A 55,934-nucleotide genomic window follows, 5' to 3' on the forward strand; every position below is an offset into this window, starting at 1 on the left:
AACACGTGGCCTGGGTGCAAAACGAGCTCAATGAAACACCCCGCCAAATCCTCAACGGCGCAACCCCACGTGAGATACTCCACGAAGTATTCAAACGTGGCGCAAACACCGCATGACACCGCCCCGTCACTATTGGGTTCTCACCATGGGGGTACGCGATCTGGGCGGAGTGCTTGTCGACGGCAGGGGCAAGAGCGGGCGCCCCGCCTACTGCACCGCGGACGTCAGCTTCATAACGTTGTCGACGTAGCGGCGGTACCAGGGGCGCTTCGCCCAGACCTCGAGGGTGAGCTCGCGGGATACGGCCAGGTAGTTTTCGGCAAGGCGGGCGAGGGCGGGGATGAGGGAGCCGTCGGCGATGAACAGGGAGTTCTCGTAGTTGAGCGAGAAGGAGCGGATGTCCATGTTGGAGGAGCCGATCACGCCCGCCGCGCCGCCCGGCACGCCCACACCGCCAACCCCACCAGCACGCTCCGGGTCCGCCAGGGCGAACTTGGTGTGGAGGACGTAGGGGGCGGGGAACTCGTAGATGTGCACGCCGGCTTCGAGAAGCTGCTGGTAGTAGGCGGATTGGGCGTGTTGGACCATGAACTGGTCGGCCTTCTCGCCGACCAGAAGGTCCACGCGCACGCCGCGGTAGCAGGCGGAGGTGATGGCCTCGAGGAGGGAATCCTCGGGCACGAAGTACGGCGAGCACAGCACCAGGTGGGAACGCGCCTGGTGGATGAGGGCGTTGAACATCCGCAGGTTCGGCTCGGTGAGGTAGCCGGGACCCGACGGCACGAGCTGGACAATGTTGATGTCGTTGGCACGTTCGTCAGGGGAGCTGGCGTCGGAAAGCGGAAGCTCGGTGGGGGAGGCGAGGGCGAGCACCTCGTCGGACTCGGCGTACCAGTCGACGGCGAACATGGACGCGATGGATGCGACGATGGGGCCTTCGAGCTCGACGAATGCGTCGACCCATTGCCGGCCGGCGCGGACGTGGCCGGGCATGAGGTAGGAGCGGTCGATGAGGTTGAAGGAGCCCATCATGGCGACGCGGCCGTCGACGACGATGAGTTTGCGGTGGTTGCGCAGGTCGGGGCGGCGCCAGCGGCCGTGCAGCGGGTCGAGGGGCAGCATCATGTGCCAGTCGATGCCGGCGTCGGTAAGCCGGCGCTTCAGCTGCCGGAAGCCGGGGTATTTCTGGGAGCCGATGTGGTCGAAGAGCAGGCGCACGTGCACGCCGCGGGCGACGGCGCGCTCGAGCGCCTCGAACACCGGAGCTGTGGTGTTGTCCCAGGCCACGGCGTAGATTTCGATATGGATATAGTCGGTGGCGGCGTCGACAAGCTCGGCGATGCGGCGCATCGTCATGTCGTAATCCGTCCACAGCGCCGGCGCGCGTCCGCGCAGCGCGGGGTAGCCGGTGAGCGCGCGGTTAAGCCGCACGATCGACGCGACCTCCGGGGCGAGATTGCTTGCCGACGGCACGTCCCCCACCCCCGCGTGCACGTTCTCCACCGCGGCTTTCGCCTGGTGCTGGATGCGGTGGCGGCGGCGCGAGATCAGCGTCGAGCCCATGAGCAGGTACAACGGAAGGCCGACGAGCGGCAGGAAAAGAATGAGCAGCAGCCAGGCGTTCGCGCTGGAAGGTTTGCGGTTGCCCGGCACGATGCCGATCATGACCAGCTTGATGGCGAAGTCAAGGGCCGTCGCGGCGGCCTGCCACCAGGAAAAGTCGAACGTCATCGCACCTGGTCGATGTCCAGATCGTGCGTGTCGAAGTCGGCGATGACGGGGGCGTGGTCGGACGCGCCCTTGCCCTGGCGCTCCTCAACATCCACCCACGCGTCCTCCACGCGGGTGCGCAGCGAGTCGGTGACCAGCAGAAAATCGATGAGCATGCCCTGGTTCTTCTGGAAGCGCATCGCCTTGTAGTCCCAGAACGAGTAGCGGTCCTCGTGCCTCACCTCGTGCAGGCCGGATTCGAGCAGCATCTGGTACGCCGCGCGCTCCGGCTCGGTGACGTGGGTTTTGCCCTCGAACCAGTTGATGTCCCACACGTCCTCATCGCGCGGGGCGATGTTGAAGTCGCCGGCGAACACCTGCAGCTCCGCAGGCTTCACCGATTCGCGCAGGCTGTAGAGAAACTCCAGCTTGTAGTCGTAGTGGGGGTCGCCGATCTCGCGGCCGTTGGGCACGTACAGGCTCCACACCTCGACCCCGCCGCACACCGCGCCCACCGCGCGCGCCTCCTGCACCGCGTCGCCGCTCTTGCTAAACGACGGCTGCCTGAAGAACGTCTCGCGCACGTCCTCCAACCCGACCCGCGACGCGATAGCCACGCCGTTCCACTGGTTGTGGCCCACGTGCGCGACCTCGTAGCCGGCGGCTTCGAAGGTGGCGTAGGGGAAGGTGCGGTCCGCGGTCTTGGTTTCCTGCATGCAGAGCACGTCGATGTTCGTGCGCTCGAGGAACGCGGCGACGCGCTCGGCGCGCGTGCGCACAGAATTGACGTTCCACGTGGCGATTCGCATGCCACACACCCTAACGCAACCGCGCGTAGCGGTGCCGATGGTGCTCCACGAAGCCCAACTTCGTGTACAGCGCGATGCCCGCCTCATTCGATGCCCGCACTTGCAGGTAGGCCGCGTCCGCGCCTTGCGCCGCGCCCCAGGCCAGCACGCTTTCGCCCAGGCGGGTGCCGTAGCCGCGGCGGCGGTGCTGCGGCGCGACCTCGACGGCGGAGTAGCCGAGCCAGCGCCGCCCGTCGTCGGAATCCGTGATGGTCGCGCGCGTGACGGCGACAGTCTCCCCGTCGAGCACCAGGCGCGCGAAGCCAATCTGCCCGTCGATGCGCTGCGCCAAATCGCGCACCGCCGCCTCCGGCAACGCCTGGCCGCGGTAGTGGTACATGGCCAGCCACGTCGCGTCCGGCAGGGCGTCGACCTGCACGTTCGGATCCATCTCCCGCGTCTCGACGGCAGTGGACATCACCGCAATCTCCTCACCCAGCGCCCACGCGTCGGGGCGCTGCTCCACCAGCCGCTGCGCCGGCTTGCCGATACGCTCCGGAATGCACAGCTGCACCGGCATGTTGCGCGCGCGGTAAAACTCGGTGATCGCGTCAATCGGCACGGCGGTGAACCCCGCCGAGTGGCCGATCGGCGTTGCGCTGTTGGACCGTTCGGCGATTTCGGCGCCGGCGCGGATGAGCCAGCCGTCGATACGCTCCTGCTCCTGCCCCGGAAACGCGCGCGCGGTGGCGGTTTCGATCGCGCGGATGTCGGAGTTGCGGACGGTGCGCGGGCTGAGCTTCTTGATGATGTGCAGGTCCTCGATCAGCACTGCCTCGCGTGACGACGGCAGCCCTCCCACCTCCTGCGGACGCACCACCAGCGGATTCGTGCTCACGACGTGGCCGATCACGTCGCTCGCGAGGTCCCCGCGGCGGCGGCGCACCACGACGCGGTCACCGACGGCGACCTCGTCGGAACGGAAAATGCGCGACACTACGGGTTGCTGCGGCGCACCAGCGCGGCGCCGATGGCGACCAGGACCGCGCCGATGCCGATGAGCGCGAGCATCGGCGTGCCGGTCTCCGCCAGGTCCTCGTCGTTCTCGCGGGTGCGCGTGGTGGTCGGGGTCGAGGACGTGGTGGAGCTGCTGGTTGTGGTCGTGCTCGAGGTGGTGCTTGAGGTCGTGGTGCTGTCCGTCGACGTGGTGGCAGAGGTCGTGCGGTTTTGCAGCACGTCCGCGGTGACGCTGGTGGTGGCGCTGGCCGTGGTGGTTGCGGTGACGCTGCTGCTCGACGACGTGGTGGTTGACGTCGTTGTCGCGGAGGTGGTCGACGTGGTGCTGGTCGTGCTCGTGGTGCTCGTGGTGGTGTCCGCGAGGTGGTTCACCTTCAGCGTTGCCGGCTCGGCGGCGGGGGTCGTCGTGGTGGTGACGGCCTTCGCGCGGCCTTCAGCCTTCGCCTCGACCGCGTCGGTGGTGACCGCCTCGAAGCCGAAGGCGATGCGCAGGTCGCCCTGCTCGGACCGCTCGGCGGCGTCGAGGGCCAGCGCGCGGGTCACGCCGAGGCTCACGATGGGGGCGGGGACGACAACGGCATCGTCCTCCGGGAGGACGTCGGCACGCAGGGCGCGGATGAACTCGCGATCGGCCTCGATGAGGTCGCCGGCCTGCTCGAACACCTCGGCACTGGAGGCCTCGGCATCGGTGTCGGCGTCATCGCGCAGGTCGGCGAGCTCGTCGGCAGCGTCGATGAGGTGTTCGCGCCACTGTTTCAGCAGATCACGATAGGCGGACTCGGCGGCGCTCTTCTCCTTCGGCGTCTCGGCGGCATCGATGCGGGCCTTAGCCTCGGCGAGGTCGTCGAGGGCAGCGGCGCGGGTGGAGGAGACGTCGGCAAGCAGAAGCTCCAGCGGGGACACCTCGGGGGCAGGGGTGAGCGGGGCAGCGGAGACAGCCAGGACGCTAGCGGCAAGGGCTGCAGGGATGCGCATGGGGAGGTCCTTGGGCAGGAGAAATACGACAGACGCGCCTAAGCATAGTCGCTGAGGCGCGGGAACCGAGGGGTGCGCGCCGTCGGAAAGCTAGTGCCCGAAGGGATCCTCGTCAGTGCCCGGGAGCCAGGTGTTGCCGGCGTCGGACCAGCCGTTATCGCGGATCGCGCGCTTGGCCTCGCGCTTCCAGCGGCCGGTGAGCACGTCGGTGTAGACGAAGCCGTCGAGGTGGCCCACCTCGTGCTGCAGACAGCGCGCGAAAAAGCCCGTGCCCTCGATCTCGATCTTCTCGCCGTTCTCGTCGAGGCCGGTCACCTTCGCCCAGTCCGCGCGGCCGGTCGGGAAGGACTCGCCGGGGACGGACAGGCAGCCCTCGTCGTCCTCGCCGTCGTCGCGAGGCATGGTCTTCGGAATCTCGCTGGTCTCCAGTACCGGGTTGATCACCGTGCCGCGGCGCATGACGTCGCCGTCTGGGCAGTGGTACACGAACAGGCGCAGCGGCACGCCGATCTGGTTCGCCGCCAGACCCACGCCGTTCGCCGCATCCATGGTCTCGTGCATGTCGGCGATCAGCTCCGCGAGCTCCTCGACCGGCTGAGTGACCGGCTCGGTGGGGTTGTGCAGGACAGGGTCGCCGTAGATCACGATTGGCCGAATAGTCATGCTGTATATATTAGGCACATGCTTTCCGACGTCGATCTCGCTGTCCTCGACTTCGAAGCCCGCGCCCCACGCTCGCTCGGCGCGAAAGAGGAGGCGATCCAACGCGAGTTCGGCATCTCCGCCGTCCGCTACTACCAGCGGCTCAACGTGCTCATTGATTCCCCCGAGGCGCTGGAGGCGCGGCCGCAGCTCGTGCGCAGGCTGCAGCGGTTGCGCGACGTGAGGTTGTAGGGGCGCGGCGGCGGTTGGGTTCGAGGTTTGCCGCCCCCACGGCCCTACCGCCCCACCGCCCTGCAACGATTTGCCCGACTTTTACAGCCCAAAATCGCTCACCTTGCTGACCAGCGGAAACGTGGAAGGCTCAAACCGCGCTGTAAAAGCTGGGCAAATCTCTGCAGCCCCATGGAGCTCTCAACGAGCCCGCCCACCCTGCTCGCACCGGCCCCACGGCCCTGCGTCAGCGGCGCGCCACTAACCCTCAATCACTACTTGAGACTATTGTGGCGCGTGTGACTAGCAAATACACCGGCAACCACGGCAACGGCGACGATCGCGACCTGAACCGCGACTACTCCGCCGACGATTACGAGTACGCGGAGGCGTACCCCGTCGACGAATACCCGGCCGACGAGGGCTACGCCGACGACGGCTACGACGAAGCCGAGTACGTCGAGTACGAGATCGTCGACGAGGAACCGGCCGCAGGCTACGCCGCCGCAGGCGTGCCGACGGAGGAGTACCGCGGCGCGCACCGCCGCGACGACGACGAGTACTACGAGGACGACGTCGACGCCGCGTACGCCGCAGCTCCGGCAGGTGCGGCAGGCTCCACCGCCGTCGTCGCTGGCGGGGTGCCGAAGCGCGGCCTCGCCATGATCCTCATCGCGGTCGCCGCATTGCTGCTGCTCTGGGGCATTTACGCGATGACGCAGAACAAGAACACCAGCGATTCGGCCGCGCCGGCCGCAACCAGCACCGAGACCACGACGGCGGCGACGAACACCGTCACGGACACAAACGCCCCGGCAAATCCGGCAGACCCGGCGAACCCGAGCGATCCGAACGCACCGGCAGACCCCAACGCACCGGCAGACCCGGCCAACGGCGCCAACGCAGACGCAAATAACCCCGCAGACGCGAACAACCCCGCCGCCGGCGCCGCCGGCGCACTGACGGCACAGAACGCACAGGTCTTCGTGTTCAACAACTCCGGCATCCCGAACGCGGCGGGTGACACGGCAGGCCGGCTAGATAGCCAGTACACGATCGCGAATAACTCGAACGATCCGGGCGCGATGAACATGCCGGAGCAGCAGTTCGGCATCTTCCCGCAGACGTTCGTGTTCTTCAACCCGCAGGTCCCGGGCGCGGAGCAGCTCGCCGGCGAGATTGCGCAGAAGGTCGGCGGCACGCCGCGCGCCACCAACGACCTTCCGCAGGGCGCGACCGCGCTGCCGGAGCAGGCCACCAATAACCCGAATGCAATTACGGTGGTCATCGCGGGATAAACCCTGCCGGGGCATACACTGACCCGCATGGATCCGTACCGCGATTTCGCCCGCTCCCCCGAACCGACACTCGGCGTGGAGTGGGAAATCTGCGTCATTGACCCGGAAACGCGCGACCTCGTGCCGCGCGCCGCGGATGTCATCGACGCGGTGCAGCAGCGCTACCCCGGCACCCACTTGGAGCGCGAGTTCCTCCAGAACACGATCGAGCTGGTCACGCCCGTCTGCACAAACACCCGCGAGGCGATCGACGCGCTGCAGCAGGACCTCGCCAAGGTCCGCGAAGTCGCCACTGAGCAGGACCTGAAGCTCTGGGCGGGCGGCGGCCACCCGTTCACGGATTTCCGCGAGCAGCCGCTGAGCCCGAAGATCACTTACGAGGAGATCATCAACCGCACCCAGTACTGGGGCCAGCAGATGCTGCTGTGGGGCATTCACTGCCACATCGGCGTCAGCCACGAGGACAAGGTCTGGCCGATCATCAACGCGGTCATGACGAAGTACCCGCACCTGCTCGCGATCTCGGCGTCGAGCCCGGGCTGGGAGGGCCTGGACACGGGCTACGCGTCGAACCGCACCATGCTCTACCAGCAGCTTCCTACCGCGGGCATGCCGTACCAGTTCCAGAACTGGGACGAGTGGGTCGGCTTCATGCGCGACCAGAAAACCTCCGGCGTGATCAGCCACACGGGCTCGATGCATTTCGACGTCCGCCCCGCCGCCAAATGGGGCACCATCGAGGTCCGCATTTCCGACGCCACCTCGAACCTCCGCGAGCTCGCCGCCATCGTCGCACTCACGCACTGCCTCGTGGTCCACTACGACCGCATGCTCGAGGCCGGCGAGGAGCTCCCCACGCTGCAACCGTGGCACGTCGCCGAAAACAAGTGGCGCGGCGCGCGCTACGGGCTCGAAGCGGTCGTGATTACCAGCCGCGAGACCGATGAGCGGTGGGTCTCGGAGGAGCTTGTCACGCTTATCGACGAACTTTTGCCCACCGCCAAGGACCTCGGCTGCGTCGAGGAGCTCAAGCTCGCGGAGGAGATCCTTGAGCGCGGGGCGGGCTACCAGCGCCAGCGCCGAATCCTCAAGCAGGGCGGGGACTGGACCGATGTGGTCGACAACTCCTGCCAGGAAATGATCGACCTGACCTGGTAAATGAGCGTCGGTTAGCGCTTGGAGTCCTCCGCCGAATGCGTCTTCTCCGTGGGGTTGACGCGGCGGGGGTGGTAGCGCGCGGGGCGCTCGTTGACGGCGAGCAGGTCCTCGCTGCCGTAAAGGCCTTCACGGCGCGCGATGCGGCCGAGGCGCTGCGCGGTCACGGGGTTGGTCATGAGCGCGAAGATGACCAGGAGGATCATCATGCCGATGTCGCCCTTTTCGTGCGGGCCGAATTCGGGCGCGCCGGTGAGGCGGATGATGGTGCCGATGATCATCAAGAGCAGACCTGTGGTCTGCGGTTTTGTGATCGCATGGATGCGCGCCATCGTCGAATGGAAGCGCACCGTGCCCACGGCGGCGGAGAACACCATGAACGCGCCGAGGATGATGAAGATCAGCGAGACGATGTCGGCGATGAGCGGCCAGTTCCAAGTCATTAGAGCGAACCATCCCTCTTGCGGAAGCGGGCGACGGACAGGGAGGCGATGAAGCCGAGCAGCGCGATGACGATCATCGCGTTGACCACCGTGGTGTCCAGTGTCCAGCAGATGTAGAGCGCGAGTGCGCACTGGAGCGACGCGGTGATGGCGTCGTTGCCCAGGACGCGGTCGAGCGAGTCCGGGCCCACGATGACCCGCCACGCAAGCAGCAGGAAGCCTAAGGCCAGCAGCACGCCGGCCACGGCCAGGAACGCGTTGTACACGGTTGGGTCCATGGGTTCTTACCTGCCTTCGAAAATCTCGATCATCTGGCGCTCCAGCTTGCGCACGTTCTCCACCTCGCGGTCGATGGCCTGCTGGCTGGAGGCATCCAGCACGTGGATGGTCCATTCGCGGTTGGCCACGTCGATGTCGGTGATGGAGCCGCCCGGCTGCAGGTTATAGGCGCAGGTGGCCAGGTAGAGCACCAGCTCGCTGGACACGCGCATGGGCACCTTCAGGATGGCGTTCTTCGGCTGCTCCTGCGGCCGCAGCGCAATCCACGCCACGCGTGCCGACGCAACAATGAGGTCCCACGACCAAATCGCCAGAAACTGCAGCGCCTTGAACCAGTTGATGTGCCTGTCCTCGCGCGGCACGGCGGGCAGCGGCAGCGCGACAACGATGAGGAAGCCGAGCGCCGCGCCCGCAATGACGTTGCCCCAGCTGATTTCGCCCATGAGGAGCAGCCACATGAGCGTCAGCCAGACGACAAAGCTCCAGCGGAAGCGGTTTTTGAATCCGGCCCATAGTTTGCTCATCGCGGCTCACCTCCCTGCACCGGCACGGGGGCCTTCTCGGTGGACAGGCCCGTGGATACCGGCGCTTGGTTTTCGCCGATGGTCTTGCGGTTTTCCAGCGAGTCGTAACCGCCGCCGCCCTGGTGCGGTGTGGCGAACTCGTCCGGCCTGCGCGTCGGGTTCTCCTCATCGCCGCTCAGCACCGCCTCGCGGTAAATGGCCTGGTCCTGTGCGGACTGGGCGGCGCGGTCGGTGATGTCGGAGATCGGGCCGGCGAGGAAGGTGATTGCTGTCGACGCGGCCACCAAAAGCGCCGTCGATAAGAGCATGCCCGGGGGGATGCGGCCGACGTCGTCGCGCTCGTCGATAGTCGTCGTTTCGTAGCGCTCCGCAAGGGTGGAGGGACGCGCCATGGCGACGTTGCCCTCGGGGGCGTCGTTGCGGTCGCGGAGGAACGCCTTGGACCAGACCAGGATCATCGCGTAGAGCGTGAGCAGCGAGGTGATCACGGCGCCGGCGATGAGGACCCAGGCGAGCCAGGAGCCGTCGTCGGCACCCGCTTGGATCAGCATGACCTTGCCCAGGAAGCCGGACAGCGGCGGGATGCCGCCGAGGTTCAGCGCCGGGATGAAGTAGAGGATGGCGATCAGCGGCGCAGAGTAGATCAGCGAGCCCAGGCGGCGCAGCTGCGCGGAGCCGGCCTGGCGCTCGATGAGGCCGACGACGAGGAACAGCGACGTCTGCACCAGAATGTGGTGCACGGCGTAGAAGATCGCGCCGGACAGGCCCTGCTTGGAGGCGAGCGCGATGCCGAAGATCATGTAGCCGATGTGGCTGACCAGGGTGAACGAGAGCAGTCGCTTGATGTCGTTCTGGGCGAGGGCACCCATGATGCCCACGATCATGGTGAGCAGCGCGACCCACATCAAAAGCCCGTCGAGGGAGCCGTCGGTGAACACGGTGGTGCGCATGCGGATGATGGCGTACACGCCGACCTTGGTCAGCAGGCCCGCGAACACGGCCGTCACCAGGGAGGCGGCGGTGGGGTAGGAGTCCGGCAGCCACGCGTCGAGCGGGAACACGGCCGCCTTGATGCCGAAGGCCACGAGCAGGGTGGCGAAGATCGCCGCGCGCGTGCCGTCCGGGATCTCCTCCATGCGGATGCCCACCTGCGCCATGTTCACGGTGCCCACCGCGGCGTAAACCATGGCGAGCGCGAAGAGGAACACCATCGAGGACGCGATGGACACCATCACGTAGCCGATGCCCGCGCGCACGCGCCCCGGCGACGCACCCAGGGTGAGCAGCACGTACGACGCCACGAGGAACACCTCGAAGCCCACGTAGAGGTTGAACAGGTCGCCGGCGAGGAACGAGAGGTTCACGCCCATCGACAGCAGCATGTACACCGGCAGGAACACGGCAACCGGGTCGTCTTCGTCGCCGTCGCGCAGACCCTGCGAAATGCCGTACCACTGCACGGCGAAGAGGACGATCGAGGAGACGAAAAGCATGATCGTCGATAAGCGGTCGCTCACCAGCGTGATGCCGATCGGCGCGTCCCAGCCGCCCATCTGCACCGTTTGGATGCCGTGGAGGTCCACGGTGATGATCATCGCCGCCGAAATCACGGACAGCGTCAGCAGCGTGGTCAGCGCGATGGTGCGCTGCAGCATGAGGTTGCGGGACAAGGCGATCAGCCCGGCCGCCACGGCAGGCAGCAGGATCGGCATCACCGTCAGGTACGGCATCCACGGCAGCACCGCTTCCGCGAATTGCGCGAGGCTATTCACCGTCAGCCTCCTTCACGGGCTGTTCAAACGAGCGCGGGCCGAACGCGTCACCCGACGAGCTCAGGCGGCCGGTCTCCGGGTTCGCGGACAAGTCGTGGTCCGGCGCGGCCGACGGTGTGGTCGGACGCGTGGCAATGAGGCGATCCTCCTCATCCCGCTCAATGATGTCGTCCGTGCGGTAGCGGTACTGGCGGTAGGCCAGGGAGAGCATGAACGCGGTCAGCGCCATCGAAATCACGATCGCGGTGAGGATCATCGCCTGCGCCAGCGGGTCCGCCATCGCGTCCGCGGCCTCCGACGACCGCTCCAGGATCGGCGGCGACCCCGCCTGGCCGCCCGCCTGCAGAATCAGCAGGTTCGCACCGTTGCCGATCAGCAGCACGCCCATGATCATCCTGGTCAGCGCGCGATCCAGCATCAGGTACACGCCGCACGCGATGAGCACACCGGAGCCGATCAGCAGAAACAGGTTCGCTTCCATCTCACTCGCTCCTTTCCGGGCTTTCGCTTGCCGACGTTCGGTTCTCCGCCTCTACCGCAGTCGAACCCGAGGTCGCCGTGGCCAGTCGTTCCGACAGGCGCTCGAGGCGCATCCGGGCCTGCTTGGCGCGGCGCCGCGCGTTCTTTTCCTGCAGCTCCTTGGCGCGGTCGCGGGCGCGGTCCTTGCGGGCTTCGTCCTCGCGGTCCAGGTACGCGCCCATGGTGGGCAGGATGTGCATGATCAGGCCGATGACGATGATGTACACGCCGGCGTCGAAAACCAGCGCCGACGGCACGTCGAACTCGCCGATGAGCGGCAGCTCCAGGCTGACGTAGTCAGACATCAGCGGCGGGTAGCCGAAGAACATCGGGAAGACGAAAGCCAGGCAGGTAATCAGCATGCCGGCGCCGAGGATCTTCGCCGGGTCGATCGGCAGTGCCTCTTCGATCTCGTGGCGGCCGCCCGCGAGGTAGCGCAGCGTGAACGCCAGCGCGGCGACGAGGCCGCCGGCGAAGCCGCCGCCCGGCGCGTTGTGGCCGGAGAAGAAGAAGTACATGGAGAGCAGCATCATGGACGGGAACAGGATGCGGGTGGCAATGTCCACCATGATGTTGCGGTTCTGCTCCGTCTCACTTGGCACGCCGTGCGCCAGCCAGCGCGGGCGCGTGGTGGACAGCGTCGGGCGGCGCGAGGCGCGCCCGAACTTGCCGGTGCCGAAGATGAGGCTGGCCACACCGGTGGCCGCGATGACCAGGACCATCGTCTCGCCGAAAGTATCCGCCGCGCGCAGGTCCACGAGCAGCACGTTGACCGCGTTGCGGCCGTGGCCGATCTCGTAGGCGAGCTCCGGCATGTGCTTCGAGATCGGCTCCGCCACGCGGGCGGACATCGCGGTCATGGCCACCACCGTCACGGACACGCCGGTGCCGATGGAAAGCCAGGCGCGCAGGCGGTTGTCCTCGTTGCGCGGCTCCGTCTCCGTCGGCATCTTGCGCAGCACCAGCATGAACACGACCATCACGATCGTCTCCACCAGCGCCTGCGTCAGCGCCAGGTCCGGCGCGCCGTGCAGCGCGAAGAGCATCGCCATGCCGTAGCCGGTGACACCCACCATGACCACGCCGGACAGGCGGTTGCGCTGCATGGTGGCGAAGACCGCCATGCCCACCATGATGGTCACCACGACACCCTGCCAGGCGTTGTCCCACAGGATCATGCGGATGCTGTTACTGGCGCCCAGGATGAGGTACGCCAGCGGCACGAGCATGAGCGTTGCGAAGATCACCGCCAGGTTGATGGTCAGCGAACCGCGCTGCGTCGACGCGGTCAAGCGCAGCGACAAGGTGCGCAGCGTGGAGAGGATGTTGTCCCAGATCACGTCCGCGTCGCCCAGCGCCGGTTTCTCCAGCTGCGCGCGCTTGACCAGGTCGCGCTGCCAGAACATCACCGCGCCCGCAGCGATGATCACTACAGTGAGCACCAGCGGGACGGTGATGCCGTGCCACAGCTCGAGGTCGTGGCGCTCCACGCGGGGGAAGCGGACATCGAGGTAATCGTTGAAGGCGTCGGAAAGCCAGCGCGGGAAGAGGCCGAACATGATCGTGCAGGCCGTGAGCACCGAGGGGGAGAGCCACATGATCGGGCCGATGCCGTGCATCTCCTGCACCGCCACGCTGCGGCCGCGCTCGTCCGTCTCCTGGTTCGGCTTGACCGCGAACGCGCCCCACAGGAAGTACAGGGTGTACGCCATGGTGAGGATCGAGCCCACGACCAGCACCACCAGCGTGATCTTGCCGGGCATGCCGGTGAGCAGCTCCTCGTGCAGCACCGCGTCCAGCGCCGCTTCCTTGGCCACGAATCCGAACAGCGGCGGGATGCCCGCCATCGACGCCGCCGAGATGACGGCGAGGATCGCGACGATCGGTTCCTGCCTGCCCAAGCCCGAGAGCTCCCGGATATCGCGCGTGCCGGTGGAGTGGTCGATCGCGCCGACCACCATGAACAGCGCCGCCTTGAACAGGGAGTGGCCGAAGGTGATGGCGAGGCCCGCCATCGTCGCCTCACGCGAGCCGATGCCGATCACCGCGGTGATGAAGCCGAGCTGCGAGACCGTGCCGTACGCCAGGATCAACTTCAGGTCGCGCTGCTTCAGCGCCATCCAGCCGCCGAGCAGCATGGTGAACCCGCCGGTGGTGATGACTACGAGGTGCCACGTAGTCACCGCCGCAAGGTCCGGCGCCAAGCGGGCGACGAGGTAGATGCCGGCCTTCACCATCGCCGCCGAGTGGAGGTAGGCGGAGACCGGGGTAGGGGCGGCCATCGCGCCGGGCAGCCAGAAGTGCCACGGCGCCTGCGCCGACTTGGTCAGCGCGCCGAGCATGATGAGCACGATCGCCACCGAGATGCCGGTGGTGCCCTCGATATCCGCGAACTGGGAGATTTCCGATAGCTTCCAGATGCCCGTCTGCGCGCCCAGCAGGTTGATGCCCACCAGCATCGCGAGGCCGCCGAAAGTGGTGATCATCAGCGCCTGGATCGCCGCACGGCGCGAGCTGGCGCGCTCGCCGTAGTAGCTGACCAGGAGGTAGGACAGCACCGACGTGAGCTCCCAGAACACGTACATGAGCAGGAAGTTGTTCGAGATCACCAGGCCGTACATCACGGTGGCGAACATCGTGAGCTCCGCCGCGAACTTGGCCAGGCGAATCGGGTTGGAGTCGAAGTAGCCCCAGCAATAGAACAGCACCAGAGCGCCGACACCCAGGATGATCAGGCTGAATAAGCCTGAGAGCGCGTCGAGGCGGAACTCCAAGTTCATGTGCGTCGACGGCATCCACTCAAACGTGGCGATGATCTCGCCGCCGTTCCGGAACACCCCGCCGTTGAACAGGGAGACCATCCATATGAACCCGCCGAGCGGCACCAAGGCCAGGATGCCGAAGGCGGGCCTGCCGATGATGCGCAACATAAAGGGCGCGGCGATGGTGGCGGCAATCAGGGCGATCAGTAGCGTCAGCACGGTCGCGGGCCCTCCTTGTCGCATCGAGTTGGTACGTGAGAGCCGCACCGAAGGGCACAGACGTGCCAGAGAAAAATGCGGCCTCCACCCGAGAAAACCCAGGTAGAGGCCGCGCTACACCATAATTAACTTGCGGAACAAGATAAAAGGCGCGTCAGAAAATGTAGCGCGGCCAACAATGGACACTGTACATAAATCAACGACTTCACGCTCACGTCGGGTCCACCCGCCCCTGCCGGCGGGACCTGGCTCGCCGTTCCGCAGCTGCCCGGGGTGACAAATTCGACCACAACGGTGGGCGCATAAGTTCACTACCAGGCACTTTAAGGTCAGGCAGATATTGGAGATGCGGAATTTGTCACCCGGATGGAACTACATGTTGCCGTGGATGCGCTGCGCGCCGGCGGAGAGCGCCGCCGCAGCGGAGGCCTCCGGGGTCTCACCGAAGCCGGCGACCCAAGCGTTGCGGAAGTGGCGCTCGGAGTGGCCGACCTTGATAAACGTCGCAGTCTGGCCGAAGAGCTCAACCTGGTGGAACTTCAGAATCTCCACGTAGCGGTTGTGGATGTTCAGGACGCGGGTGATGGCGCGGACCGGGCCGTTCGCCTCGATGACCTCGGAGGTGCGGCGCGCCGGGCTGGCCTTCGGCATCGCGTCGACGTCGAAGGCGTACTCGGACATCATCCAGTTCTTCTGGGTGGTGCCGGTGTGGGTGATCTTCAGCGTCGGCTCCGGCGCGTAGGTGGCCATGAAGAGGCCCCAGTCCATGTCGCGGGCTTCTTCGCGCAGCTCGCGCGGGAGGCTGGCACCGAGCTCGATGCGGGCCATAACCTCGTCGAAGTGCGGGGCCTCCGGTGCTGCGTGAGTGATGTGCGGGTGCGCGCTCGGCGCGGCGTGGATCGCCTCGTGCAGGTCGGTTGCGTGGGACGGGGCAGCGGTGGTGGTGTGGGTAAGCATTGTGGCTCCTAGCTTTTGCGAAGTGGAAGGTTTTTCGACCCTGGTGCTGGGGTGCTAACGACTACTTCCGCGCGCCGCGGGGGTCTATGCGGCGGGGTGCGTAGCCCCGAGTACTCGCTCGGCTAGGACGCCGGCGGCTCGGTCTTCTGCAGCTAGGAAAACGCGAATCACTGTCACGCAGGTCACAGTAACCCAGATCACAGTGACGCGCAACACATTTTGCAATCGGCCAGTAAAAAGCCCCTCCGAAGAGGGGCTAGAAGCAGCTCATACCTACTTGCCGTAACGGAGCAGGAACAGTGCCTGGGCCTTCGCTACGTGCTCGATCTCGGTCGGGTCGACGGACTCGTCGACACCGTGGATGTTGCACTTCGGCTCCTCGACGCCGTAGAGCGCGAACTCCGCATCCGGGAAGGTCTGCTGCAGGGTCACGCACAGCGGGATGGAGCCGCCGGAGCCGATGAGCGCCATCTCCTCGGAGCCGTACGCATCCTTGAGCGCCTGGATGACGGTGGCCACGCCCTCGCCGTGGACATCGGTGTCGAACGGCTGGTTCACGCCTGAGATCTCTACCTCAATCTTCGCGCCGTACGGTGCGTGGTTGATCACGTGCTCCTTGACCTTCTCGGCAACCTCGGCGGCGTCCTGGCCAGCCGGGACACGCAGGTTGAAGAGGCACTCGGCGGTGGGGTTGACAATGTTCGATGCATCCACGACCGGCACGGAGGTGAAGCCGATCACGGTCAGCGCCGGGCGGGCCCAGATCATGTCCGCCGGGTCCTCGTCTTCGGTGCCCAGAATTTCGACGCCGTCGAGGATGCGGGCGTCCTTGCGGAACGCCTCGCGGCCGTACGGGTCGCCGTCCCACTTTCCGGTGCATTCGACACCATCGATGCGCGTGCGGCCGTGCTCGTCGAAGAGCGAGTCGATGATGCGCACCAGCGCGTGCGCGGCATCCGGTGCGGCGCCTCCGTAGCCGCCGGAGTGGATCGCGCCCTCGAGGGTGTCCACCTTCACGTGCACCTGGCCGCCGCCGCGCAGGGTGGTCACCAGCGTCGGGTGGCCGACCTCAACGTTGCCGCCGTCGCCGATCACGATCATGTCCGCGTCGAAGAGCTCCGGGCGCTCCTTGATCATCTTGCTCAGGGAGTCCTTGCCGCCGAGCTCCTCGGCGCCCTCGAAGACCACCTTCAGGCCGAGGTCGGTGCCGCCGGCCTCCTCGACGAGGCGCAGAGACTCCAGGTGCATCGCGATGTTGCCCTTGCAGTCCGCGGCGCCGCGGCCGTACCAGCGGCCGTCGCGCTCAGTCAGCTCGGTCGGCGGGTTGGTCCACGCGTCCGGGTTGGTCACGATCACCGTGTCGTAGTGGGAGTACAGCACTACGGTCGGGGCGCCGTTCTGCGCCTCCTTGGTGCCGATGATCAGGTCGGCGTTATCGATCGTCTCGAAACGCTCAACGTTCAGGCCGAGCTCCTCAAGAGCCTTCGCGCAGAAGTCGGCGGCAGCCTGGTGCGATTCCTCAGCAGCCGGAGTGGAGTGCGGGGAGTAGAAGGACACGAGCTCCTTCATGTCCTCCCAGATGCGGTCACGGTTCGGGTTCAAATTCGGTGCAGTCATGTCTCCACGCTAGCACCGCTTTCTGGGCGGGAGCTGGGAACTTTACGACGTTTGCTAGCAGGCGTCGGCAAGCGGGCGCTCCTTGCACTCGATGGGGGAGAGTGCTAAAACTGGGTGCTGGCACTTGCACTCCCAGAGTGCTAACGAAAGCTACTTAAAGAAGAGGCATTTTACGCATGGCAAAGATGATCGCATTCGACGAGGAAGCACGCCGCAGCCTGGAGAACGGCCTGAACACGCTGGCCGACGCTGTCCGCGTCACGCTCGGCCCCAAGGGCCGCAACGTGGTGCTGGAGAAGAGCTGGGGCGCGCCGACGATCACTAACGATGGCGTGACCATCGCGAAGGAGATCGACCTCGAGGATCCGTACGAGAAGATCGGCGCCGAGCTGGTCAAGGAAGTTGCCAAGAAGACTGACGACGTTGCCGGCGACGGCACCACCACCGCGACCGTCCTCGCACAGGCACTCGTCCGCGAGGGCCTGCGCAACGTGGCCGCCGGCTCCAACCCGATGGGCATCAAGCGCGGCATCCAGGCCGCCACCGAGAAGGTCTCCCAGCACCTGCTGGACACCGCCAAGGAAGTTGAGACCCAGGAGGAGATCGCTTCCACCGCCGGTATTTCTGCGGGCGACCCGGAGATCGGCAAGAAGATCGCCGAGGCGATGTACGCCGTGGGCAACGGTGCGGTGAACAAGGATTCCGTGATCACCGTCGAGGAGTCCAACACCTTCGGCGTGGACCTCGAGGTCACCGAGGGTATGCGCTTCGACAAGGGCTTCATCTCCGCGTACTTCGCCACCGACATGGAGCGCGGCGAGGCGGTCCTCGAGGATCCGTACATCCTCCTGGTCTCCTCCAAGATCTCCAACGTCAAGGAGCTCGTGCCGGTGCTGGAGCAGGTCATGCAGTCCGGCAAGCCGCTGCTGATCATCGCCGAAGACGTTGAGGGTGAGGCGCTGTCCACCCTCGTGGTGAACAAGATCCGCGGCACCTTCAAGTCCGTGGCCGTGAAGGCGCCGGGCTTCGGCGACCGCCGCAAGGCCATGCTGCAGGACCTCGCCATCCTCACCGGCGGCCAGGTCATCGCCGAAGAGGTCGGCCTGAACCTGGAGACCGCAGGCATCGAGCTGCTCGGCCAGGCCCGCAAGGCTGTTATTACTAAGGACGACACCACCATCGTCCAGGGCGCCGGCGACCAGGAGCAGATTGAGGGCCGCGTGCGCCAGATCCGCGCCGAGATCGAGAACACCGACTCCGACTACGACCGCGAGAAGCTCAACGAGCGCCTGGCCAAGCTCGCCGGCGGCGTCGCAGTGATCAAGGTCGGCGCCGCCACCGAGGTGGAGCTCAAGGAGCAGAAGCTGCGCATCGAGGACGCTGTCCGCAACGCGAAGGCAGCTGTTGAGGAGGGCATCGTCGCCGGCGGCGGCGTGGCACTCCTGCAGGCCGCATCCGTGCTCGAGGGCGACCTCGGCCTGGAGGGCGACGAGGCGACCGGCGTGAAGATCGTCCGCGAGGCGCTCTCCGCACCGCTGAAGCAGATCGCGCTGAACGCAGGCCTGGAGCCGGGCGTTGTCGCCGACAAGGTTTCCCACCTCCCGGAGGGCGAGGGCCTGAACGCCGCCACCGGCGAGTACGTGAACATGCTGGGCAACGGCATTGCCGACCCGGCCAAGGTGACTCGTTCCGCACTGCTGAACGCGGCTTCCATCGCTGGTCTCTTCCTGACCACTGAGGCCGTCGTCGCTGACAAGCCGGAGCCGGCTGGCGCAGGCGCTGGCATGGACCCGGAGGCCATGGGCATGATGTAAGGCCTGTGGGGCCTGCTGGCCCGCGCAAAGCTTGCTGAGGCGCGCTCTTCCCGTTGTGGGGAGGGCGCGCTTTTTGCTTTCCGACGGTCGGGGGGAGCGGTGGGAGCGGCGCCGGGTGGGTGGGGAGGCGGCGGTGGGGGCCTAACTACCCCCAGATGTGGGGCATGGTTTGGGGCGGCACGGCCCTTCGTATCGGTAGGTACTTCGGCACGTGTTACAGACAGCCGAAGAAAGTTAGATTGTGTTAACCAGACGTGTCGAAGCGACGCAGGTAGAAAGTTGTTTCGGCTGCTAGGTGACATAAAGGTTAAATTCCGAACCCTTGAAATCCTCTGAAAAGGAGTGTCAACGAATTTCAGAATTCCCCTTGCGCTCTGGAAAGACTGTGGCATACTTCTTCCCGTGATACCCCTTGGCGGGTGTCAGAAAATGTCAATACCTTTGCCAGTCTTCTGGCACCGACACCGAAGGGGACAACATGCCCATCAAGGATCTCATCGACCTCCTCAAGGACCTCGAGGTTTTCGCGAAGAACTTCTCCGCTCTCTTCCAGAACGCACCGGGCCTCCTGAAGCCGTTCACCAACGCTGACATCGTTGAGAACACCAAGGCTGTCTTCACCATCAAGAAGTAGCCACTTCTTCCCCTACAGCATCTGAGAAACAAGGAGTTCTAAAATGACCTTCAAGACCGCTATCGACAACTGGGCAGCTCTCTCCTCCGGCGACACCATCACCGGTGGCCTGCTCTCCGCTCTCAAGGTTCTCGGCGGCCTCGCTGAGAACGCTCACAAGCTGCTCGGCCTGCTCGTCTAGTCACGACGCCGAAGCTTCGAGCTTCACGCACCCCGCCAGCGCGATCGCGCGGCGGGGTTTTTGCTGCCAGAAAATGGTTGTGGGGTGGGGGAATGAGCGTCGGCAAGCTTAAGCCCCGTGTGGGGCTAGAATGGGCGGTATGGCTGACCACAAAGATGACGAATTGCCGATGATCGACCTCGCCGCGACTGAAGGCTGGGTCGTGGATGATTCCGACGAGGACGATCCGGTGCTGCTGATGCCGGACGGCTCGCCGATTGAGACGTGGCGCGAGCAGTACCCGTACGACGAGCGCATGACCCGCGACGAGTACGAGGACAAGAAGCGTGCCCTGCAGATCGAGCTGCTGAAGTGGCAGAACTGGACCAAGGACACCGGTCAGCGCCACATCATTCTCTTTGAGGGTCGTGACGCTGCCGGCAAGGGCGGCACCATCAAGCGCTTCAACGAGCACCTCAACCCGCGTGGTGCCCGCACGGTGGCGCTAGAGAAGCCGTCCCCGCGCGAATCGACGAGCTGGTACTTCCAGCGCTACATCGAGCACTTCCCGGCAGCCGGCGAGATCGTTTTCTTTGACCGCTCCTGGTACAACCGCTCCGGTGTGGAGCGCGTGATGGGCTTCTGCACGGAATCCCAGCACGCCGAGTTCCTCCGCGAGGTGCCGATGCTGGAGAACATGATCCTCGGCTCCGGCATCTCCCTGACCAAGTTCTGGTTCTCGGTGACGCAGCGCGAGCAGCGCACCCGCTTCGCCATCCGCCAGGTGGACCCGGTGCGCCAGTGGAAGTTGTCCCCGATGGACCTGGCCAGCCTGGACAAGTGGGACGACTACACCCGCGCCAAGGAAGAGACGTTCCGCTACACGGATACGGACGAGTCGCCGTGGATCACCATCAAGTCCAACGACAAGAAGCGTGCCCGCCTCAACGCGATGCGCTACATCCTGTCCAAGTTCGAGTACACGAACAAGGACCACAGCGTGGTCGGTGAGCCCGACCCGCTGATTGTGAAGCGCGGCCGCGACCAGATTGGTGACTAGGGGCTAGGTGAACCCTCCCGAAGGGCTTCCGCCGATTGGCGGAGGCCCTCTTTGGGTTAGGTGGGTTGAGCCCTAGATTTACGCAGGCAAAATCACATTGTGGACCTAGAGAAAATCGCACAGTTCATTGCTAGTTTCATGGATATTAGAACGCATTCAACCCTGAACTCGCCGCGTTCTTGGATGCCAACCAGCCAGCAGTGGCGCTCGGTATCACTGGCCTGGGTCTTCTCGCGCTGATGTTCATCCCTGATCTGTGCGGTGATGAATCCGTCGCGGAGGTGCTGTCCAGCAAGTAGACCGCCACGCTAGTAACCTTTCCCTCATGGGTGAGGGGGCTAGCGAAAAGTCGCGACGACTTGTCGATATGGGGCAGAAGGCAGATCTCAACGCTGACTCTGCCCCATTCGTCTATATGCCGAGCGTCGATGCCGTTGACGGCGTGGACTACCCGGTGCTGCTCGGAGACGGTTGCATGCTGTCGATTCGCACGCGGGAACTGGATAACCGGATCGTCGATTTCGCACTCAACCAGTACGTGACACGAGACTATCCAGCCAATTACTCGAATCAGAATCAAGACGTCGCGCGGATTGACTGTTGCCACAGTAGGATCCACCGCCACCAGTTCCACCGGGATCGCGCTCAGAGCCCGCAAGAGGTTATCGCCGACTTATCGCAGTCGCCGAGTCAGCTGGAGGCGGAACTCACCATTCATTCCCACTACGATGAGTGCTATCTCCTCATGATCGACAACTGGGAACTCTATTTGGAAAGGTTGGAGAAGTAGCATGAGCAACGAAACTGCAAAACGATCGCGTGAAGTGAAGTTCCTGACCAAGCTGCGACTCCTCATCGCAGGTATCACGCAAGCGTCGATGCTCAGCCCAGCAAAGCGCGAGGATTTCGCTGCGGCAACGCCTTGGCACCCGAATATGCCGATGATCCCTGCCGAGTGGTCGCGCCCGCTCAGCGAGGTACGGGACCTTGCGCGTGAAGCTCTCGCTGGCGGCGGGGATACCGTCTTTGTACCGGTGCTGCGGGATCCTGAGCTCACGGACGGCGTCCCCATGATCACTGCCTGCTTCTTCACCAGCAAGAATGTCGACGACTTCTGGTCTGAAGAGGTGAGCTCCATGCACGGCGGGGTCACCATGGAGGATCTGGTCGCGACCCTCAGCCCGGACAAAAAGTGGGACTACCGCGATCTCGAAAGCGTCGGCCCCCTGAAAACGCTGATCGACATCGTGTAACTAACAGGCGCCCCGCCCGCGCCCGCCCGCTAAAACACCAGCTGGTTGAGGAAGCGCTGGGCGCGTTCGCTCTGCGGGGCGGTGAAGAACGCGTCCGGCTCGCCGACCTCGACGATCTGGCCGGCGTCCATGAACACGATGCGGTCCGCAACCGCGCGGGCGAAGGACATCTCGTGGGTGACAATCAGCATGGTCATGCCGTCGCGCGCCAGGCCGACAACCACCTCGAGTACCTCGCGGACGATTTCGGGGTCGAGGGAGGCGGTGATTTCGTCGAGAAGCAGTGCCTTCGGCTGCATCATCAGCGCGCGCACGATGGCGACGCGCTGTTTCTGGCCGCCGGAGAGCTCGCGGGGGCGGGCGTCGGCTTTGTCGGCGAGGCCGACGCGCTCAAGCAGTTCGAGAGCGCGCTCGCGGGCGGCGGATTCGTCGGCACCCTGGACCACCTTGGGGGCGAGCAGCAGGTTCTTCATCACCGTGAGGTGCGGAAACAGGTCGTAGGACTGGAAGACCATGCCGACGTCGGTGCGAACGTCGCGAAGCTTGGTGCCCGCGGCCGTGACCTCGTGCCCGGCGACGGTGATGGTGCCGGAATCCACCGGCTCCAGGCCGTTGACGGTGCGCAGGAGCGTGGATTTACCGCAGCCGGAGGGGCCGATGATGGCCACGACCTCGCCTTTGGCCACGGAGAGGTCGACGCCGCGGAGGGCCTGGTGTCCGTTGGGGTAGGTCTTATGAACGTCGTGAAGCGAAATAAGCTCCATTTAGCGCCACCTTTCCTCGAGTTTGCGGGCGGCGAGCGAGATGGGGAAGCACACCGCGAAGTAGAGCAGGAAGACCACGCCGTAGATCCAGAGGGCGGCGCTGGGGTAATCGAAACGGTTCGCGTCGATGATCTGCTGCGCCACTTTGAGCACCTCGACGACGCCGATGAGCGCGACCAGGGAGGTGGTCATGATCATGCGGTTGGTCAGGTTGATTGTGAGCGGCAGCAGGCCGCGCACTGCTTGGGGGAGGACGACGTGGCGGTAGAGGTCGCGGCCCTCGATGCCGAGCGCGGCCGCCGACATGTACTGGTGCTGCGGCACGGCCTGGATGGAGGCGCGCACGAGGTCACCCATCTCCGCCGTGCCCCAGAGGGTGAAGACGATGACGGCGGCGAGGCGCGCGTCGAGGTTGATGCCGAAGCCGCGCGTGAGGTCGAAGTACACCAGAAACAGCAGCACGAGCTGCGGCATGATGCGCACAAACTGCAGGTAAATCTGGGTGATGAGCTGCACGGCGCGGTTCTTGGACGTCATGACGATGCCGAGGAGCGTGCCCAGCACGATCGAGAGCCCCATGGATGCGAGCGCGATCTGCACCGACACCCACAGCCCGCCGAGCAGGCGCGCGAAGTTATTGCCCTGGGCGAGCACCTCAAGATCCGAAAACATTCGCGCGCACCTTCCTCTCGACACGGCCGGCGATCAGCGAAATCGGCAGCAGAATGATCAAGTAGAACGTGACCAGCAGAAACAGCGCCTCGCGGGTCTCGTACGTCTGCCCGATCTGCTCCTTCGCCGTGTACACCAGATCCGGCAGCGCGACGATGCTCACCACCGACGTCTCCTTGATCAGGAACACAATGTTCGCCGTCAGCGCCGGCAGCGCAATCGCGGCCGCTTGCGGGGAGATCACGTGCCGCAGCGCCTGCACGCGGCTCATACCCAGGCTTAACGACGATTGCAGCTGGCTCTCCGGCACCCCCTCCAGACCCGCCCGGATCGCCTCACCCATGTAGCTGCCGCCGAGGAAGCCCAGGCCCACCACGGCGCAGGTTTCCGACGACAGCACAATACCCAACTTGGGCAGGCCGAAGTACAGGAAGAACAGCTGCACCAGGAGCGGCGTGTTGCGTGACAGCTCCACGTACACGCTCACCAGCTGGGAGAGCACCGGGACGCGAAAGAACTTCGCGCTCGCGCACACGACGCCGACGAGAAATGCCAGGAGAATGCCTTTGGCGGCAACCCTCACTGTGAGGACTGCCGCCTGGGCATAGACCGGGATGTTGTCGGCTACGACCGAAAAATCCACGATTTAGAGCTTGCCGCCCTCGACGACGAGGTCGTCGGCGGAGACGGCGTCGCCGTACACCGGCTTCAGAGTCTTGTCGTACGCCTGGTGGAAGAAGTTCTCCTTGCCCAGCTCGGTGAGCTCGTTGTTCATCCAGTCGCGCAGGTCGGTGTTGCCCTTGGCCACGGCGCCTGCGATGGTGTCGGTGTCGCCGAGGGACGGGATGGTGGTGGAGAAGCCCGGGGTGTTCGCGGCCCAAGCGAGGGCCTCGGTGTTGTCGGTGACCCAGGCGTCGCCGCGGCCGTCGATGAGCGCGTTGGTGGCCTCGGTGTACTGCTCGAACTTGGTCAGCTTCACATCCGGGTGGTTCTTCTCCAGGTACGTCTCCGCGGTGGTGCCCTTGACCACGATCACGTTCTTGCCCTTGAGGTCCTCGACCTTGTCAATCGGAGCCTTATCCGGGGTGACGGCGCCGAGGGAGACCTTCATGTAGGGGTTGGCGAAGTCCACCTTCTCCTGGCGCTCCGGGGTGACGGTGAAGTTCGCGAGGATGATGTCCACCTTGTTGGTGTCCAGGAACTCGACGCGGGAGGCGGCCTCAACCGGCACGTACTCCACGTTCACGCCGAGGTCCTCGCCGAGGCGGTTGCCGTACTCGATGTCGTAGCCGGCGTACTTGCCCGCCGAATCCACGTAGCCGAACGGGGCCTTGTCGGAGAACACGCCGATTTTCACGGTGCCGTCGTTCTGGATGTCCTCGACGGAGCGGTAGCCGGCGCTCGCCGCGGGCTTATCGCTTGCCGACGACGTGCTTGCCGACTCCGAGTTCGAGCACGCCGTCAGGCTGGCTGCTGCCAGGAGTGCTGCGAGACCGGCGGCGATGCGGGTGCGGGTGTTAGACATATCGGTCTACTTTCTTGGTCGACGTCGGCGTGAGCTGGGCTTCGTTCCGACGCTTGGCGAACTAACCTGTGCGCTTAAAGTACACCACTCTGTCTATTTTCAAAACCTGGGGTCGGTTGAGGGGAAAGGGCATTGCCTGTTCCCCGTAGATGTACGTACAATGTGTGTACAGAATCTACTGAAGGGGAATTCTAATGACCATCAAGGATCAGAGACTCAACCTGCGAGCTACCTCGGACCAGAGTGAGGTGCTGCGACTGGCAGCGGAAGAGTCGGAAGTCTCTGTGACGGAATTCGTGCTTCGTAGCGCGATGCACGAGGCGGAAATGGTGCTGGCGGATAAGCGCAGATTTGTGCTGACCGACCATGACTTTGACGTCTTCCGCCAATCACTCGACAGGCCAATCAGGGTTGACAAGCTTGCCGCGCTCTTTGCGGAACCTAGCGTGTTCGGGCGGGAGATCAATCTTGAGCGCTGACAATGTCCTCCATGCGCCGAGGAGGCTCGAGAAGTCGGACAATCGAAGCGACTTTCAATCTGGCGAACCGTCGCTAGACATTTGGTTTCATCGCTATGCCTGGCAGAACCAGCGAGCCAGAAATTGTGTCGTGTACGTCACCACGTGGAATGGGCAGGTGATGGGCTACTACGCTGTCTGCACCGGCAGCGTGGAAAAGGAGTTGGTTCCCGCCGATTTTTCTCGCGGCAGACCCCGCGAAGTTCCCGTGGTTATCCTGGCCCGCCTTGCGGTGGACACCAGGGCACAAGGTTTGGGAATCGGACGAAGCCTGCTCAGGGATGCTCTTTCAAGGTGTCTCGCTGCATCTGAATCAGTGGGTGCCGCGGCTCTCGTGGTTCACGCATTGGATGAACGAGCTAAGGGGTTCTATCTGGCGCATGCTGATTTCGAGGAGATGCCCGGGGAGCCGCTCCACCTCATGCTCCCCATTGCACAGATCGCGCGGGCATCGCAGTCCACCTAAGTGACCCCTACGTGGCCTCGACGGGGTTGCCCTGCCACGCCGTGGCGGCCGGTACGACATCGCCGCGCATGACGAGGGAACCGGGGCCGACGGAAGAGGTGTCGCCAAGCGTGGCCCCCGGGAGCATCACCGAGTTGAGGCCGAGGGTGGCACCCGCGCCAACCTCGACGGGCGCAAGGGACATGACGCGGTCCTGGAACAGGTGCGTCTGCACGACGGTGCCGGGGCCGACGGTTGCGCCCGGGCCGACGCGGCAGAGGTCCGTCTCCGGGAACCAGTAGGACTCCACCCACGCACCGCGGCCCACCTGCACGCCGAGGGCGCGCAGCGCGAGGTTCATCTCGGCGGTGCCGCCAGCCCAGTTGAAGAACCAGGGGGCGGCCAGCATCTCCACGAACTGATCCTGCAGCTCGTTGAGCCACACGAACCAGGAGTACAGCGGGTGCTCGCCGGCGCGATGCTTGCCGACGCACACCCACTTCACCGCCGCCGTCACAGCGACCGCCACGGCGCCGAACGCCATCCAGAGCAGCCCGCCGAGCAGCAGCGCCCACAAACCGAAGCGCTCCACCAGCGAGAATGCGCACATCGCGAACGCACCGGCGACGAGGCCCTGGGCGGCGGGGGCGAGCAGGCGCAGCGTCTCGATGAGCCCGCGGCGCGCCCGCATGCCGAACGTCGGCGCGAAGGTCGCTGCCTCGCCCTCGCCTGCGGAAACCTCCACGCGGCGCATGCGCTCCGGCGGGGAGCCCCACCAGTTCGACCCGGCCTTCGCCTTCTTCGGGGCGGCGGAAAGCACGGCCACCAGGGACCCGCGGCCGACCTTGCGGCCCGGCGCCACAACGCCGGAGTTGCCGACGAAGGCGCGCTTGCCGATGACGCTTTCGTCGGCACGCATCCAGCCCCCGGAAAGTTCGTAGGGGCCGATGAGGGTGTCGTCGGCAAGAAATGCGCCCTCGCGCACCTCGGTGAGTTTCGGCACCATGACTGCGGTGGAGACCTCCGCGCCGCGGCCGATGCGCGCGCCGAGCGCACGCAGCCACACCGGCGTGAGCAGGCTGGCGTAGAGGGGGAAGTGGCGGTTGCGGGCGTCGTCCATCAGGCGCGTGACCGTCCACAGACCCCAGCCGGGTGCGCTGCGCACGGGGTGGGTGCCGGGCTTCACGCTTATCGACGCCAGTCTTACCCCAACAAGCGTCAGCACCAGCCCGGCTGCCTGGAAGATCAGGCCGCCAAGCGCCGCACTGAGAAGCGGCCGGCCGGTGGCGAAGGTGAGGATGACCGCGCCCCACGCGGCGAGCGCGACGCTGACCACCGGGATGAGGCCGATGCCCAGTGCGCTCAGCGCGTACGCGGCCTCCCACTTACGGCCCGCCGGCGGCGCCTCCTCCGGGAACGTCTGCTTGGTCTTGCCCACCTTGCGCGCGGGCGAGCCGGCCCACCGCTTCTTCACCGGTTTGCGGCCGGTGACGGTGGAACCGGGTTCAACCTCGGCGCCGTCGCGGATGTCGGTGCCGGGCATGAGCGTGCTGCGCGTGCCGACGCGGGCGCCCTCGCCAATCGTCACCGTGCCGACGCGCAGCTCGTCTCCGTCGATCCAGTAGCCGGAGAGATCCACCTCCGGCTCGAGGGACGCGCCCTCGCCGATAGTGGCCAGGCCGCTGACCGGCGGCAGCGTCTGCATGTCGACGTCCTTGCCCACGCGGTTGCCCAAAAGCCGCGCCGTGGTTTTCATCAGCGGCGTGGCCGAGACGTTGAGCGCGCCGGAGGCCTGCAGCCAGCGCTCCGCGGCCCAGAGGCGCAGGTGCGTCGCGCCGCCGCGCGGGTAGGAACCCGGTTTGAGGGGGCCGCGGAACCCGTCGCGAATCAGCCGCGCGCCGAGCGCGCCGATGGGCACGCGGCCGAGCGGGGTGCACAAAAGGACCCAGAGCGCGATGATCGTGCCGGCTGCCGGGCCGGTCGCCGGCCAGACCAGCAGCATCGCCAGCATGATCCAGAGGATCGGGGTGGCGGCGCGCAGCGTCATAATGGGGATCAGCGCGAGCGTCTGCGCCACATGCGTGCCCGCGGACACTGGGGCGACGTCGCGGTTGCGGGTGGGTGCGACGGGTTTCGACGCGGCGTCGATACGCTGCGCCAGCGCGCCGAGGCGGGGGTGGTCGTAGAGGTCGCGGACTGCGAACGTCGGCACGCGGTCGCGCAGGCGCGCAACCAGCGCCGCGGCCGCGAGTGAGGTGCCGCCGAGGTCGAAGAAGTCCGCGTCGACGCTGGTCACGTCCGTGCCGAGCACCTCGACCCACTGCTCCGCCACCCAACGCTCCGTGTCCGTGAGGCCCGCGGCCTCGACGGCGGCGGGCAGCGGCCACGGCAGCGCGGCCTTGTCCACCTTGCCGGAGGTGCGCACGGGCAGCTCGTCCAGAATCGCGATGCGCGGCACCAGCGCCGCCGGCATCACCTCGGTGAGCTGCGCGCGCATGGTCGCCGGATCGAGCTCGGTGCCCGGGTCGGGGGAGACGTAGCCCACCAGCACCTTGTCGCCGCCCGGCAGCTTCTGCACCGCGACGGCGCTGTTGTACACGCCCGGCAGCGCCGCGACGTTCGCCTCGACCTCGCCGAGCTCAATGCGGCGGCCGCCGATCTTGACCTGGTCATCCGCGCGGCCGATGAACGCGAGGCCGTCGTCGGTGGCACGCACGTGGTCGCCGGTGCGGTACGCGCGCTCCCACTCGTCGAGCGGGGCGTACTTCTCCGCGTCCTTCGCCGGGTCCAAGTAGCGCGCAAGCCCCACGCCGCCGATGACCAGCTCGCCGTCCGGCTGCACGTGCAAATCCCAGCCGTCGAGCGCCCAGCCGATGGTCACGGGCTTGCCGGGCTCGAGCTTCGCGGCACTGGCCACGACGGTCGCTTCCGTCGGCCCGTACGTATTCCACATCTCGCGCTCGGCGCTGAGGCGGTCCGCGAGCTCCTGCGGGCAGGCCTCGCCGCCGACGATGAGCAGCCGCACCCCGTCGAGCGCTTCCGCAGGCCAGAGACCCGCGAGCGTCGGCACCGTGGACACGACCGTGACGTCGCGGCGAATCAGCCACGGGCCCAAGTCCTGGCCGCTGCGCACGAGTGAGCGCGGCGCCGGCACCAGGCACGCACCGTGGCGCCACGCCAGCCACATCTCCTCGCAGCTCGCATCGAACGCCACGGACAGGCCCGCCAGCACGCGATCCTCCGGCCCGAGCGGCTCGTCCTGGCAGAACAGCCGCGCCTCCGCGTCCACGAACGCCGCCGCCGAACGATGCGTCACCGCCACACCCTTCGGCGTGCCCGTCGAGCCGGAGGTGAAAATAATCCAGGCGTCGTCCTCGGGCATTGGCTTTTCGACGTTCGGTTCCCCACGCCGCAGCACCCGAAGACCCTGGTCAGTGAACAGGGCGTCAATGTTGGCTTCGCCGAAGACCAGGTCCGCGCGCTCCTGCGGATCATCCGCGTCCACCGGCACGTACGCCGCGCCCGCGAACAGCGTGGCCAGGATGGCCACGTACAGGTGGCGCGTACCCGACGTCATCCGGATGCCCACCCGGCTGCCGCGGCCGATGCCGTTCTGGTTCAGCGTCGTGGCGAGGCGCTCGACCTCCTCGACCAGCTCCGCGTACGTGAGGATGCCGGCGTGGTCGTCGTCTTCGTCGTCGGCGTTGGCGTGCGGGTCGGCGTGCGCGTCTTGCTCGTCGTCCTTGTCGCGGGTGCCCGCGCCGCCGTCGTCGATCGCGGCAGCGTCCGGGTACTGCGCAGCCGTGGCCAGCACGATGTCCACCAACGTGCGCGACGACGGCGCGAGATGCCCACGCAACAGTCCCTCCGCGTGCGCGGGGTCCGCCGGGGTGGTGGTGGCGGTTGGCGCGGCGTCAGCGACGGCGGGTTGCTCAGCGGCCCCCGCGGCGACGTTATGCGCTGGGATCTCGCTCGGTTCGGATCCTTGATCTGGTTTTGACATAGCCGACACCGTAGTTTGCCTCGCTGTTTACGGCAATTCGTTGGTGTGCGCCCACGAATTTCCGGCGGCCGGACGGTGGGCATCGGGCACGGGGTTCGCTGCGCGCGCCCGGGCTGCAAACCCGGCTATTTGCTGAACGGTTTAGCTGGGTTTGTGGCCGAATGGGGCTCAAACCGGGGCATCAGGTGACTAAACCCGGCTATTTTCCGAACGGTTTAGCCGGGTTTGTGGCCGAATGGGGCTCAAACCGGGGCATCAGGTAACTAAACCCGGCTATTTTCCGAACGGTTTAGCCGGGTTTGTGGCCCCAGAGTCCTGGGGTGGGAGGCGGTGCGGCTGATGGCGCGCGTCTGGCCAGTCGGCCCCTCGCGCCGCGCCCACCAGGCCAGTGGCGCCCACAGGTCCGCCATGCCTGCCAGACCCAAAAGGGGTGAAACCCAGATGGTGAAAAACAGCCCCGTGGGCCATTTATTCACCATCTGGGTTTCGCGGTGTTGGTCTCACCCTCTGGCGAAGCGGAGGGCCCGCAGAACGCTACCGACCGAACGTCGGCAAGAAGCCTGGCAGCGCGAACGATGCCAGCCCGACCAGGGCAGCGACCGCCGCGATCACGCCAACGACGATGCCGACGATCTTGCCGGCAGACAGCTCGGGGTAGAACACCGGCTTCGTGGCCGGCTGATCGGTAGACGGGGTCTCGCTGGTCTCCGAGCCCTCGCTCACCGACCCTTCGCCCTCCGACCCCTCGGCCTTCCGCGCGCGAGCCGCTTCGTCCAGGGACTTGACGATCAGCTCAATGTATGCCGGATCGTGCTTCAAGATCGGCTTAAACTCGCTGGCCAACGCAATCGCGTCCAACTCGCTCTGCTTCTCCGCAGCCTCATCGAGCAGTTTCTCAAGCGCACCCGTCCCGAACAGCTTCTCCGCCTCCGCATGTCGGGCCGCACCCTTCTCGCGAATCCCGGCCCAAGCGTCGCGCTGTGCAGCTTCATCGCCGGCAGCCTTTGCTTGCTCGAGACGCTTCACCGCCGCTAGGAGAGCTTCCTGCTTATCGACGAACGGTTTTCGAATCCGGTCGAGCTCTTCGTAGATCCGATCGAGCTCCTGCTCGAGCTCCCGGACCTGCTCCTGGGTCGCTTTCTGCTTCGATGCAGCCACAGCATTAGTCGGCAGCTCAAGCGCCTCCTCGGCAGACGCCGGGACAACAAACGCAGTGGAAACGAGGGCAGCCGCCAGGGCTGCAGTGGTGATCTTTTTCATGTCAGCTCCTATACGCCCGGCAGGAAGTTCTGCAGGTTCGGCAGCACGAACGTGCCCAGGCCAATCAGCGTCACCAGCACTGCAATCACGATGGCCGCGATTTCAGCCGGCTTCAGCTTCTTGGCGTCGTCACCCGTCGCACCGTTTTCTGCACCCTGCTTGCTTGACGACGAAAGACTCGAGCCCTTCTTCGGATTCTTCGCGCCGTCGACGAGCTTTTGGCCCTCGGTGACGGCCTTCTCCGCCTCGTCGAGCTTCTTCTTCGCGTCCTCGACCTGCTTGTTGGCGTTGGTCAGCTCGGTCTGCTTCGCATCCAGGGCGGACTTCGCCGCCGCCGTCTTCTGCTTCACCTCGTTGATCTCGGCGAGCGGGCCGGCGAGCTTCTTCTCCTCGGTGGCGAGCGCCTGCTTCGCGGCGGTGTCCTTGGTCTTAGCCGTTTCGCGGGCGGATTGTGCGGCCGTCAGGCGGGCCTCAGCAGCTTCAACCAATTGTTTGGCATCCGCGGCTTCCTTTACAGCTGCGTCCCGAACATTCTTCGGGGTGTTTTCCCCAAGGTTGTCGACATAACCGTTCTTGGTTTTGAGCACCTGTTGCTTTTCAACCAGATCGTCCTGAGCAGCCTTCACCTCGTTCTCAGCGGCCTCCAACACCGATGCAGCCGCATCCGCCGCCTGTTTCTTCGGCTGATAGTCGCGGTTCGCGTCGTTGAACGCCTTCTCCTTCGGCTCCTCGGCCTTCTTCGCGTCGTCGTAAGCCTTTTGCAGCGCCGGAAGCGCATCCTGTGCAGCCTTGACCTTCTTCTCAGCGTCCTCGACTGCCTTCTTGGCGTCGTCGCGCTGCTTCTTCAGGTCGGTCAGCGCCTTCTCAGCAGCCGCGATGAGCTCCTCGCGGGTCGGCTCGGTCTTCGTGGTGTCGGTCTGGTTCGTGGTCTCGGCGGCGAACGCGGTCGGGACGGTGACGGAGGTAGTAGCGATCGCGACAGCGACGATGCCAGCACGCAGGGTCTTCTTCACGGGAACTCCTCGGGATCGGATGGGGGCTGCACTAAAACTTAGTTGCACCTTGCTTATCGACGCTCCCTTTTCAGCCGCTACCTTCCCCACAAACCAAAAACCGGAGCAACCCCAGCGGGGCGCTCCGGTGATTTCCGAGCAGCGGACTAGAACGGCAGCTGCGGGAGGAAAGCCTGTAGCTGGGGCAGCAGGGCTGCGCCCAGGCCGAGCACGGCAACCAGCGCGCTGACCACGATGACCGCGATGCCGAACGGCGTGAGCTTGTCCCCGTCCTTGAACGCCGGGAGGCTGGAGCCCTTGCCCTGGTTCTCCTTCTGGGCTTCAAGTTTTGCGAGGTTCGATTCGGCGATCGTTACGAATCCCTCCGCCGTGGTGAACAGCGTTTGCGCAGTCGGCAGCTGTTTCTTCGCGTCTTCCGGGTTTAGAACACCGGCCTTGAGTGCTGTTTCCGCACGCATTGTTGCCCGCTGTGCCTCGGCGTATGCATCCTCCAAGGGACGAACCTCTACCGAGGCGAGAAGAGATGCGTTGGATGCCTGAGTCTTCTTCGATTCGGCAGCTTCAACGGCCTTCTCTTTCCCGGCCTGCACTGACTTCGCATCATCGAGCTCCTTTTTGAGTCCGTCTACCTTTCCCTTTGCCTCGTCAATTTGAGCCTGGGTCGGTTCACCCTCGGTCGCCGCCGTCGCTTTAGAGAGAGTATCTGCCTTGGTATGAGCGTCGGTCTTCTTCTTTACGTCTGCCTTGGCCGTCTCCAGCTCTTGCTTAGCGGTCTTCAGTGCCTCGTCGGCTGCCTTCTCGTCGTTCTTTGCGGTCGTCAGCTTGGTGTTAACTGCGTCGTACTCGGCCTTCTTCGTGGCCTCGGCCTTCTTCGCGTCGTCGTAAGCTTTCTGCAGTGCGGCAGACGGCTTTGCCTCACCCTTGATAGCTTCTTCGAGACGCTCGACCTCAGCCTTTGCAGCATCGCGAACGAGCTTTGCCGTTTCAAGCTTCTGCTTTGCATCCTCAATCTGCTGGTCGAGCGTCAGCGGAGCATTCGTTGCAATAGCAGTATCTGCGCCAGAGGTACCACCAGCGGCATCGCCCTCGGCGGCGAACACCACCGGGGCGTTGACAACGGTCACGGAGCTTGCGGCGAGAGCGGCGGCGAGGATGCCTGCGCGCAGGGCTTTCTTCATGGAATTCCTCAACAATCGAGACAATCGAGCGTGGCAGGGATGCACGTTAAACGTACATACTTCCCAGCTCATCGTGAAGCTTGCCCCGGGGATTACACGGAAATCCCGCCCCTACTCCCCCTCCTCGGTGAGGATCGCCTTCGACAGCTGCTTCAGGGACTTCAGCTGCTTGTTGGTCGACATGTCGAGGGCGCGGTCCTCGGCGGCGGCGACCTCTTCCATCAACGACGCGTGCGCCTTCGCGCCCTTCTTGGTGGGGGTGACAATCTGGCGGCGTCGATCGTCGGGGTCGCGGTCGCGCTTCACCCACTCAAGCGCCTCGAGCGAATCGATGAGCCGCACCATGTCGGAAGCGTCGATGACCAGCATTTCCGACAGCTGCCGCTGCGAGAGCCCGTGCTCCATCACGCAGCTGAGAATCCAGTACTCGCGCATGGTTGAGCCGCGTTTCGCCAGCGTGCGCTCCACCTCGTCCTTCGTGTGGCGGCGCACGCGCTCGATCTGAAACGACGGCGACCGGGTGAGCGAACTGGGCAGCTCAGCTGATTGGGACATAACCCAAGCGTAAGCAAAATTCGCGGGGGACGTAAACGATTTGCCCCACCAACTATGGGGCTTTCGCTTGCCGACGCCCCTTTACCCGCGCTCCTCCTGCTCCAGGGTCTCCGTTTCCATGCCGGCCTGGATCCAAGCCTGGGTGCCGCCGGCGACGTTGATCACGTTGTCCCAGCCCAGCGCGTTCTCCAGGTACTCGGCCGCCTGAGCGGAACGCCCGCCGCTCTTGCAGATCAGGTAAATGTCCTGGTCCGGGTCGATCTGGTCGGCGTGCATGACGAACTCGCTCAGCGGCAGGTTGGTCGCGCCCTTGGCGTGGATTTCTGCGTACTCGTCCTTTTCGCGAACGTCGATAAGCTGTGCCCCGGCGGGGACGTCTGTTACTGCAACTTCTTTCATGGATGCGAGTGTATTGTTTCCGCATGGCCGGCGATACGTATGTGCCGCGGCGACCCCCTGAGCTGCCGCGATCCGAACGCCACCCCGCGCCGCACCGCAAACCCCCGACGCCGCGCTGGGTGTTTCACGTGCGCCGCGCGGTCGCGCTGCTGATTCTCGCGCTGCTGATCTTCGGCGTGGTGCGCGCGTGCGGGGGCGGGGAGGAGCAGCCGGAGCCGGTGGCCGAGACCACCGCCGAGACCCCCGCCGAGACTGCAACGACGGCGCAGCCGACAACGCCCGCCGAGGCGCCGCCGGAGATCATCGACCAGTCGCGGCCGGTGGAGATGCGCATCCCCGCCGTCGGCCTGACCGCGAAGTTCGAGGACGCGGATTGCCGAGTTGTGGACGGCGCGATCGATCCGGGTCCGTTGAATAAGGCGTGTGCGTATACGAGCGTCGATAAGCCCTATCAGCTCCCCGGCACGCACACGTCGGACGTGGTGGTGCTGGCGGGGCACGCGGCGGCTGGGGTGCCGGCGGTGTTCGACAAGTTGTACAACCCGTCTGCCGAGGAGCACACGCTCAAGATCGGCGACGTGATGTACCTGCGCACCGCGGAATCCGGGGATTGGTGGCTGAAGTACCAGGTCACGGACCTGCATGATCCCGACAAGTCCGCGCTTGGGGGCGATCCCGCGATTTGGGGCACGCAGGCCACGCCCGGCCGCCTGCTCACGATTTCCTGCGTGCAGCCCGCGAACCCTTTCGAGGATTCGGTACGCAACGCCGTGATCGGCTGGCGCTTCGAGGGTGTGTCGCTTGACGACGCTTCCTAGCAACGAACCTCCAGCGCACAGACCCGAACGCCCCCCTATGTGGGGGCATTTTCGCGTGCGTAACACGAGGGGCTAACGGGACTTGTGTGACGAATGTGAATTCTGTGACTAGAGTGGTTGAAAGTCTAAAGCCTGCATTGAGACTTTAGAGTGAGTCTGAACCCGAAGCCCTTTCCTGAATGACCCTGGAGAACCTCATGAAGCGTTACGGCACGTCCATCACCGCCCTGGCTCTTGCCGGGGCCATGACCCTGTCCATCGCGCCGCACGCCTCGGCGCAGTCCTCCTACGGCGCTGAGATCGCTGGCAGCAGCATCAACGCGGCCATCGACGAGGTGACCAAGCCGGTCGCCGACCCGCTGATCGGCTACCTGTCCGCCACCGCCACCGGTCAGAGCGAGACCGTCACCCTCCTGCCGGCGCTGGGCGAGTGGAAGGCCGGCGGCGAGGCCGGCATGTGGGGCGGCAAGAGCTGGTTCTACCTCCCGGACGGCGTCACCGTGACCACCGATGAGGCCCTGGCGAAGCAGGCCGACGCCAAGGCGACCGGCAACCTGGAGACCGAGATGAGCATCATCGAGCTCGCCGTCGTCTCCGGCCGCTCCGTCCCGGCGAATAAGGCCGAGGAACTGCGTGCGAAGTACCTTGTCGCCCTGGCAACCATGAAGTCCCTGCCGGACTGGAAGGCTGGCGGCGAGATCGTCGTCGGCGAGGGCGCCGAGCAGAAGGTGTACAAGTACCACTCCAACGGAATCCACGTTGTCGCCGCCGACGCCGACATCAACGGCGCCATCGCCGCCGACACCAAGACCTTCTTCCAGCTCTCCCGCGAGCTGAACTGGCTGCTGCCGAAGAACCTGGTCGAGCGCTCCCTGACCGTCTCCGCGTCCGGCCAGGCCGGCACCGGCACCGGTGCCGAGGGTTCCGCAGCCGCCCAGACTGGTTCCTCCTCCGTGGACTCCCTGCCGGCGTTCAAGATCGGCGAGTTCGCCGGCAAGCTCAACGGCGAGGACTGGATCTACTACAGCGACAAGTTCGTGGTGAACTCCCGCGCGCTGCTGAACACCCCGCGCATCGAGGGCGACGCACGCTGGATGAGCATCGCCGCATTCGCCCAGGCACTGGGCAAGTCCCAGCCGCGCGAGCTCAACGGCGAGAGCCACTACCAGCTCACCTCTTCCACCGCCGACCTGGCATTCGCCGCTGCGATGGCGCTGCCGGCGATGCTGATCATCGGCGGCGTGAACTGGTACCTCAACCAGGACGGCCGCACCTACGTCATGGACATCACCCGCACCAGCTCCGTCCCGACCGCCTGGGAGCGCGAGGCGTCCGCCAACATGCTCTCCTCCAACCGCGCAGAGGTTGAGTCGCAGATGGACAGCTCCACCTCCACCGAGGGCCGCGGCATCACCGCCGAGACCGGCTCCAACGAGTTCGGCAAGGGCCTCATCGCCCTCCTGCTGGCTTCCGTGCTCGGCGCAGCGGTCTTCGCCTTCGGCCGCCGCCAGCTGGTCTAACTCGCGCTCGTCTGGTCCCTGTCCCGGGTTCGGGATGGGGACCTTTCGTCGCTAAGCGGGGGTCCTAGAATCGCGCGGGTGGATACGGACTTTTCGCAAGAGGTGTACACCCTCTACTTCGTGCTGGAGTACATCGGCGTGTTTTTGGCGGCGGTGGTTGGCGGGACGATTGCGAAGCGCGAGGAATTCGACGTGGTCGGCTTCCTCGTGGTTGCGCTGGTCTCGTCGCTTGCGGGAGGGCTGATCAGGGACGCCGTGCTTAACGACGGTCCCGCAGCCGCCCTCCAAACCCCCGGTTACCTACTCACCGCTAGCGCCGGCGCGGTGGTCGCATTTGTGATGACGTTCAAGGACAAATTCTGGGACACGTTCCGGTTTTACGCGGACGTGGTGACCATCGGCGTCTGGGGTGTCGTGGGCGCCACGCGCGCGATTGAGAACGATCTGCCGTGGATCTCTATCATTCTGCTGGGTGTGCTCACGGCTGTCGGCGGGTCGCTCACCCGCGACGTGATGCTGGGTAAGCTGCCCAGCCTGCTCACCGAGCAGAAGATGCTGGTCTTCCCTGCGATCGTCGCGTCCGTGATCTTGTCGGTGTTCCATTACTACGGGTTGATGTGGCAGGGCATGTTCGCCGCCGCCGTTGCCGGGCCCGTCGTGTCCATGTGCGTGTACTGGTTGAGCAACTGGCGCCGCAGGCAGGTCGGGCTGGCGTAGAGGGGGCACCGGGTTGGGCGGTGTGCGTCGGTGCCGCGGGCGCTGCGGGCGCCGCGGGCGCTGCGGGCGCCGCGGGCGCTGCGGGCGCCGCGGGCGCCGCGCTCGCCGGTGGGGTGCCGCGGTCTGCGGATTTCTTTTCGGTAATGCGCTACATAGAGGATTCGGCGGAAATACGTGTGGAATCCACACATTATTGGCGCATCTGCGCTAGGGGAGTGCCGCTGCCGGGGTGGGGCACCGGAGTAGGTGCCGCTGTCCCTGCTTCCGCGGGGCTGCCGCAGGGGCGACGGCCAGGCGGTGGCCAGAACTGGAGCTCTCAACGACTGGAGCTCTCAGCGTCAAGCCGGTGACCTGCGGGTTTCAGTTGGTCGCCTGTCAACGAACGCGTTGAGAGCTCCAAGCCGGACGCGAATTGGAGCTGTCAGCGATTTCAGCCTGTTTGGCGCAGCAAAAAGCCGGGTCCACCGCAGTAAACCCGGCGCGAACTGGCGCAAACTGACGCAAAGCGGCGCAAACTGGCGCAAACCGGCGCAGAGCGGCGCGAACCGGCAAGGCCAAACCCGAAAGCCCAGTCCGCAGACCCGAAAGCCAGACCTAGTTCTCGGTCTCGGTGTCCTTCTCGGCCTCGAGGCCTTCGCGGGAGTTGTCGCCGACGCGCTCGAACGCGTCGAGCGCGGCCTGCAGGATCGCCTCAGCCTCGGCCTTGTCGCCCCAGCCGGAGCCGGTGACTTCCTTGTTCGGCTCGAGGTCCTTGTAGTGGACGAAGAAGTGCTCGATTTCGTTCTTGGTGAAGTCGTCGACGTCGGAAATGTCCTGGTAGCGCTCGTAGCGGACGTCGTCGATGACGCAGAGCAGCTTGTCGTCGCCGCCGGCCTCGTCGGTCATCTTGAACACGCCGATGGGGCGCGCGATGACGGTCACGCCGGGGAAGACCGGCTCGGGGGTGATGACGAGGGCGTCGAGGGGATCGCCGTCGTCGGCAAGCGTGTGCTCGATGAAGCCGTAGTCGGCGGGGTACGCCATCGGGGTGAACAGGTAGCGGTCGAGGAAGACGCGGCCGGTTTCGTGGTCGACCTCGTACTTGTTGCGGGACCCCTTCGGGATTTCGATGATGACCTCGATAGCCATGGTGCTCCTTTGGATCGGTTCTGAAGTTACTGGCACCATCGTAGTCTGGGTGGGAGTTGAGGAAGAGCAGGCCGTCATCTACCTGATGCAGGGCTATTGCGAGCTCTCGGGCTCGATACGAAGCAGGTCGGTAACTACGTGCTCCCGCAAGTGCTCACGCAAGAATGGCAATACAAAATCCGCGGTACCGCGGCCCGTGGTTACAAGGTCAGCCTCGTTGAGTCGGGAGCGGTAATTGTAGGCCTGCTGGTCGCTGACCCCCAGACGTTTGGCTATCTCGGTGATTTTCGACTCGCCGTCATCCAGCGACATGGCTGCGAGGAAGCGTCGGTCCTCGCTCGACAGATCACTGAGCGCAGGCTCGTGAACGAGCTGCCCGAGCTTCTTCCTGGCTTTCGCTACGCCAGCTTGTGTCGCATCTAACGAGATTTCTTCCCCGTCGGCGAATCTCCACGAGTAATTTCCTATCAGCTGGATCATGAACGGGTAACCCCCTGATGCTTCTACCGCGTAATTTAAGGCCTGATCGTTCCACGTCCTGCCGGCATCTTGAACGGGAACTGATAGCCCCTCCCGCACCTTGCTGTCGGGGAGCCGCCCTAAGTCGATTCGGTTAGCGCGGCGTAGGAAGGTGATTGGGTTCCGTCCATCTTGGCTGGCTAGAAGCGGCCGGATAGAAGTGGGGATACCGGCGAGAACCACGGCAATCTCCCGGTTCTCGCGAATGAGGTGCTGGATCGTTGTGGCAAACTCCGTAATTTCGTTTTGGTGTACGTAGTGCAGCTCGTCAATCGTGATGAGAATGCCGCTCGGGCGCTCGTTGAACCTTGAGTTCTCCGCAACAAGGTCGAGAGCTTGAGAGAGCAGGGAGCGCAAATTGCCGGTGACCTGACTTGGTCCCTCGCCTTCTTGCTTAAAGCGCAAAAAGGAAGGACCGATCTGGATTGTCCGTTTACCAGTAGCTCGCTCGCCGTTGAGGAGCTCACCTATCTGCAGCTTGAGATTCTGAACAAAACCCTCAGTGGCGGTTTCGGAAAATGTAATCCAACCATGTTCGGCCGCGGTGTCCTCCAACTCGTTGAGAAGCACCGTCTTACCAACACCACGTGCCCCTACCAGGAGTGTCACGCGTTCGTGCGTCCCTGGTCCCTCACGCAGTGCCAGAGTGAAGTCCTCTATAACTTCGTCACGCCCCACTAGCAGTGGCGGGCTCGATCCAAGCGAAGCGCGGAATGGATTGTCTCCAAACATGACCCCATCGTAATGAACCATGTGTGTTTGTGTGGATTGTGTGGAGTTGTGTATGCCTACCCGCTGATGTCGCTTTGTGTGGTTTGTGTGGTGTTGTGTATAACCCGTCTTCTTGCGCTGTACTACGCACTGCGTACTACGCTCTGCCGAGATGGATGAGAAGCGCGCAAGAAGAACCGCCACGTGGGTCACCGCCGCCGCGGCGCTTGTGGGCGTGGGCACTGTCGCCGGGTTCGGCATCGCCGCGCACGAACAACTCTCCGCCCTCGAGCACGCGCCCGCGTACGCCCTGCCCACCCCCGCGCCCGTCCTGGTCGCCGCCACCGAACCTTCGCTTGCCGACGCCTGTCCCCCAGCCGCCTTCGACCCCCGCCTCGCCGAGTTCCACGCCCGCGTGACGGACGCCGCGACGGGCCGCGTCGTGTGCGACGTGCAGTCGGGGGCACCGCTGCGGCCCGCGTCGACAACCAAGATTCTCACCGCCGCCGCGGCCGTGCTGGAGCTCGGGCCGCTGGATCGCCTACGTACCGACGTCTACCGCGTGGGCGATGACCTGGTAATTCGCGCCGCCGGCGACGTGTGGATGGACGCCGAAGCGCTCGATGCGCTTGCCGCGCAGCTCGCCGGTTCCGGGGCGTCGCGAGTGCTCATCGATACGTCGGCGTGGGCCGCGATGCCCGAACTCCTCCCCGGGTGGGATCCCGTAGACATCGACGGCGGCTTCGTCGCTCCGCTGCAGCCCGCGATGTTGAGCGGCGGCCGCGGACTGGAGGACACGGTCGGCGACGTGCCGCGCTCCCACACCCCGGCGCTGGATGTCGCGCAGGCGCTTGCGGACCGCATCGGCGTCAGCGAGGTGGGGTACGGGTCGGTGCCTGCGGCCGCCGGTGGGGCGGCCGCCGGTGAAGCCGTCGCCGCGCCGGTCGCGTCCGTCGAGTCGCCGGACCTGGTCACCCGCCTGGCGGTGATGATGAAGAACTCCGACAACGTCTACGCCGAGGCCATCGGCCGCGAGTTGGCGCTGCACCGCGGGCAGACCGACGCGCCGGCGGCGACGCTTGCGATCCTCGCCGAGCACGGCTTCGACACCTCCGCGACCACCGTCAACGACAACTCCGGCCTCTCCGAGCTGAACCTGGTCACGCCCGCGCTTCTCGATTCGATCCTCGCTGCCGCCGCCGCGCCGGGCCCCAGCGAGCTCCGCCCGCTGTTGGCCACCCTGCCCGTCGCCGCCGGCGAGGGCACGCTGATCCAGCGTTACGGCGACCTGCCCGGCCGCGGCTGGGTGCGGGCGAAGACGGGCACGTTGGATGAGACGTCGGCACTTGCGGGTACCGTGACCAGCGAGAACGGCAACGTCTACACCTTCGCGTTCCTCTCCAACGGCTCCGAGATCCTCGCTGCCCGCCGCGCGCTCGACGAGCTCGCCTCCGCCCTCCGCACCATGTAGGCCGCGCCGTGGACCCGTTCTGGCCCCGCAAGTCGCCGCACTTCCTCGCTTGCCGACGTTCCATTCGTGACCTCCCCGTTTCCGCCGCAGCCACCACGCCCGTCATCGGCCTCTCCGGTGGCCCCGATTCGTTGGCACTGGTCGCGGCGGTAGCTGCGGAGGGGAGGGACGTGCGCGCCGTCATCGTCGACCACGCGCTGCAGCCTGGATCTGCCGCGGTTGCCGAACGCGCCGCCGAGCAGGCGCGTGCGCTCGGAATCCGCGCGGAAGTCATCCGCGTTGAGGTCGCCGCCGATGCCGCGGCGCAACGCGGCCTGGAAGCCGTCGCCCGCGAGGCCCGCTACGCTGCGCTGTTCCGTGTCGCCCCCGAGGTCTGGGTCGCTCACACTGCCGACGACCAGGCCGAAACCCTCCTCCTCGGCGCGCTGCGCGGCAACCCCGCCGGCATGGCGCGCGTCGAGACGCGACCCGAAGGCGCCCTCGTCCGCCCGTTCCTCAACCTCCGCCGCGCGGACACCGTCGGCGCGTGCGAGGAACTCGGCCTCCAGTACTGGCGCGACCCGATGAACGACGACCCCACTTACCGACGCGTCGCCATCCGCCACCACATCATCCCCACCCTGACCGACCTCCTCGGCGGCGATGCCGTCCCCGCCCTTGCTGCCACCGCCGACCGCATCGCCGAGGACCGCCAGCTCATCGCCGCGCTTGCGGACCTCACCCCCACCGACAACTGCGAAGAGCTGATGAACGATCCGGCGCCGATCCGCCGCCGTCGATTAGCGGCGTGGCTCCTGGCCAACGACGTGCCGGTGCAGGCGGACCAGCTCGCGGACATCGAGCGCCTGGTCACGAACTGGAAAGGGCAGGGCCCCGTGCACGTCGCGGGCGCGCAGGTCACCCGCCGCGCCGCGCGGCTTTGTGTTGTGAAAGTTACGCCGAAAGACTAAAGAGGGGCTCTGACTTGAGCTACACCGCCTGTCGGCGGGCTGGGATTCGCACCCAGATCTCCCTCTTTCGTGAAAACCTTGGTCGTGAACCCCCTAGCGTTTGTCACGTCCCCAAACCTCGGGGCCGTCTGAGGGTTTCTCCGCCCCCGACGGAACCGGCGCCGCGTTTTGTGCGTCTAATACGCATGGGAACAAAACGAATCGATAGAGAACCTGAAGAAGTCCGCGAGGCCCGCCGCAACCGCGAGGCCGAAATTCTTAGTCACGTGATCAATCTGAGGAAGCTCAGCCACCAGTCAGCGGGCGAGCTCACCGGCGATTATCACGACCTCCACCCGACCCTGATCTACGCAAAGAATCTGTGGGACGCCCTGCCTTTCCACGAACAGCGCTGGTTGGAGTGCCGAGCCGCATCGATGACCAGCAGGGGAGCGATCTTGGTCGGTCGCTCCGCAGCGCGCGAGTTGGGGATGTGGGTCATCAGCCTCACCGACGAACCGGTTGAGCTCGCCGTCCCGTCGGGCGGGACCTCCCCGCGCCGTCTGAAGCGTGGCGGTATGAAGTATCGGCGCATGGAGCTTCGCGACGACGAAATCACCGAGCGCAACGGCTGCACCATCACCAATTTCTTCCGCACCTTCGCAGATATCGCCCGTTACCACGGTTTTCTGGAGGGCCTCATTGCCGCCGATTACCTCCTCTACCGCGGCTACGATCCGCAGGCGCTGCGCAAACAGATGCGGCGCCTTGGTCCGCTGCACCGGATTGCCACGGTACGCAGGTGCATCGACCATGCCGTTTCTAACTCCGATTCACCATACGAATCTCTCGCCCGCGCCCTCCTCATCGAGGCCGGCATCGGCCCGATCCAGACCCAGGTAAAGATCCTCCACTATTTCGTCGACATTCTCATCGACGGTTGGTTGATCATCGAGATCGACGGCGACATCAAATACGAAGGCCCCGACGCCGATGCCGTTCGCAAGCGCGAACACGATCGCCAGAAGCAGATCACCAACAAGGGCTACGTGATACTCCGGTACCCCGCAGACTTCATCCGCAGGCACCCGGAGCAGTTCATCGCCGAGGTTCTCCAGGCCATCGCAGCCCGCGGCGCTGTCATCGCCTAGAACCACGCTTTCCGACGTTCATTTCCTCCACCACCACGCCGTTCTCCAACCCCGCCGCCCGGCCCTGCGTTCTGCTTCTAGCTCCCACAGGCCGGGTGGCCTTTCTGTTTTGCTGTTCAGGGTGTTTCGTTGCCCGGCTGGGATCACGGTCCACGATCCTCGACGTCACCCGGGTCGACCCCCGCCGCTCAGGCCGATCCCCGCCAGCCCCCAGGTGGCCCGTTGCGTAGCCTCCGTTCCGATCCTCCCGAGACGATCCAGTCGTTTTTATACATGGAGATTGGACGAATAAATCCCTCTGGATCGCGGCGGGCGGCTCGGCAACCATGGATCGAAACAGAGGATCGATCTGCGTTCGCTATCCGCACCGACCGGCCCCACCGCCAGGCCGCCCACACCGCCCCGCAGACCCGAAGTCGCCCCGTCAACGCCGCAAACCCCGCTGCCAAACCCGCCCCAAACCCCCAAACCACCTCCTACCACCCCGCTTCTTGAAGCTGCGCGCCCGCCGGTGGCACTATGTAGAGGTTGAGCCATAAATAGCCACCTGAGCGAAAGGCCCGCCGCCATGACCGAGCACGCCCCCGAGCAGCACCCCGCAACCCACACCGCGAAGCTGTACGACAAGAAGGACTTCAACGTCCCCGCGAACCGCTACGGCGACGACGTCGAGGCGATTCTGATCGACGAGGAGCAGCTGCAGTCGCGCATCCAGGAGCTGGCGGACATGGTCAGCGAGAAGTACAAGAACGCGGAGCAGGACCTCATGCTGGTGTGCGTGCTCAAGGGCGCGGTGTTCTTCCTCACCGATTTCGCCCGCGCGCTGAGTATTCCGTGCGAGATGGAGTTCATGGCGGTCTCCAGCTACGGCAACTCGACCACCAGCTCAGGTGTCGTCCGCATCCTCAAGGACCTGGACAAGGAGATCCAGGGCCGGGACGTGCTCGTCGTGGAGGACATCATCGACTCGGGCCTCACGCTGTCGTGGCTGCTGCGCAACCTGAAGGGCCGCGGCCCGAAGTCGCTGGAGGTGGTGACGCTGCTGCGCAAGCCGGAGGTGCAGACGGCGAAGATCGAGCTGCTCGATGTCGGCTTCGACATTCCCAACGAGTTCGTGATCGGTTACGGGCTGGATTACGCGGAGCGGTACCGTGATCTTCCGTACGTCGGCACGCTGCACCCGCGCGTGTACTCCGAGCACTAGAGCTTTTCGACGAAAGAACACATGACCAAAAACCAAAACGTGCTGCGGTGGGGCCTGATCGGCGCCACCGTCCTTATTGTTCTGTACCTGTTGACGCTGATCGGGGACGATACCCGCGCGTATCAGCAGGTGGACACGTCTGTCGCGCTGGAGCAGCTGCGCGAGAATAACGCGGAAGAGGTGCAGATCGACGATCGCGAGCAGCGCGTCCGCATCGACCTGCGCGAACCGATCACCGTCGATGAGCGCGAGGGCATCGAGGCCATCAGCGCTCAGTACCCGGCGCGCACCACCCCGGTGATTTTCGACGCGGTGCAGAATTCCGGCGCCGACAGCTACAAGACGAACGTGACGCAGGAATCGTTCCTGATGTCCATGATCGGCTTCATGCTGCCGATGATCATCATCTTCGGCCTGCTGATTTACTTCACGTACCGCATGCAGGCGGGCGGCGGCATGTTCGGCATCGGCGGCTCGAAGGCGAAGCAGCTGACCAAGGACAACCCGACGAACACGTTCGCGGACGTCGCGGGTGCCGACGAAGCCGTCGACGAGCTGCAGGAAGTGGTGGACTTCCTCGTCGACCCGACGATTTACCAGCAGCTCGGCGCGAAGATCCCGCGCGGCGTGCTGCTCTACGGCCCGCCCGGCACCGGTAAGACGCTTCTCGCCCGCGCCGTCGCGGGCGAGGCGGGTGTGCCGTTCTACACCATCTCGGGTTCGGACTTCGTCGAGATGTTCGTCGGCGTCGGTGCCTCGCGCGTGCGCGACCTGTTCAAGCAGGCCCGCGAGAACGCGCCGTGCATTATCTTCATCGACGAGATTGATGCCGTCGGTAGGCAGCGCGGCTCCGGCATGGGCGGCGGCCACGACGAGCGCGAGCAGACGCTGAACCAGCTGCTCGTGGAGCTGGACGGTTTCGACGGCCGTGAGGGCGTGATCCTCATCGCCGCGACGAACCGTCCGGACATCCTCGACCCGGCGCTGCTGCGCCCGGGCCGCTTCGACCGCCAGATCCCGGTGACCAACCCGGACCTCGCCGGCCGCGCGCAGATCCTCAAGGTGCACGCGAAGAACAAGCCGCTGTCCAAGGACGTGGACCTGGACGCGCTGGCGAAGCGCACCGCCGGCATGTCGGGCGCGGACCTGGCCAACGTGCTCAACGAGGCCGCGCTGCTCACCGCCCGCGTCGGCGGCAACGTGATCACGCCGGACGCGCTCGAAGAGGCGACGGACCGCGTGATCGGCGGCCCGCGCCGCAGCTCCAAACTCATCTCCGAGAAGGAGAAGAAGGTCACCGCCTACCACGAGGGCGGCCACACGCTCGCCGCGTGGGCGCTCCAGGACATCGAGCGCGTGTACAAGGTGACCATCCTCCAGCGCGGCAACACCGGCGGCTTCGCCATGACTGCCGACGAAGACGACAAGGGCATGTACAACCGCGACGAACTCTTCGCGCGGATGGTCTTCGCCATGGGCGGCCGCAGCGCGGAGGAGCTCGTCTTCGGTGAGCCGACGACCGGCGCGTCGAACGACATCGAGCAGGCCACCAAGATCGCCCGCGCGATGGTCACCGAGTACGGCATGTCCAGCGTCCTCGGCACCGTGAAGTACGGCGAGGAGCAGGGCGACCCCTTCGCCATGCGCGGGGGCGGCGGGCACCTCGACTACTCGCCGGCCGTCGCGGAGACCATCGACCGCGAGGTGCACGAGCTCGTCGACGCCGCGCACGCCACCGCCTATGCCATCCTCGAACGCCACCGCGATCACCTGGACACGCTGGTGAGCAAGCTGCTCGAGAAGGAGACCCTGCGCCGCCCCGACCTCGAGGCGCTCTTCGAGGACATCGAGCCGGAGCGTCCGGAGCTCCCGCTTCACGACGCTCGTTTCACCCGCCAAGAAGGACGCGACCCCGTCAAGACCCCGGTGGAACTGGCGAAGGAGCGCGGCGAGGAACCGCCGAAGCGCTTCTCCATCCTCGAGGCATCGCGTGAAACCCGCGAGCGCCGCCGTCGCGAGCGCGAAGCAGAGCAGGCGCAGCAGAACCAGCCCTACAACCGCTGGCGCGCTGGCGGAAATTCCAGCGGCGGTCAAAACGCCGGCGCGGCCCCGAGCGGCCAGAGCGGCTCCTCCCGCTGGCAGCCGCACCCGGGCGGCCAGCGCGGCAACCAGCCGAACTACGGCCCAACCCCGCCGCCCGGCTGGACATACCCCGGCCAGCAGAGCCAGCCGCAGGCACCCCAGCCGTTGCCGCCGCACCCGGGCATGGACAAGTACCGCCCTGGCGAGGAGACGACGCGCCTGCCGCGCCCGAACCAGCGCCCAGCCGAGCAGCAGCCACAGCGTCCGGCCGAGCAGCCCACCGAGGAGATCGGGTTCCGGCTGCCGGAGCACGAGCGCCCGGACCACCCGTTCGAGGAGAACGCGACGGACTCGAACGTGCCGGAGGAGACTCCGGTGCGGGACGCGGAGGACATCGCCAAGCCGGACAGCGAGCAGCCGGAACCGCCGCGCGACGAGACCCAGGAGGGACAACTATGACCGAGCCAACCCGCGAGAGCGATCTGCTCGACCCGGAGCACACGAGCCCGGGCGCAAGCGACCACGCGCTGGCGACAACCGGCACGTTCGACCGCGAGCGCGCCGAGGCCGCGGTGCGCGAGCTGCTGATCGCGGTGGGGGAGGACCCGGACCGCGAGGGCCTCAAGGAAACCCCGGCGCGCGTCGCCCGCGCCTACGAGGAGGTCTTCGCCGGCCTCCACGCGGAGCCGACCGACGTGCTGGAGAAGACCTTCGCGGAGAACCACCGCGAGCTGGTCCTGGTGCGCGACATCCCGATCTACTCCACCTGCGAGCACCACCTCGTGCCGTTCTACGGCAAGGCGCACATCGGCTACATCCCGGGCCCGGAGGGCAAGGTCACTGGCCTGAGCAAGCTGGCCCGCCTTGCGGACCTCTACGCGAAGCGCCCCCAGGTGCAGGAGCGGTTGACGGCGCAGATTGCGGACGCGCTCGTCGAGAAGCTCGGTGCCAGCGCGGTGATCGTGGTTATCGAGTGCGAGCACCTGTGCATGGCCATGCGCGGCATCCGCAAGCCGGGCGCCGTGACCACCACGTCGGCGGTGCGCGGCGGCTTCCAGCACAACGCGGCCTCGCGCGCTGAGGTCATGAGCTTGATCAGGAGCTAGAACATGAGCGTCGATAGGCTGAGCGCGAAGGGGCGCACCACGGTGATGGGCATTGTGAACGTCACCGCGGACAGCTTCTCGGACGGCGGCCAGTACCTGGACGTGGACGCCGCGGTCGCGCACGCGCACGAGCTGGTGCGGCTGGGGGCGGACATTATTGATGTCGGTGCGGAATCGACACGCCCGGGCGCCACGCGCGTGCCCGCGGAGGTGGAGGCCGCGCGTATCCGCCCGGTCATTGCGCAGCTTCACGACGACGGCATCCTCACCTCCATCGACACCATGCGCGCCGCCACAGCCATGGCCGCCGCAGAAGCCGGTGCGGACCTGATCAACGACGTCTCCGGCGGCCTCGCCGACCCGGACATGTACGCCGTGATGGCGGAGACGCAGCTGCCGGTGTGCCTGATGCACTGGCGCGCGGAGCGTTTCGAGTCCGCGGCGGGCGCGGCCGATCACGGCGGCGACGTGGTCAAAGACGTCCACGACGTGCTGGCGCAGCTCGCCGACAACGCCATCGCGGCCGGCGTGAAGCCGGAGAACATCACGGTGGACCCGGGCCTTGGCTTCGCCAAAACGGCCGAGGACAACTGGGCGCTGCTCAACGCCCTGCCCGAGTTCATCGTGGGCCCGTACCCGGTGCTGGTGGGCGCGAGCCGGAAGCGCTTCCTCACGGGCATCCGCCAAGCTCGGGGCCTCGATCACTTGCCGACCGACGCCGATCCCGCCACCGCCGCCGTCACCGCGCTTGCCGCGCACATGGGCGCGTGGTGCGTGCGCGTGCACGAAGTGGCGGTGTCCCGCGACGCCGTCGACGTCGCGTCGGCATGGAAGGCGGGCAGGTAAATGGCGGACCGCATCGAGCTCAAGGGCCTGACCGTCCACGCGAACCACGGCGTGCTGCCGCACGAGACGGCACACGGCCAGACCTTCACCATCGACATCACGTGCTGGCTCGATTTCGCCCAGGCCGCGGCCGACGATGACCTCACGCAGACCATCAACTACGCGGAGCTCGCCCAGCTGGCCCACGACATCGCGGCCGGGACGACGCGCCAGCTCATCGAGACCGTCGCCACGCAGATCGCCGACGAGGCCCTGCAAACCTACCCCCAGCTCCACGCCGTCGAGGTGACGCTGCACAAGCCGCACGCCCCGATCCCGCTGGTGTTCCAGGACGTGGCCGTGGTGGCCCGTCGCTCCCGAAAGCGCCTCTGACCATGCGCGCAGTGCTGTCCACCGGCTCCAACATGGAAGATTCGCGCGCGCACCTCGCAGCCGTGGTCCGCGCATTCGAGCCGCATCTGATCCGCGCGAGCTCCATCTACGCCACCGCGCCCTGGGGCGGGGTGGACCAGCCGGACTTTCTGAACCAGGCATTGCTTATCGACGTTCCCCTCACCCCCCACGAGCTCCTCAACACCTGCCAGCAGCTCGAGCGCGAGGCGAACCGCGTGCGCGACGTCCGCTGGGGCCCGCGCACGCTGGACGTGGACATCGTGCACATCGACGGCTACACCGCAGACGACCCGGAGCTGACCGTCCCGCACCCGCGAGCCCACCAGCGCGAATTCGTCCTGCGCCCCTGGTTGGAGATCGATCCGGACGCGCAGCTGAACGGCCAACCCGTCCGCGAGATCCTCCACAACCTCGAACCGCAAGGCGTGCGCCAACTCCCCGCCGAAGCCAGCGACCCCGCCGACCCCACTCAAAGCGAGGCGCGACCATGACCCGCACCCCGCTCACCGGCCTCATCGGCGCGTTCTTCTTCACGGCCGCCGCGGCGCTGATCCTGGTGCGCCGCTTCTACAGCGCGCTCGTCTCCCTCGACCTGATCGTGCCCTTGAGCCTCTGGATCGTCGCCGCGGCCTGCGGCTACTTCGCCTACATGGTGCACAAGCGTCGCGAGGAGGGGAAGGTGGGCCTGGACCGCAGCCAGCTCAACCCGATGATGGCCGCGAACCTCATGGTCTTCGGCAAGGCCTCCGCGTGGGCGGGCGCGCTGTGCGGCGGCCTCTACGCCGGCGTGCTCATCTACGTCATTCCCCGGCTGCAACTACTCACCGCCGCAGCGGAAGATTTCCCCTCCGTACTTTCGGGTGCGCTCGGCGGCATCGCGCTCGCCGCGGCGGGGGTAATGCTGGAGCGGGCGTGCGAAGTGTCGCCACCCTCCGCCGGCGAGGGCGTTAGCTAAGGTAATCACCATGACTGACCGCGAGCCCACGTCCGCAACCAGCTCCAAGGGCACCTTCTGGGTGGTCGCCCCGTTCGTGGTGGCCGTGATCGGCACCGTGGTCATGCTCTTCACCAACTCCGCCAACGCGCTGAAGATCGCGCTGATCTTCGCGCTCTGGGCCGCCGTCGCCGGCATCATGGTCATCGACCGCACCCGCCGCGACCGCGACACCGCAGTCCAGCGCGCCGCGGACACCGAGGCACAGCTTGCCGACGCACGCTCCCAACTCGCAAAGCACCCCGACACCCCCGCGCCGGCAGCCCCAGCCGTGGACGTGGAGGTGCTGCGCGAGCTGCAGGCCGAGATCAAGGCCCTGCGCTCCCAGCTCGAGGAGCTGCGCGGCGAGCCGCTGCAGTACGAGCCCGCCGCCGTCCACGCCGCCGCCCGCCGCATCCAGGAGATCGAGTCCACCCCGAAGCAGCCCGGCCCCTCCACCGAGGACACGGCGAAGATCGCGGCTGTGAAGGAGCCCCCCGCTTCCCGACGCCAGCGACCCGGCGCCCCGACCGCCGACGCCATCTCCGGTCGCCTTGGCCAGCAGCCGTCCCGCCCGCAGCCGAACCCGCTGGCCGCCCTGATCAGCGAGCGCGAACGCGAAGCCGCCGCGGCCCCCAAGCCGACCGCCAAGCCGGCCCCCACGGCAACCCCGAAGCCCAAGCCGACCGCTGCGCCCAAGCCCACCCCGGCAGCCCCCAAGCCAACCACCCCGAAACCCGAGCAGCCCAAGCCGTTCCCGACCCCGGCAGCCCCGAAGCCGCAGCCGACCCCGCCGGCCGAGCCCGCTCCGGCCGCAACCCCCAAGCCGGCCGAGCCCACTCCGTCCGCAGCCCCGGCCGACACCACCGAACCCACCACCTCCCGCCGTGGCGGCCGCCGCCGCCGCGACGAGCGCGGCGCATCCGCCATCTCCGTGGCTGACCTGCTGAAGCGCGAGGAGCACTAGCGCCCGCATGCCGCCCCGCCTCGCCGTCGGCGTGATTGGCCACCCGCACCTGTCCACGCTCCTTGAGCGCGCCGGCCACACCACCCACGCCATCGACCCGTTCGACGACCCCGGTGCGATCCAGCACGTTGACCTGGTGATCCTCGACGGCACCGCCGACGACATCCGCGCCACCGCCGCCGAGCTCGCGCCCCACGCCCGCCCGCGACAGATGTTCTTGCACACCGCGCTCGACCACGGCCCGCAACTACTCGACGATGTCGAAACCTCCCACGCCATTGTCATGGCAGCCCACAACCTCTTCGGCACCGTCTGGGTCACCGCCGCCGCCGACGAGATGGGGGAGACCCTCGTCAGCATCCTCATTGCCGAAGCCGGCGGCACCGCCGTCCCCATCAGCGACCAAGACCGCCCCGCCATCGCCGCAGCCCAGCACCTCCGCGCGCTGGAACAAGCGGCCCGCGAGGACGCCTTCGACATCCTGCGCGCTACCATTCCCACCTTGGAACCCCTCCAGGACAGTTTCTTCCAGGCCCCATCCGGCACGCTGCCTGCCATAACCCCGAGCGACCTCGACCGCCTCGCGGCCGCGATCGACGATCCCGGCGCCCGCCGTCTCTTTGTCGACCTGCACCGCCGCCGCGCCGAGCAATCCCACGCCACGGACATTGAGCTGTGGGCCTACGAGCACTACGAAGGATCCCGACCATGACGTTCACCCCAGGCCAAGCCACCGTCGTCACCGACGAAGCACTGCTTGCCACCTACGGCCGCGCCTTCCGCAAGATCGGCAAGACCATCGCACTGGTCCCGCTCTCCAGCGCGATCCACGCCGGCCACATCGAGCTCATCCGCGCCGCCCGTTCCCTCCTCGGCGCGTACACCGTGGTCACCTTCACCGGCGAGCTCGACGACACCACCCGCGACATCTTCACCCGCGAAAAGGTCGATCTCGTCTTCAACGGCCCCCTCGAAACCACCGTCAGCGTCAACACCGGCCTCGACCACCTCGAAAACTCCGAGGTCATCGCCCGCGACGTCGCACGCATCCTCGCCGCCGCCAACCTCACCCACGCCACCGACCTAGTGATGGGGGAGAAGGACTTCGAACTCCTCGTGGCCACCCAGCGCGCCGTCTCCGCACTCCGCATGGAAGTGAAACTCCACTCCGTGCCCACCGTCCGCACCCCCGACGGCGTCGCGCTCTCCTTGCGCAATTCGCGTATCGACGACGCTTCCCAGGACACCGCCCTCGCCCTTTCCGCCGCATTGACCGCCGGCGCCCACGCCGCGGAGCACGGCGAGGAGGTTGTCCTCGAGACCGTCCGCGGCATTCTCAACGCCGCTGGTGTGGAGCCCACATACCTGGCGATCCGCGACCTCGCCTTCGGCCCCGCCCCGCAGACCGGCGACGCCCGCCTGCTCGCCGCCATCACTCTGCCCGCCAAACAAGACAGCTCCACGACCGAGGCGCAAGCCTCGGTCCACCTCGCCGACAACGTCGGCCTCCCACTCGGCATCGGCTTCAAGCACATCGCCGACGACTTCTAGCCCTCCCGCGCACATATGTGCGCGACCCACACATAGATCACGGGAATCACATAATTACCCCATTTGCCTGACAACACACAGCGATCCAAAATCCTGTGACTCATGTGACCACCGCTCCACCCGCGCCCCGCCACAATTCCCTGCGCTAAACTCGCAACCATGTCTGCGCCCCTCATTGCCGGAATCCTCAACGACCGCCACGGCTTCAACTTCGACGCCGACCGCGTCCGCGAGACGGCCCGCACCGCCGCCTCCACAATTTACGAAGCCAGCAATGACGACGGGGCAGCAGTCCAGGTCGAGATCTTCGACACTCCCGTAGCCCACGGCACCCAGTTCGACGCGATCCCGACGTCCGGCGCGTTCCAGCCGCGCGGCGCCGGCCAGCTTGACGACGGCCGCTTGTACGTCCTCCAGGAAGCCCCCGTAGGCACCCCGCTGGCGAACCTCATCGATCAAAAGCGCAGCAACAACGAGGTCTTCACCGCGCAGGAAACCCGCGATCTGCTCCAGCAGGTCGCCGAGACCGTCGACGCCTACAACGCCTCCGGCCAGGCAGATCTCCTCGCACGCTCCATCAACCCGGAGCACCTTCTGGTCCAGCCGGCGTGGTCCGACGTCCCCGTCAAGCTCTCCCTCGTGGGCCCGAGCCTGGAAACCGCAGCGCCGGAGGATAACCTCCACGATTTTTGGAATGTCGTCGCCGAGCTCACCGGCCAGCCCGTCGATGAGGAGGCTGCAACCAAGCACGCCACCGCAGTCGGCTACCTGGAGCACGCCACGCAGGAGCTCACCGACAACACCTCGCTGATCGGCGCCCCGGTCGGCCCGCCGCTGGCAGCCTCTGCGCCGCAGAACCCGGACGATGCCCCGGTCGCCGACGTCTCCCCGCGCCCGCAAGACGGCTACCGCAAGCCGCCGGAGCCGTACCCGGCCAACGTCGCGCCCGCACCTGCGCCGGAGAAGAACCGCATGAACCCGTGGCCGTGGATCATCGCAGTCCTGGCGCTCGCGCTCGTCGCGCTCCTCGTCGCCTGGTGGTGGACCACCAACCGCGGTGAGCAGTGGTCCGCCTCCGAGCAGCAGATCGCCGAGGCCTACCCGGGCATCGTGGGCAAGCGCGCCGGCCAGGCCGGCTGGGAGGGCCTGAAGTGCGAGTCCGCTGCACCTGACGCTGACCAGGAGGCAAAGGTCCGCTGCGCCAACGAGGATCTCGGCGTGACCGTGGCCAAGTACACCACCCAGTCGGAGCGCGACGACGCTGTCCCGGGTTCCGAGTACGCCACCGTCCTCGGCTCCGGCGAGTGCATGATCGACGATTTCGAGATCCCGGACGCATACCCGCAGGCTTTCGCCATGGCCCCGCGCGACAAGGGCCAGTTCCTGATCATTGTCAACGGCAACGAGGCTGAGGCGAAGCGCCTCGATCTCCCCGTCTGCAACTAACCAACACCCAGCGACTACCATTGGCGGGCGTGAATCAGAAGCAGCCCGCCACCAACGCAGATAAGAACGCTGCCCCGCAGCAGTCCCTCTCTGAGCAGCAGCAGATCCGCCGCGCGAAGCGCCAAAAGCTTCTCGACGAAGGCCGGGAGCCCTACCCCGCCGAGATCAAGCGCACCACGAGCCTGCGCGATCTCCGCAACACCTACCAGGTTGTCGAGGCGGGCGACCCGTCCGCGAACGGCACCACCCACCTCGAGCCGGGCCAGGAAACCCAGGATGTGGTCTCGGTTGCCGGCCGCATCATGTTCCAGCGCAACACCGGCAAGCTCTGCTTCGCCACGCTGCAGGAGGGCGACGGCACCCAGCTGCAGGTCATGCTGTCTCTCGCGGAGGTCGGCGAGGAGAACCTCGCGAACTGGAAGGCCGACACGGACCTCGGTGACATCGTCTCCGTCACCGGCCGCGTGATCGCGTCGCGCCGCGGCGAGCTCTCCGTCCAGGCCACCGAGTGGCAGATGGCATCCAAGGCGCTGCGCCCGCTGCCGGTCGCGTTCGCGGACATGAACGAGGAGCAGCGCGTCCGCCACCGCTACACCGACCTGATCATGCGCGAGCAGGCGCGCACCAACGCGCTCACCCGCGTGAAGGTCATCGCCGCGGTGCGCAAGTACCTCACGCAGCTGGACTTCGTGGAGATTGAGACCCCGATGCTCCAGACGCTGCACGGCGGCGCCGCCGCGCGCCCGTTTGTCACCCACTCGAACGCGCTGGATATCGACCTCTACCTGCGCATCGCGCCGGAGCTCTTCCTCAAGCGCGCCGTCGTCGGCGGCATCGACCGCGTCTTCGAAATCAACCGTAACTTCCGCAACGAGGGCATCGATTCCTCCCACTCGCCGGAGTTCACCATGCTCGAGACCTACCAGGCCTGGGGCACCTACAAGGACGGCGCCCGCACCATGCAGGGGCTCGTCCAGTTCTGCGCGCGTGAGGTCTTCGGCACGGAGCAGGTCACGCTTGCCGACGGCACCGTCTACGACCTTTCCGGCGAGTGGAAAGTCCTCGAGATGTACCCGAGCCTGAACGAGGCGCTGCAGCGCAAGTTCCCGGGCCAGCCGGAGGTCACCGTCGATTCCACGGTGGAGGAGCTCACCGCCATCGCCGGTGTGATCGGCCTCGACGTGCCCAAGAATGCAGGCTGGCTCCACGGCAAGCTCGTCGAGGAGATCTGGGAGCACCTCTGCTCCGACCAGCTCTACGAACCGACCTTCGTGATCAACTTCCCGGTCGAGACCTCCCCGCTCACCCGCGACCACCGCGAGCAGCGCGGCGTCACCGAGAAGTTCGACCTCTACGTCCGCGGCTTCGAGCTGGCCACCGGCTACTCTGAGCTCGTCGACCCGGTGATCCAGCGCGAGCGCTTCGAGGACCAGGCACGCCTCGCCGCCCACGGAGATGACGAGGCAATGCTTCTCGACGAAAACTTCCTCGCCGCCATGGAGCAGGGCATGCCCCCGACCGCCGGCTGCGGCATGGGCGTGGACCGCCTCCTGATGGCCCTCACCGGCCTCGGTATCCGCGAGACCGTCCTCTTCCCCCTGGTGAAGCCGGAAGCCAACTAACACTTCAACGCGGCACCTGCCCCAACCCAGAAAGATTTTGCAGAATCTTTCTGGACCGCGCCCATTTCCCCAGGTCGCTACATTTCGTGACAATCTGCCGGAGACGAAGCTATCGGTGACACCACCCGGTAATCTACGGCCATGACCACCTCCCGTGTCAGCCGCTTCCTGGCCGCGCCCGCCGCGCTCTTCCTCGCCGCCGCGACCCTTGCCGGCTGCTTCGGCGAGGAGAACGAGCTCGCCGAACCCACCCGCCCGTCCACCACGGCAGCCGCGACCACCACCACCCAAGAAACGACCACCGAGGAAACGACCACTACCGAGGCCAGCAAGGAACCGGTCTGCGACATGGCCTACCTCGCGGAGCCGGGGGACTGGGGCGATTGGGAGATCGACATGTGCGACGGCGGCTTCGCCCGCGTCGGCGTCCCGCAAACTGATGCGGTCACGTACGTCCAATGGGACGGCGAAGCCTGGACCCGCCTCGTCGGCGACGGCACCCACTACAGCGAGATGGTAGGTGGGATGACGGACTGCTTCACCGACGCTCACATCGACAAGCTCGGCGTTCCCTCCCCGCTTCGCGAGCGCCTCCCGAAGTGCAACGGCAGGACCGCCC

The 55,934-nt window shown here is 66.0% G+C and carries 55 protein-coding genes (1 of these 55 running past the window's edge); 30 read left to right on the forward strand and 25 right to left on the reverse strand.

Annotated features, from left to right (window positions below):
* Positions 1 to 207: 207 nt before the first annotated feature.
* The 5 genes from cls to M5J20_RS08440 all read right to left on the reverse strand — a co-directional run bounded on the left by cls (position 208) and on the right by M5J20_RS08440 (position 5,153).
* Complete coding sequence (gene cls, locus M5J20_RS08420; RefSeq protein ID WP_253578473.1) at positions 208 to 1,731, reverse strand: cardiolipin synthase; 1,524 nt, start codon at positions 1,729 to 1,731, stop codon at positions 208 to 210.
* On the reverse strand, positions 1,728 to 2,519 hold the full coding sequence (locus tag M5J20_RS08425; RefSeq protein ID WP_253578474.1) for an exodeoxyribonuclease III: 792 nt from the start codon (positions 2,517 to 2,519) through the stop codon (positions 1,728 to 1,730). Before M5J20_RS08425 ends, cls begins: the two co-directional genes overlap by 4 nt.
* 10 nt (positions 2,520 to 2,529) lie before the next feature.
* The gene (locus M5J20_RS08430; protein WP_253578476.1) at positions 2,530 to 3,495 is read right to left on the reverse strand and encodes an N-acetylglutamate synthase, CG3035 family; all 966 of its coding nucleotides are present in this window, start codon (positions 3,493 to 3,495) and stop codon (positions 2,530 to 2,532) included.
* A complete protein-coding gene (locus M5J20_RS08435; RefSeq protein ID WP_253578478.1) occupies positions 3,495 to 4,490 on the reverse strand; it encodes a hypothetical protein in 996 nt (331 codons plus the stop codon). The genes M5J20_RS08430 and M5J20_RS08435 overlap by 1 nt, the downstream gene beginning before the upstream one ends.
* Before the next feature lie 90 nt (positions 4,491 to 4,580).
* Positions 4,581 to 5,153, reverse strand: a complete 573-nt coding sequence (locus M5J20_RS08440) for a peptide deformylase (protein WP_253578480.1) — start codon at positions 5,151 to 5,153, stop codon at positions 4,581 to 4,583.
* A gap of 18 nt (positions 5,154 to 5,171) precedes the next feature.
* Here M5J20_RS08440 and M5J20_RS08445 point away from each other — a divergent pair, with 18 nt between their 5' ends.
* The 3 genes from M5J20_RS08445 (at position 5,172) to M5J20_RS08455 (ending at position 7,819) form a co-directional block, all read left to right on the forward strand.
* Positions 5,172 to 5,384 (forward strand): DUF3263 domain-containing protein, encoded by a 213-nt coding sequence (locus M5J20_RS08445; protein ID WP_253578482.1) that lies wholly within the window; start codon positions 5,172 to 5,174, stop codon positions 5,382 to 5,384.
* 278 nt (positions 5,385 to 5,662) lie between these two features.
* A complete protein-coding gene (locus M5J20_RS08450; RefSeq protein WP_253578484.1) occupies positions 5,663 to 6,661 on the forward strand; it encodes a hypothetical protein in 999 nt (332 codons plus the stop codon).
* Between the two features lie 27 nt (positions 6,662 to 6,688).
* Positions 6,689 to 7,819: a glutamate--cysteine ligase gene (locus M5J20_RS08455; RefSeq protein WP_253578486.1), complete on the forward strand. Its 1,131-nt coding sequence runs from the start codon at positions 6,689 to 6,691 to the stop codon at positions 7,817 to 7,819.
* Between the two features lie 11 nt (positions 7,820 to 7,830).
* Here the strand turns inward: M5J20_RS08455 and M5J20_RS08460 are convergent, their stop codons facing one another.
* The 8 genes from M5J20_RS08460 to M5J20_RS08495 all read right to left on the reverse strand — a co-directional run bounded on the left by M5J20_RS08460 (position 7,831) and on the right by M5J20_RS08495 (position 16,908).
* Positions 7,831 to 8,259 carry a monovalent cation/H(+) antiporter subunit G gene (locus tag M5J20_RS08460; protein ID WP_253578488.1) on the reverse strand — a complete coding sequence of 143 codons (429 nt, stop codon included), beginning with the start codon at positions 8,257 to 8,259 and terminating at the stop codon, positions 7,831 to 7,833.
* A complete protein-coding gene (locus tag M5J20_RS08465; RefSeq protein ID WP_253578490.1) occupies positions 8,259 to 8,537 on the reverse strand; it encodes a monovalent cation/H+ antiporter complex subunit F in 279 nt (92 codons plus the stop codon). The genes M5J20_RS08460 and M5J20_RS08465 overlap by 1 nt, the downstream gene beginning before the upstream one ends.
* Positions 8,538 to 8,543: 6 nt before the next feature.
* A complete protein-coding gene (locus tag M5J20_RS08470) occupies positions 8,544 to 9,062 on the reverse strand; it encodes a Na+/H+ antiporter subunit E (RefSeq protein WP_253578492.1) in 519 nt (172 codons plus the stop codon).
* Positions 9,059 to 10,792 (reverse strand): Na+/H+ antiporter subunit D, encoded by a 1,734-nt coding sequence (locus tag M5J20_RS08475; RefSeq protein WP_253578600.1) that lies wholly within the window; start codon positions 10,790 to 10,792, stop codon positions 9,059 to 9,061. Before M5J20_RS08475 ends, M5J20_RS08470 begins: the two co-directional genes overlap by 4 nt.
* Positions 10,793 to 10,826: 34 nt before the next feature.
* Positions 10,827 to 11,315 (reverse strand): Na(+)/H(+) antiporter subunit C, encoded by a 489-nt coding sequence (locus tag M5J20_RS08480; protein ID WP_253578494.1) that lies wholly within the window; start codon positions 11,313 to 11,315, stop codon positions 10,827 to 10,829.
* Position 11,316: 1 nt separating this feature from the next.
* The gene (locus M5J20_RS08485) at positions 11,317 to 14,334 is read right to left on the reverse strand and encodes a Na+/H+ antiporter subunit A (RefSeq protein ID WP_253578496.1); all 3,018 of its coding nucleotides are present in this window, start codon (positions 14,332 to 14,334) and stop codon (positions 11,317 to 11,319) included.
* Between the two features lie 372 nt (positions 14,335 to 14,706).
* A complete protein-coding gene (locus M5J20_RS08490) occupies positions 14,707 to 15,291 on the reverse strand; it encodes an acetyl-CoA acetyltransferase (RefSeq protein ID WP_253578498.1) in 585 nt (194 codons plus the stop codon).
* Between the two features lie 273 nt (positions 15,292 to 15,564).
* A complete protein-coding gene (locus tag M5J20_RS08495) occupies positions 15,565 to 16,908 on the reverse strand; it encodes a M20/M25/M40 family metallo-hydrolase (protein ID WP_253578500.1) in 1,344 nt (447 codons plus the stop codon).
* Between the two features lie 176 nt (positions 16,909 to 17,084).
* Between M5J20_RS08495 and groL the strand changes: the two genes are divergently transcribed.
* From groL to M5J20_RS08525, 6 genes are all read left to right on the forward strand, one after another.
* On the forward strand, positions 17,085 to 18,722 hold the full coding sequence (gene groL / locus M5J20_RS08500; RefSeq protein WP_253578502.1) for a chaperonin GroEL: 1,638 nt from the start codon (positions 17,085 to 17,087) through the stop codon (positions 18,720 to 18,722).
* A 478-nt stretch (positions 18,723 to 19,200) separates the two neighbouring features.
* Entirely contained in the window at positions 19,201 to 19,356 is a 156-nt protein-coding gene (locus tag M5J20_RS08505) for a hypothetical protein (protein WP_253578504.1), read from the forward strand.
* A 43-nt stretch (positions 19,357 to 19,399) separates the two neighbouring features.
* Positions 19,400 to 19,537, forward strand: a complete 138-nt coding sequence (locus tag M5J20_RS08510) for a hypothetical protein (RefSeq protein WP_253578506.1) — start codon at positions 19,400 to 19,402, stop codon at positions 19,535 to 19,537.
* Positions 19,538 to 19,676: 139 nt separating this feature from the next.
* Positions 19,677 to 20,576, forward strand: a complete 900-nt coding sequence (ppk2, locus tag M5J20_RS08515) for a polyphosphate kinase 2 (protein ID WP_253578508.1) — start codon at positions 19,677 to 19,679, stop codon at positions 20,574 to 20,576.
* A 325-nt stretch (positions 20,577 to 20,901) separates the two neighbouring features.
* Positions 20,902 to 21,366, forward strand: coding sequence for a hypothetical protein (locus M5J20_RS08520; RefSeq protein ID WP_253578518.1), 465 nt, complete (start codon positions 20,902 to 20,904; stop codon positions 21,364 to 21,366).
* A 1-nt stretch (position 21,367) separates the two neighbouring features.
* A complete protein-coding gene (locus tag M5J20_RS08525) occupies positions 21,368 to 21,829 on the forward strand; it encodes a hypothetical protein (protein WP_253578520.1) in 462 nt (153 codons plus the stop codon).
* 29 nt (positions 21,830 to 21,858) lie between these two features.
* Here the strand turns inward: M5J20_RS08525 and M5J20_RS08530 are convergent, their stop codons facing one another.
* Genes M5J20_RS08530 through M5J20_RS08545 form a run of 4 tightly spaced genes read right to left on the reverse strand, consistent with a single transcriptional unit; the run spans position 21,859 to position 24,790 of the window.
* On the reverse strand, positions 21,859 to 22,593 hold the full coding sequence (locus tag M5J20_RS08530) for an amino acid ABC transporter ATP-binding protein (protein WP_253578522.1): 735 nt from the start codon (positions 22,591 to 22,593) through the stop codon (positions 21,859 to 21,861).
* The gene (locus M5J20_RS08535) at positions 22,594 to 23,265 is read right to left on the reverse strand and encodes an amino acid ABC transporter permease (RefSeq protein WP_253578525.1); all 672 of its coding nucleotides are present in this window, start codon (positions 23,263 to 23,265) and stop codon (positions 22,594 to 22,596) included.
* Positions 23,249 to 23,908, reverse strand: coding sequence for an amino acid ABC transporter permease (locus M5J20_RS08540; RefSeq protein ID WP_253578526.1), 660 nt, complete (start codon positions 23,906 to 23,908; stop codon positions 23,249 to 23,251). The genes M5J20_RS08535 and M5J20_RS08540 overlap by 17 nt, the downstream gene beginning before the upstream one ends.
* A 3-nt stretch (positions 23,909 to 23,911) precedes the next feature.
* On the reverse strand, positions 23,912 to 24,790 hold the full coding sequence (locus M5J20_RS08545) for a transporter substrate-binding domain-containing protein (protein WP_253578528.1): 879 nt from the start codon (positions 24,788 to 24,790) through the stop codon (positions 23,912 to 23,914).
* A 194-nt stretch (positions 24,791 to 24,984) separates the two neighbouring features.
* Here M5J20_RS08545 and M5J20_RS08550 point away from each other — a divergent pair, with 194 nt between their 5' ends.
* Both M5J20_RS08550 and M5J20_RS08555 read left to right on the forward strand, forming a co-directional pair.
* Complete coding sequence (locus M5J20_RS08550) at positions 24,985 to 25,269, forward strand: type II toxin-antitoxin system TacA family antitoxin (RefSeq protein ID WP_253578531.1); 285 nt, start codon at positions 24,985 to 24,987, stop codon at positions 25,267 to 25,269.
* Positions 25,157 to 25,774: a GNAT family N-acetyltransferase gene (locus M5J20_RS08555; protein ID WP_253578533.1), complete on the forward strand. Its 618-nt coding sequence runs from the start codon at positions 25,157 to 25,159 to the stop codon at positions 25,772 to 25,774. The genes M5J20_RS08550 and M5J20_RS08555 overlap by 113 nt, the downstream gene beginning before the upstream one ends.
* Positions 25,775 to 25,781: 7 nt before the next feature.
* Here M5J20_RS08555 and M5J20_RS08560 read toward each other — a convergent pair whose 3' ends face one another.
* The 6 genes from M5J20_RS08560 to M5J20_RS08585 form a co-directional block, all read right to left on the reverse strand.
* Positions 25,782 to 29,756 carry a Pls/PosA family non-ribosomal peptide synthetase gene (locus M5J20_RS08560; protein WP_253578535.1) on the reverse strand — a complete coding sequence of 1,325 codons (3,975 nt, stop codon included), beginning with the start codon at positions 29,754 to 29,756 and terminating at the stop codon, positions 25,782 to 25,784.
* Between the two features lie 534 nt (positions 29,757 to 30,290).
* The gene (locus tag M5J20_RS08565) at positions 30,291 to 31,016 is read right to left on the reverse strand and encodes a hypothetical protein (protein ID WP_253578537.1); all 726 of its coding nucleotides are present in this window, start codon (positions 31,014 to 31,016) and stop codon (positions 30,291 to 30,293) included.
* Between the two features lie 8 nt (positions 31,017 to 31,024).
* Positions 31,025 to 32,029 (reverse strand): hypothetical protein, encoded by a 1,005-nt coding sequence (locus tag M5J20_RS08570; protein WP_253578539.1) that lies wholly within the window; start codon positions 32,027 to 32,029, stop codon positions 31,025 to 31,027.
* A gap of 146 nt (positions 32,030 to 32,175) precedes the next feature.
* Complete coding sequence (locus M5J20_RS08575; RefSeq protein WP_253578541.1) at positions 32,176 to 33,207, reverse strand: hypothetical protein; 1,032 nt, start codon at positions 33,205 to 33,207, stop codon at positions 32,176 to 32,178.
* 111 nt (positions 33,208 to 33,318) lie between these two features.
* The gene (locus M5J20_RS08580; RefSeq protein ID WP_253578543.1) at positions 33,319 to 33,762 is read right to left on the reverse strand and encodes a MarR family winged helix-turn-helix transcriptional regulator; all 444 of its coding nucleotides are present in this window, start codon (positions 33,760 to 33,762) and stop codon (positions 33,319 to 33,321) included.
* An 81-nt stretch (positions 33,763 to 33,843) separates the two neighbouring features.
* Positions 33,844 to 34,161, reverse strand: coding sequence for a rhodanese-like domain-containing protein (locus M5J20_RS08585; RefSeq protein ID WP_253578544.1), 318 nt, complete (start codon positions 34,159 to 34,161; stop codon positions 33,844 to 33,846).
* A gap of 23 nt (positions 34,162 to 34,184) precedes the next feature.
* On the opposite strand from M5J20_RS08585, the gene M5J20_RS08590 reads away from it, so the two are divergent.
* The 3 genes from M5J20_RS08590 to M5J20_RS08600 all read left to right on the forward strand — a co-directional run bounded on the left by M5J20_RS08590 (position 34,185) and on the right by M5J20_RS08600 (position 37,216).
* The gene (locus M5J20_RS08590) at positions 34,185 to 34,979 is read left to right on the forward strand and encodes a sortase family protein (protein ID WP_253578546.1); all 795 of its coding nucleotides are present in this window, start codon (positions 34,185 to 34,187) and stop codon (positions 34,977 to 34,979) included.
* 179 nt (positions 34,980 to 35,158) lie between these two features.
* Positions 35,159 to 36,499 carry a hypothetical protein gene (locus M5J20_RS08595; protein WP_253578548.1) on the forward strand — a complete coding sequence of 447 codons (1,341 nt, stop codon included), beginning with the start codon at positions 35,159 to 35,161 and terminating at the stop codon, positions 36,497 to 36,499.
* Between the two features lie 78 nt (positions 36,500 to 36,577).
* A complete protein-coding gene (locus M5J20_RS08600) occupies positions 36,578 to 37,216 on the forward strand; it encodes a trimeric intracellular cation channel family protein (protein WP_253578550.1) in 639 nt (212 codons plus the stop codon).
* 594 nt (positions 37,217 to 37,810) lie between these two features.
* Here M5J20_RS08600 and M5J20_RS08605 read toward each other — a convergent pair.
* Both M5J20_RS08605 and M5J20_RS08610 read right to left on the reverse strand, forming a co-directional pair.
* Positions 37,811 to 38,344 carry an inorganic diphosphatase gene (locus M5J20_RS08605; protein WP_253578552.1) on the reverse strand — a complete coding sequence of 178 codons (534 nt, stop codon included), beginning with the start codon at positions 38,342 to 38,344 and terminating at the stop codon, positions 37,811 to 37,813.
* A 93-nt stretch (positions 38,345 to 38,437) separates the two neighbouring features.
* Positions 38,438 to 39,616 carry an AAA family ATPase gene (locus tag M5J20_RS08610; RefSeq protein WP_253578554.1) on the reverse strand — a complete coding sequence of 393 codons (1,179 nt, stop codon included), beginning with the start codon at positions 39,614 to 39,616 and terminating at the stop codon, positions 38,438 to 38,440.
* Positions 39,617 to 39,746: 130 nt separating this feature from the next.
* On the opposite strand from M5J20_RS08610, the gene dacB reads away from it, so the two are divergent.
* The 16 genes from dacB to M5J20_RS08690 all read left to right on the forward strand — a co-directional run.
* Positions 39,747 to 41,045, forward strand: a complete 1,299-nt coding sequence (gene dacB / locus M5J20_RS08615) for a D-alanyl-D-alanine carboxypeptidase/D-alanyl-D-alanine endopeptidase (RefSeq protein ID WP_253578556.1) — start codon at positions 39,747 to 39,749, stop codon at positions 41,043 to 41,045.
* Positions 41,046 to 41,053: 8 nt separating this feature from the next.
* A complete protein-coding gene (gene tilS, locus M5J20_RS11520) occupies positions 41,054 to 41,995 on the forward strand; it encodes a tRNA lysidine(34) synthetase TilS (protein ID WP_253578558.1) in 942 nt (313 codons plus the stop codon).
* Between the two features lie 185 nt (positions 41,996 to 42,180).
* Entirely contained in the window at positions 42,181 to 43,125 is a 945-nt protein-coding gene (locus M5J20_RS08625; protein WP_253578560.1) for an endonuclease domain-containing protein, read from the forward strand.
* A gap of 568 nt (positions 43,126 to 43,693) precedes the next feature.
* A complete protein-coding gene (hpt, locus tag M5J20_RS08630; RefSeq protein WP_437177635.1) occupies positions 43,694 to 44,329 on the forward strand; it encodes a hypoxanthine phosphoribosyltransferase in 636 nt (211 codons plus the stop codon).
* A 21-nt stretch (positions 44,330 to 44,350) separates the two neighbouring features.
* The gene (ftsH, locus tag M5J20_RS08635) at positions 44,351 to 46,870 is read left to right on the forward strand and encodes an ATP-dependent zinc metalloprotease FtsH (protein WP_253578561.1); all 2,520 of its coding nucleotides are present in this window, start codon (positions 44,351 to 44,353) and stop codon (positions 46,868 to 46,870) included.
* The gene (gene folE / locus M5J20_RS08640) at positions 46,867 to 47,517 is read left to right on the forward strand and encodes a GTP cyclohydrolase I FolE (RefSeq protein ID WP_253578564.1); all 651 of its coding nucleotides are present in this window, start codon (positions 46,867 to 46,869) and stop codon (positions 47,515 to 47,517) included. Before ftsH ends, folE begins: the two co-directional genes overlap by 4 nt.
* A 3-nt stretch (positions 47,518 to 47,520) precedes the next feature.
* Positions 47,521 to 48,363: a dihydropteroate synthase gene (gene folP, locus M5J20_RS08645; protein WP_253578566.1), complete on the forward strand. Its 843-nt coding sequence runs from the start codon at positions 47,521 to 47,523 to the stop codon at positions 48,361 to 48,363.
* Complete coding sequence (gene folB, locus M5J20_RS08650) at positions 48,364 to 48,735, forward strand: dihydroneopterin aldolase (protein ID WP_253578568.1); 372 nt, start codon at positions 48,364 to 48,366, stop codon at positions 48,733 to 48,735.
* Positions 48,736 to 48,737: 2 nt separating this feature from the next.
* The gene (gene folK / locus M5J20_RS08655; protein WP_253578570.1) at positions 48,738 to 49,247 is read left to right on the forward strand and encodes a 2-amino-4-hydroxy-6-hydroxymethyldihydropteridine diphosphokinase; all 510 of its coding nucleotides are present in this window, start codon (positions 48,738 to 48,740) and stop codon (positions 49,245 to 49,247) included.
* Positions 49,244 to 49,711 (forward strand): DUF3180 domain-containing protein, encoded by a 468-nt coding sequence (locus tag M5J20_RS08660; protein ID WP_253578571.1) that lies wholly within the window; start codon positions 49,244 to 49,246, stop codon positions 49,709 to 49,711. Before folK ends, M5J20_RS08660 begins: the two co-directional genes overlap by 4 nt.
* 10 nt (positions 49,712 to 49,721) lie before the next feature.
* The gene (locus M5J20_RS08665) at positions 49,722 to 50,696 is read left to right on the forward strand and encodes a DUF6779 domain-containing protein (protein ID WP_253578573.1); all 975 of its coding nucleotides are present in this window, start codon (positions 49,722 to 49,724) and stop codon (positions 50,694 to 50,696) included.
* 7 nt (positions 50,697 to 50,703) lie between these two features.
* Positions 50,704 to 51,408: a 6PGD fold domain-containing protein gene (locus M5J20_RS08670; RefSeq protein ID WP_253578574.1), complete on the forward strand. Its 705-nt coding sequence runs from the start codon at positions 50,704 to 50,706 to the stop codon at positions 51,406 to 51,408.
* Positions 51,405 to 52,247: a pantoate--beta-alanine ligase gene (locus M5J20_RS08675; protein ID WP_253578576.1), complete on the forward strand. Its 843-nt coding sequence runs from the start codon at positions 51,405 to 51,407 to the stop codon at positions 52,245 to 52,247. The genes M5J20_RS08670 and M5J20_RS08675 overlap by 4 nt, the downstream gene beginning before the upstream one ends.
* A gap of 159 nt (positions 52,248 to 52,406) precedes the next feature.
* Positions 52,407 to 53,693: a hypothetical protein gene (locus M5J20_RS08680; RefSeq protein ID WP_253578579.1), complete on the forward strand. Its 1,287-nt coding sequence runs from the start codon at positions 52,407 to 52,409 to the stop codon at positions 53,691 to 53,693.
* Between the two features lie 29 nt (positions 53,694 to 53,722).
* Entirely contained in the window at positions 53,723 to 55,315 is a 1,593-nt protein-coding gene (gene lysS, locus M5J20_RS08685; protein ID WP_253578582.1) for a lysine--tRNA ligase, read from the forward strand.
* A gap of 141 nt (positions 55,316 to 55,456) precedes the next feature.
* Positions 55,457 to 55,934 carry the 5' portion of a hypothetical protein gene (locus M5J20_RS08690; protein ID WP_253578584.1) on the forward strand. 398 nt of this gene lie beyond the right edge of the window, so only the first 478 of its 876 coding nucleotides appear in the window; its start codon is at positions 55,457 to 55,459; its stop codon lies beyond the right edge, outside the window.

The organism is Corynebacterium stercoris, assembly GCF_024160105.1.
Lineage (GTDB): Bacteria > Actinomycetota > Actinomycetes > Mycobacteriales > Mycobacteriaceae > Corynebacterium > Corynebacterium stercoris.

What these genes read in the sequence shown, in the direction of transcription:
- cls (WP_253578473.1), bottom strand. Translation starts at nt 1,731, where the DNA reads ATGACGTTCGACTTTTCCTGGTGGCAGGCCGCCGCGACGGCCCTTGAC.
- M5J20_RS08425 (WP_253578474.1), bottom strand. Translation starts at nt 2,519, where the DNA reads ATGCGAATCGCCACGTGGAACGTCAATTCTGTGCGCACGCGCGCCGAG.
- M5J20_RS08435 (WP_253578478.1), bottom strand. Translation starts at nt 4,490, where the DNA reads ATGCGCATCCCTGCAGCCCTTGCCGCTAGCGTCCTGGCTGTCTCCGCT.
- M5J20_RS08440 (WP_253578480.1), bottom strand. Translation starts at nt 5,153, where the DNA reads ATGACTATTCGGCCAATCGTGATCTACGGCGACCCTGTCCTGCACAAC.
- M5J20_RS08445 (WP_253578482.1), top strand. Translation starts at nt 5,172, where the DNA reads ATGCTTTCCGACGTCGATCTCGCTGTCCTCGACTTCGAAGCCCGCGCC.
- M5J20_RS08455 (WP_253578486.1), top strand. Translation starts at nt 6,689, where the DNA reads ATGGATCCGTACCGCGATTTCGCCCGCTCCCCCGAACCGACACTCGGC.
- M5J20_RS08460 (WP_253578488.1), bottom strand. Translation starts at nt 8,259, where the DNA reads ATGACTTGGAACTGGCCGCTCATCGCCGACATCGTCTCGCTGATCTTC.
- M5J20_RS08465 (WP_253578490.1), bottom strand. Translation starts at nt 8,537, where the DNA reads ATGGACCCAACCGTGTACAACGCGTTCCTGGCCGTGGCCGGCGTGCTG.
- M5J20_RS08470 (WP_253578492.1), bottom strand. Translation starts at nt 9,062, where the DNA reads ATGAGCAAACTATGGGCCGGATTCAAAAACCGCTTCCGCTGGAGCTTT.
- M5J20_RS08475 (WP_253578600.1), bottom strand. Translation starts at nt 10,792, where the DNA reads ATGCCGTACCTGACGGTGATGCCGATCCTGCTGCCTGCCGTGGCGGCC.
- M5J20_RS08480 (WP_253578494.1), bottom strand. Translation starts at nt 11,315, where the DNA reads ATGGAAGCGAACCTGTTTCTGCTGATCGGCTCCGGTGTGCTCATCGCG.
- M5J20_RS08490 (WP_253578498.1), bottom strand. Translation starts at nt 15,291, where the DNA reads ATGCTTACCCACACCACCACCGCTGCCCCGTCCCACGCAACCGACCTG.
- M5J20_RS08495 (WP_253578500.1), bottom strand. Translation starts at nt 16,908, where the DNA reads ATGACTGCACCGAATTTGAACCCGAACCGTGACCGCATCTGGGAGGAC.
- groL (WP_253578502.1), top strand. Translation starts at nt 17,085, where the DNA reads ATGGCAAAGATGATCGCATTCGACGAGGAAGCACGCCGCAGCCTGGAG.
- M5J20_RS08505 (WP_253578504.1), top strand. Translation starts at nt 19,201, where the DNA reads ATGCCCATCAAGGATCTCATCGACCTCCTCAAGGACCTCGAGGTTTTC.
- M5J20_RS08510 (WP_253578506.1), top strand. Translation starts at nt 19,400, where the DNA reads ATGACCTTCAAGACCGCTATCGACAACTGGGCAGCTCTCTCCTCCGGC.
- ppk2 (WP_253578508.1), top strand. Translation starts at nt 19,677, where the DNA reads ATGGCTGACCACAAAGATGACGAATTGCCGATGATCGACCTCGCCGCG.
- M5J20_RS08520 (WP_253578518.1), top strand. Translation starts at nt 20,902, where the DNA reads ATGGGTGAGGGGGCTAGCGAAAAGTCGCGACGACTTGTCGATATGGGG.
- M5J20_RS08525 (WP_253578520.1), top strand. Translation starts at nt 21,368, where the DNA reads ATGAGCAACGAAACTGCAAAACGATCGCGTGAAGTGAAGTTCCTGACC.
- M5J20_RS08530 (WP_253578522.1), bottom strand. Translation starts at nt 22,593, where the DNA reads ATGGAGCTTATTTCGCTTCACGACGTTCATAAGACCTACCCCAACGGA.
- M5J20_RS08535 (WP_253578525.1), bottom strand. Translation starts at nt 23,265, where the DNA reads ATGTTTTCGGATCTTGAGGTGCTCGCCCAGGGCAATAACTTCGCGCGC.
- M5J20_RS08545 (WP_253578528.1), bottom strand. Translation starts at nt 24,790, where the DNA reads ATGTCTAACACCCGCACCCGCATCGCCGCCGGTCTCGCAGCACTCCTG.
- M5J20_RS08550 (WP_253578531.1), top strand. Translation starts at nt 24,985, where the DNA reads ATGACCATCAAGGATCAGAGACTCAACCTGCGAGCTACCTCGGACCAG.
- M5J20_RS08555 (WP_253578533.1), top strand. Translation starts at nt 25,157, where the DNA reads ATGACTTTGACGTCTTCCGCCAATCACTCGACAGGCCAATCAGGGTTG.
- M5J20_RS08560 (WP_253578535.1), bottom strand. Translation starts at nt 29,756, where the DNA reads ATGTCAAAACCAGATCAAGGATCCGAACCGAGCGAGATCCCAGCGCAT.
- M5J20_RS08565 (WP_253578537.1), bottom strand. Translation starts at nt 31,016, where the DNA reads ATGAAAAAGATCACCACTGCAGCCCTGGCGGCTGCCCTCGTTTCCACT.
- M5J20_RS08575 (WP_253578541.1), bottom strand. Translation starts at nt 33,207, where the DNA reads ATGAAGAAAGCCCTGCGCGCAGGCATCCTCGCCGCCGCTCTCGCCGCA.
- M5J20_RS08580 (WP_253578543.1), bottom strand. Translation starts at nt 33,762, where the DNA reads ATGTCCCAATCAGCTGAGCTGCCCAGTTCGCTCACCCGGTCGCCGTCG.
- M5J20_RS08585 (WP_253578544.1), bottom strand. Translation starts at nt 34,161, where the DNA reads ATGAAAGAAGTTGCAGTAACAGACGTCCCCGCCGGGGCACAGCTTATC.
- M5J20_RS08590 (WP_253578546.1), top strand. Translation starts at nt 34,185, where the DNA reads ATGGCCGGCGATACGTATGTGCCGCGGCGACCCCCTGAGCTGCCGCGA.
- M5J20_RS08595 (WP_253578548.1), top strand. Translation starts at nt 35,159, where the DNA reads ATGACCCTGGAGAACCTCATGAAGCGTTACGGCACGTCCATCACCGCC.
- M5J20_RS08605 (WP_253578552.1), bottom strand. Translation starts at nt 38,344, where the DNA reads ATGGCTATCGAGGTCATCATCGAAATCCCGAAGGGGTCCCGCAACAAG.
- M5J20_RS08610 (WP_253578554.1), bottom strand. Translation starts at nt 39,616, where the DNA reads ATGGTTCATTACGATGGGGTCATGTTTGGAGACAATCCATTCCGCGCT.
- dacB (WP_253578556.1), top strand. Translation starts at nt 39,747, where the DNA reads ATGGATGAGAAGCGCGCAAGAAGAACCGCCACGTGGGTCACCGCCGCC.
- M5J20_RS08625 (WP_253578560.1), top strand. Translation starts at nt 42,181, where the DNA reads ATGGGAACAAAACGAATCGATAGAGAACCTGAAGAAGTCCGCGAGGCC.
- hpt (WP_437177635.1), top strand. Translation starts at nt 43,694, where the DNA reads ATGACCGAGCACGCCCCCGAGCAGCACCCCGCAACCCACACCGCGAAG.
- ftsH (WP_253578561.1), top strand. Translation starts at nt 44,351, where the DNA reads ATGACCAAAAACCAAAACGTGCTGCGGTGGGGCCTGATCGGCGCCACC.
- folE (WP_253578564.1), top strand. Translation starts at nt 46,867, where the DNA reads ATGACCGAGCCAACCCGCGAGAGCGATCTGCTCGACCCGGAGCACACG.
- folP (WP_253578566.1), top strand. Translation starts at nt 47,521, where the DNA reads ATGAGCGTCGATAGGCTGAGCGCGAAGGGGCGCACCACGGTGATGGGC.
- folB (WP_253578568.1), top strand. Translation starts at nt 48,364, where the DNA reads ATGGCGGACCGCATCGAGCTCAAGGGCCTGACCGTCCACGCGAACCAC.
- folK (WP_253578570.1), top strand. Translation starts at nt 48,738, where the DNA reads ATGCGCGCAGTGCTGTCCACCGGCTCCAACATGGAAGATTCGCGCGCG.
- M5J20_RS08660 (WP_253578571.1), top strand. Translation starts at nt 49,244, where the DNA reads ATGACCCGCACCCCGCTCACCGGCCTCATCGGCGCGTTCTTCTTCACG.
- M5J20_RS08665 (WP_253578573.1), top strand. Translation starts at nt 49,722, where the DNA reads ATGACTGACCGCGAGCCCACGTCCGCAACCAGCTCCAAGGGCACCTTC.
- M5J20_RS08670 (WP_253578574.1), top strand. Translation starts at nt 50,704, where the DNA reads ATGCCGCCCCGCCTCGCCGTCGGCGTGATTGGCCACCCGCACCTGTCC.
- M5J20_RS08675 (WP_253578576.1), top strand. Translation starts at nt 51,405, where the DNA reads ATGACGTTCACCCCAGGCCAAGCCACCGTCGTCACCGACGAAGCACTG.
- M5J20_RS08680 (WP_253578579.1), top strand. Translation starts at nt 52,407, where the DNA reads ATGTCTGCGCCCCTCATTGCCGGAATCCTCAACGACCGCCACGGCTTC.